We start from the raw sequence: 45,363 nt of genomic DNA, 5'->3' as shown, positions 1-45,363 counted from the left end.
GCGATCACACCCAACTGATCCCGCCCCAGATCCCCGAGGACGCCGCCACGATCATCGAGCAGATCACCGGGCAACCGGGACACTAAGCAAATGCATCAACTCAGGTCCGAGCTGGGTGATGCGCGTCGGCGGATCCGGCCGCTGGAGCAGGAGAACGAGGTCCTGCGCCGCGCGGCCGCCTACCTCTCGCAGGCGAACCTGCCGGGAAAATCCTCTTGTGGCTGACCGATATCACCGAGCACTGGACCGACGAGGGCAAGCTCTACCTCTGCGCGATCAAGGACGTGTTCTCTCGCGGGATCCTCGGCTACTCCATCAGCGACCGGATGAAGGCCCGACTGGCGGTAAAGGCCTTGGACAAGGGCGTGCCACGGGACAGACCTCCGCGATGAGCCCTGGTAGGCCCGCGCCCGGAGGCCCCGGCTCCAGCACTGGGGTCCGTGGGCGGCTGAAAGCCACTACTTCACACCCACGGGCTCCAGGTCGTGAGCCTCTGGGCAGGGCGGCAAGGAGTCTGGGATGAGGAACAATATGGGTTCTCCCGGGTTTACGTGTTCATCGTGGTCCACTGCGGCGCGCAGGAGGTTCAGTCCAGTGGTGTCGATGTGGAGCGTTTCAGTCAGGTCGACGGTGACCTGACCCGCGGGATGCATATCGCGTGCCTTGAGGATCAGGGAGAACAGCGCCTGCTGGGATTCTTCGGTGAGGCAGCCCGTGGTGACGAGCCGCATCGCTCTACTATCGATCTCGGCGCGGACGATCACGGAGATGTTGTGAGTCATGAGGGAGAAAGAGGTCCGTCCTTCGAGGGTGGGCGACTGGCCGCCGCCGGTGACGACCCGAGGCCGACAGCCCCACCGTACGGTGCTGGCTGTGCAGGCTGGCGTCGACGCGTTCATGGTCACCGACCGTGAGGTAGGTACGACATCGCGACGACAGAACGGAATGCCGGGCGGCGTGGGCCTCTGCGTGTGCGGGGTCTGGGACCGGGACCGTCTCGCTGCGGACAATTGTGTCGATGCGATGCTGAGGGCATGGACTCGACGACCCCGATCCTTGGTTTATGTGCCGATCCTGGCGTTCCGGAGCGTGTCGCTGCGTCGATCGCCGACGACTTGACCGGACAGCTTTTCCGCAAAACTGGTCTGCGGTGGCGGGTGGAGGTCAGCGAAGAAGCGCTGCCGCTGGCCCCCGATGGCACCATTCAGCTGCTCGAGCACGCGCCACGGTTGCTGGCAGAGCACGGATGGGAGTCCTTCGTCTACCTCACCGATCTGCCGCGGTACCTTGATGATCACCCGGTGCTGCTCCAAGTGAGTACCGATGCCCGCGCCGCGCTGATCTCGCTGCCCCCGCTCGGCGCGGTACGAGTTGCCCCGCGGATTCGTGAGTTGCTGATCACGCTGGTGGGGGCGGCCTCATCCGCTGCAAGCCCGGACGCGCCGGCCATCGAGGCTGCAGTCAGTCGTGTGAAGGTCGAGCAGCGTCCGTCCTCCGACGAGAACGACCTGATGATCACGATGCTGACGGGACGCTTCCGCGCGGTGCGCATGTTGGCCGGGATGCTGCGCAGCAACCGCCCGGGTCGTTTGCTGCCGGCCATGACCGGAAGTTTCACCGTGGCTGTCGCATCTGGCGCCTTCGGCGTGTTCTACGGGACCCTGGCGAGCGTGGCCGATCCCCTGTCGAGCCTCCGCCTGCTGCTGGTCAGCGTCCTCGTCATCGGCGCTCTGACAAGCTGGCTGATCGTGTCGAACAACTTGTGGAACCGTGAGCCCCAGCAGAGCGATATATGGCAGACGCGCCTGGATAATATCTCCACGATCATCACCGTGGGAGTCAGCGTGGTGCTGATGTATCTCATCCTCTTCGCCGTCATGCTCGCGCTGTCGCTGGCGCTCATCGACGCGGGCTATCTCCGCGGCGAGTTGATGCACCCGATCGGCCTGGGCGACTACATCGACCTGGCATGGCTGACGGCGTCTCTGGGCACTCTGGCAGGTGCACTGGGGTCGAACTTCGACAACGAGGACGCGGTGCGCTTGGCCACCTACAGCCAGCGGTATCACGAGCGGCGTGAGCTCTTCGACACCTACGAGAAGACCAGGACGGGGCAATGAACGTCAGGACTCACCCAGGAGCATTCTCAGCACGGACCTGATGCGCTGATTGCGGCCGTCACCGGGTCACCGCAGCGTCGCTCAGGCCTGTGTGCTGATGGAGGCCGGATCTTCCCCGTGGGCAGGTTTGAGGAAGGCCCGAACCAGCTTGGCGAGATCGTTCATCGGTGCATCGTCGTGCGGATTGCTCTGCATGGCGCGCACAGTCTCCTCACGAGCAGCGAGGTTAAGTACCAAGGCGAGCACCGCCCGACTGGCGAATGGCGGGTCGATGCCGTCCCGGAGGAGACACTTCTCGTCGAGCTGGGCAAAGCACTGCTCGAGCACGTGTTCATGCACCCGATGCAACCGAGCCACCCGAAACCGGCTGGGAAGATCCTTGCTCACGGCCTCGGCATCCAAAGTGGCCAGGAGCTGGATCGGGTGAGACGCCGGATGCCACACCTCTGCCAGTGCCCGCAGCAGCGCGTCACCGTCGGTGCAATACTCGTCGAGATGATCGAGGGCACTCTGCGCGCGCGCTTCTAACCGATCCAGCACAGCATTCAAGAGCGCTTCTTTCGACCCAAAATGATGCAGCATTCCCGGGTGAGACAGACCCACATGGCTTGCGATATCTCGCAGGCTCGAGGCGTGGTACCCGTGCTCGGCGAACATCTCCGCGGCGCCATCGAGAACCTCCTCCCCGCGGGAGGTGTGATGGGCACCTGCTGGGCGACTGCGGTCCGTCGCTCCCGGTGACCGTGGCGGCGTTGCAGGCTCAGACGCGTCGGCCGGTGGAAGCTTGCTCAGAGGCGTTTCCCGCTTGGGAGAACCACCTGGATGCTCAGCACGATCCGTAGTCGTCGGTTTAACGGTGCTCAATGCTTCAGCCTGTCTGTCGCCTGCCGGGTGACCTGCCACGAAGCTTCAGAGGGCAGGCAGTCCCGCCCCGCTGGAGGTCCGTTCTCATCTAACTGAAGAGTACCGGATCCGATTTCGGAACGCCGCTCGTTCTCGAGAGACGGCCTCGGCAGAGCGCCGCTTCCCGAAGAGCCGCGTGGCCAACGTGCTCGTCGGCAGCGGCAAACTTGCGACAGAGCTGGACCGACTGGATCTGATCGACGAGTACACGTTCCTCGTCCATCCCATGATCGCCGGCCACGGCCCCACCCTGTACCAGGACGGACTGCCCAGCACCCGACGACTCGATCTGAACTCGGCGGAGCCGCTCAGCAACGGCGCGGTCGCCATGCACTATCGACGGGCTGATTGAGGTCCGTCATCCGAAGACGGCGCACCTCGAGATGTCACCTATCCGTGCAGCAGTCCCGGTTGAAATCCGCAATCTTGGCTGCCTTCATCACGCCGGCGGACGGCTGAACAAGCCCCATCTACGGCCTCGCCCTCCCTCCAGATCCCTTCTAGAGACAGGGTCTGCACGCGCGCTAGTGCCTTATAGAATCTGGATCCTGTCCCGGCCACCTCTGCGGGATCCACTCCACGACCCGCCGCATCACCGTGGCGACCGGGTCGCATCGCCCGCCCGGATCGCCTCGGTGACCTCGAGGTGCAGCTGGAGTCCATGAGGGTCATGAACCGGCCCAGGTTTGATGCTGCTGCTGTTTGAGTCCGGAAGGATGGACAGCATGCCGAAGAAGATCGATCCCCAGCTGCGCGCGAGGTGCGTGCGGCTCGTGCGCGAGCACCAGCAGGAGTACCCCACCCTGACCGCGGCGACGGCCGCGGTCGCCCGCCAGGAAGGCGTCTCGCGGGAGTCCGTGCGGCGCTGGCTGGCCCAGGCTGACGTCGACAACGAGACGAAGCCGGGCGTGACCAGTGAGGAGTCTGCCGAGGTCAAGCGACTGAAGGCGGAGGTCAAGCGGCTCCGGGAGGACAACGAGATCCTCCGGCGGGCCTCGATTTTCTTCGCGGGGGAGCTCGACCCCCGAGGCCGCTGATCCTCGCGTTCATCGACGAGATGAGGGCCGAGGGCTACGCAGTCGAGTCGATCCTCCGCGTCCTGCGCCAGCAGGGCCTGGAGATCGCTGCGAGGACCTACCGCGCCTGGAAGCGCCCAGCCAGCAACCTCAGGTCAGATCCTCACGAAAGCCAAGCGTCCAACCACTTCAGCAACGCGACACTAGGACTGCCAGGTGTCTTGTTCATCAGTGTTTTGCGTGGCGGACTCAGAGGGCTCGGTGGCTCCGCGCCCCCAGCTCATCAGGATGCTGAGCTTCTCCGCCGCGGGCGAGCCGACGTCGGCGGTGTAGGTGGAGAGGAACTGCCCTCCTGACTCCGGGACCTCCAGGGTCTCGTAGCTGAGTGTCATCACCCCGACGGTGGGGTGGAAGATGCGCTTGGTGCCGTGCCCGTGCTTGAACATGCGGTAGTCCGCCCAGAACCGGGCGAACTCCGGCGACGCCACCGACAGCTCGCCGACCAGCTCCTCCAACTCCGCATCTGGCTCGGCGGGGTTGTGCGCCGCCCGCAGCGCGGCAACGGTGGGTCCGGCGACCTCCTCCCAGTCCGGGTACCGGGTGCGGTTGGATGCGTCGAGGAACAGCCATCGGGCAACATTCCGGTCGCGCGCCGGCATGGCGGCGAAGTCCGCCAGCAGGATCGTGGCTGACTGGTTCCAGGCCAGGATCTCCATGCGCGGTCCCTGGAGCAGCGCCGGAACAGGATCTATGGCGTCGACCAGGGCACGCATCCCGACCCGCGCCCGCGGCCTGGCCGTTCGCTGCGTGTGCGGGCGTGCAGGCTGCGGGCTGACAAGGCCGCGCAGGTGCTGCCGTTCCAGCGGGTCGAGCCGCAGCGCGTCCTCGATAGCAGTGAGGACCTGGTCCGAGACATTGCCGATGCGTCCCTGCTCCAACCTCGCGTAGTAGTCGACGCTCACCCCGGCCAATGCGGCCACCTCTTCGCGGCGCAGCCCCCGGCGCCGGCGCGGAACCGGCGACGGCGGTAAACCGACAGCCTCCGGATCAATCTGTGACCGGCGTGAAGTCAGGAACTCGCGCAATCCGTTCAGCGTTGTCATTCTCCCAGTCTGCCGTCGCGCTCAAGCCCCTGGCCGGTGTAGCAGGTAGTGCGAGTACCAGGTGCCAGACGGCGTGCTATCTGGTTCCCCTGGCCCCTGCGTGCTGATGGCATGGATGTCGTCACCGATCAGACCGGCATCTGTTCCCCGATGCCACCCACGTAGGAGGACGACCATGACTGAGAACCTCACCGGAACCGTTGCGATGATCAGCGGAGCCTCCAGCGGCATCGGCCGCGCCGCGGCCCGCCGCCTCGCCGGCGCGGGCGCTTCCGTTGCCCTCGTCGCCCGGCGCGCCGGCCGGCTCGAAGAGCTTGCCGCCGAGCTGCGCGCCGACGGTGGCACCGCCCTGGTCGTCGCCGCTGACCTGACCGACGCCGACACGGCAGCCGCCGCCGTCGAGACCACCGTCACCGCGCTCGGCCGACTGGACACGCTGGTCAACGCCGCAGGCGTCATGCTCAACGGCGCCTCTGACGAGACACCACTGTCCGAGTGGGACCGGATGGTCGACATCAACCTGCGCGGATTGATGTACGTGACCAAAGCCGCTCTGCCTCACCTGCTGGTGGCGGCGCAGCATGGCCCTCGTTCGGTTGCCGACGTCGTGAACATCTCCTCTGTTGCCGGCAGGTTCGCTGCCCCGACCGTCGCTGTGTACAACGCGACCAAGTTCGCAGTGACCGGCGCGACCGAAGCCTGGCGCCAGGAGTACACCACCCGCAACCTGCGCTTCTCGGTCATCGAGCCCGGCCGCACCGCCAGTGAGCTGTTCGAGCACAAGGCCAACTCCGACACCGACTTCACCGCCGCATTCGGTGAAGTCGAGGCATTGCACACCGACGATGTCGCCGACGCCGTCGGCTACATCGTCACCAACCCGCGGCGCGTCGCTGTCAACGAGATCGTCATCCGCCCCACCGATCAGCCCTGACCTGGGCCAAGCCGCCGGATTCGCTCATGCACCACCCGGACGGCGCACGGGGGGTTCGAGGCGCACCTGGCGCCGCGTCGCCCACGCGTCCTCCGGTGTTCAACTGCGAGCAACCGTCGGGTGCTTGACTGTGATGTCACACCGCCACGACGACACCAGCTCGGGAGACCCTATGCCGGCACCTGCCCCGCCCACCTCGCTCAGCCGCCGCCGCCTGCTGCAGGCCAGCGGCGCCTCGGCCGCCCTGCTCGCCCTCGGCATCAGCGCCCCTGAGGCCGACGCCGAGCCGCTGCCGCACCGGGAGGACCTCTTCGGCCTCGGCGTGGCCAGCGGCGCACCCCGGCCCGACGGCGCGGTGCTGTGGACCCGCCTGGCCCCGGATCCGCTGGCGGAGGACGGCCACGGCGACATGCCGCTGCGCAACGTCAGCGTGCGCTGGCAGGTGGCTCGCGACGCCGAGTTCAGTGACATCGTCCAGCGCGGCCAGGCCCTCGCCCAGCCTGAGCTCGCCCACTCCGTGCACCCGCGCGTTGAGGGGCTCGAGCCCGCGACGGAGTACTTCTACCGGTTCCTCGTCGGCAAGCAGACCAGCCCTGTCGGCCGCCTGCGCACGCTGCCCGCGGCCGGCGCCGACGTGGAGTCCTTCTCCGTCGGCGTGGTCTCTTGCCAGGCCTGGTACCACGGCCACTTCACCGCCCACAAGCATCTGGCCGCGGAGGAGGACCTTGACCTGGTGGTCTTCGTCGGCGACTACATCTACGAGTACGGCATCACCGAGTCGAACCTGTGGCGCCAGGGCGCCGAGGTCTCCGCGGCGCACGGCGTGGAGATCGAGACGCTCGAGCAGTACCGGCTGCGCTACGCCCTGTTCAAGTCCGATCCGCACCTGCAGGCCGTCCACGCCCGCGTGCCGGCCGTCGCGGTGTGGGATGACCACGAGGTCCAGAACAACTACATCGCGGACACCTCCGCCTACGCGATCCCGCCGGAGCTGTTCACCTACCGCATCGCCGTGGCCTACCGCGCCTTCTACGAGAACATGCCGCTGGACCTGGCGGCTCTGCCCGACGGGCCGGATACGGACATCACGGCCGGCTTCGACGTGGGCTCCCTGGCCCGCTTCTCCCTGCTGGATTCCCGCCAGTTCCGCGACCCCGTGCCCGAGAGCGCCGAGGAGCAGTACGCGCAGGACCGCACGATCCTCGGCGCTGACCAGGAGCAGTGGGTCACCGGGCGCCTCGAGGAGTCCGAGGCGTCGTGGAACCTGCTGGCCAACGGCGTGGTGCTCACTGCGATCAGCGAGGACCGCACCGACATGTGGGACGGCTACCCAGCCGCTCGGCAGCGGCTGCTGGATGCGATGGCCGCCAGCTCCAACCCCGTGATGCTCACCGGCGACATCCACAAGCACGTCGCCGCCGAGCTGCGGGCCGATTTCACCGATCCTGATGCCGAGACCATCGGCGTGGAGCTGGTGTGCACCTCCGTCGCCTCCGACGGGGACGGCGCCGAGACCGACGGCTACACCTCGGATTGGACCCAGCACGAGTACGTCAAGCACTACGACGGCCGACGGGGATACCTCCACGTGCGCCTGACGCCCGAGGAGCTGACCGCCAGCTTCTACATCGTCGAGTGGATCGAGGCCGACGACACTGCGCCCAAGCAGCTCTCGGCGCGCTTCACCACACCGGCCGACGACCCCCGTCTGATCCCGGCGTGACCCGGGCCCGAGAGGAGACAGCATCATGAGCCCGCGACCCGCCACCGTCACCGGTCTGCACGCCGAGCCCGCCCTGGCCACCACCACCCTGATCTGGGAGCCCCTGGCCTGGGAGCCGCTGATCGACCACTACCGCGTCTACGCCGTGCGCGGCGCCGGCGCGCCCGCCGCCCCGCGTGAGGAGGATCTGCTCGCCAAGACGGTCTACCCGCGCCTGGTCCACGACGGCCTGGATGCGGCCGGCGAGGAGTGGACCTACACCGTCCTGGCTGTCTCCGACGCGGGCGAGCGCGGCAAGCCCAGTCAGCCGCTGACCGCGACCTCGCAGCCCTCGGTCACCGCGACCGGCCGCGAGGTCGCCACCATCGGCAGCTTCGATGGCCGCACCCTCGAGTTCCGCTTCGCCCCGGATTCCTACTCGAGCATCCCGGATCAGTACCCCGATGCGGTCATCGAGTACACGCAGGGCGCCGACGAGCCCGGCAGCGCCTGGCCCTATCTGCTGCCCGGCCCGGGAGACGGCTGGGCCGGCAACCACGACTACCGCGCCCGCTGGACCGTGACCCTCGATGAGGCCCCGGCAGGCGACCACGACCTGGCGATCTGGCTGGTGGACACCACTCGCCTCGGCGGGACCCTGGCGGTCAGCGTGGGCGAGCAGCACATCCGCGACATCGACCTGCCGCTCGGCGCCACTCGCGGCTCCCGCGAGGGCGATGCGACCGTGCCCGGCTCGACGCTGGTGCGCTCCTTCCACGAGTTCGCCATCCCGGCCGACGCGCTGCAGGCCGGAGAGAACGTCATCGAGCTGCACCTGGTCGAGGGCGGCTGGGTCGCGTGGGACGCGGTGGGGCTGTTCGCGCGGGAGTGAGCCGTGCCGGTCCGCGTGGGCTCAGTGGTCCACGCGGACCTTCTCGGGCTCTGCGGCGCGGCGCCGTGCCAGCCAGCCCACCAGCGCCCACAGCAGCGCGCCGATCACCAGGATCGTGAACACCGGGCTGGAAGCGAAGATCCCGAGGGAGCCGTCGGACTGCAGCAGGCTGCGACGGACGTTAGCCTCCAGCAGCGGCCCGAGCACGAAGGCGAGAGCCAGCGGAGCCACCTCGAAGCCGAACTTCTTCATCACGTAGCCGAGGATGCCGAACGCCAGGGCCACCCAGATGTCGAAGATCGAGGTGTTCACGCTGTACACGCCGACAACGGTCACCAGCAGGGTCAGGGGGCCCAGGAACCGCATCGGGGCGCTGAGCAGCCGGGTGAACAGGTGGATCAGCGGGATGTTCAGCACCAGCAGCATGAGGTTGCCGATGAACATCGAGACGATCACGCCCCAGAACACCTCGGGGTGGGTCTGGATCAGCTGCGGCCCCGGGGTGATGCCCTGGACCATGAGGGCCCCGAAGATCACGGCCATCGTCGTGTTCGCCGGGATGCCCAGGCTGAGCAGAGGGATGAACGAGGAGTTCGCGGCGGCGTTGTTCGCCGTCTCGGGCCCGGCGACGCCCTCGATGGTGCCGGTGCCGAACTTCTCAGGGTGCTTGGAGATGCGCTTCTCCACGCCGTAGGACGCCATCGACGCGATGGTGGCGCCGCCACCGGGCAGGATGCCGAGCAGGAATCCGATCACCGAGCCGCGGGCGAAGGGGCCGGTGGAGGCTCGAACCTCTGCGCGTCGGGGCAGGACGCGCCCGTAGCCGAGGGACTCGGGTGGGTTGCGCCTGCTCTCGTCGATCGTGTGCAGCAGCTCGCCGATCCCGAACAGGCCCATCGCGACCGCGGTGAACTCGATCCCGCCGGCCAGTGCGGGCACTCCGAGGGTGAACCGGGCCGTGCCGTCGATGGGGTCGGTCCCGATGGTGGCCAGCAGCAGTCCCACCGCGGCGACCACGACCCCGCGCAGCAGTCCGCCGTTGGCGAGGTAGGCGACCAGCACGATGCCCACCAGTGCCAGCAGTGCGTACTCGGCGGGTCCGAAGCCGAGGGCGAGGCGGGCGATGGGGGCGGCCAGGAACAGCAGTCCGGTGATCGCGACGGTCCCGCCCACGAAGGACCCGATGGCGGAGATGCCCAGGGCCACCCCGCCCTGTCCCTTCCGGGCCATCTGGTATCCGTCGAACGTGGTCACGATGGTGGTGGCCTCGCCGGGGATCTTCAGCAGCACCGAGGTGATGGTCCCGCCGTAGGCGGAGCCGTAGAAGATGCCGGCGAGCATGATGATCGCGGATTCCGGGGGCATCGCGAACGTGATCGGCAGCAGCAGGGCGATGGTCCCGGCGGACCCGAGCCCCGGGAGCACCCCGATCAGGTTGCCCACCAGGACCCCGATGAACACGATCAGCAGATTCTGCAGGGTGAAGGCCGTCGATAGGCCCAGCAGGAACTCTTCCATCAGCGTGGCTCCTGAGTCTCGAGGGTCGGTGTGTCGGTGGGGTGGGCGGTCATAGCGGGGCGGAGACGCCGAGGATCACGAAGAACAGAACCCACGCCGCGGCCGTCGCGAGCACACAGGTCAGTGCGATCTGAAGCGGCTTGCGGGCGCCGGCGGCCAGTTGGCATCCCGTCAGCAGCACCAGCGAAGCCACGATGAAGTGGACGTACTGGAAGAGCAGGATGAAGGCGAGGATCGAGCCGACGGCCAGGAGTGCGTGCAGCTGTTCCCGGCCGAACGCTCCTTCCTTCCCGTCGCGGTTGAACACCACAAAGATGACGGAGCCGACGGTCAGCGCCGCGCCCAGCGTCAGCGGCCAGAGTCCGGCTCCGGGGCGCTGCAGTGTGCCCACACCGAAGCTGAGCGCCCAGGCGATCGCCCCGATCCCGACCGCCGCGAGGACCAGGGCGCCCAGTGGTTTCAGGACGCGCTGCCGCGGCGGGGCGGCGCCGGCCTCGGTTCCCGGGTCGATCGGCTCGGCTGCGGGTAGCGCGCCGTGCGAGGCTTGCTCATTCATCGATCAGGCCCAGTTCGGCGAAGGTCGTCCCGTTCTCGTCGTACTCCACCTGGAGGTTGTCGGTCAGCTCGTCGGCCGGCACGCTCGAGGGCTCGGAATACAGCGTCTTCAGGGACTCGGTCACCCCGTCGGACTCGCGGGCCTGGGTGAAGATGTCCTCCAGCTTCGCGGCGGCCTCGTCGGGAACCTCGGCGTTGGCGTAGAGCGCCTTCCACACGGACAGCTCGACGTCCACGCCCTGCTCCGCCGCGGTGGGGACGTCGGGCAGGGCCTCGATGCGCTCGGAGCTGAACACGGCGATCGCCCGCAGGTCCTCGGACTCGAGGTACTGCATCGCCTCTCCGGGGTGGACGGCCACGGCGTCGACCTGGTTCCCGAGCAGCGCGGTGATCGCCGGGGCGGAGCCGTCGAAGGGGATGCCCTCGGCATCCTTCTCCAGCAGGGAGAACGTCTGGGCGACCGAGAGCTGGGTGTAGCTGCCGGTGCCGGAGTTGGCATAGGTGAAGCGGTGCCCGTTCTCGGCGCGCAGGTCATCGATGCTCTGCCAGGCGCTGTCGGCGTTGACGACCAGCAGGATGGGCTCCTCGTTGACCGCGGCGATGCCGCGGAAATCCGAGGGTTCGAACTGGACGTCCTGGAAGTACGGCATGGAGGCGAACGGTCCGTTGGGCAGGTAGATCACCTGGCACGGGTCGGGCTGCTGCGTCGCGATCTCGGTCGCGGCGACGGTGCCGTTGGCTCCGGTGGGGTTGGTGACCTCCACCCGCACGTCGGAGTTCTTGGTGGCGGCGTCCGCGAGAGCCCGGCCTACGGTGTCGGAGCTGCCGCCCGGGGGATAGGGCACGGCCATCGTGATGGTGTCGCAGCCTCCCTCGCCGGAGGCATTGTTCTGGGCGCAGCCCGCGGTGGTGGTGGCGAGGGCCGCGGTGGCGGCCAGGACGATCAGGCCTCGGGATGATCTGCGGTACATGTCGCTACTCCTTCGTAACTGGTGGATGGGGGGCGGGACGTGCGGTGGTCAGAGGACGGTGGCTGCCCAGCCGGCGGTGTGCAGCTCACTCTCGGCCCGCCAGCGGGAGACCACCGCGGAGAGTCGATCGCGCTCGGCCCGGGCCGACGGGACGTCCCAGAGGTTGGCCATCTCGTGGGGGTCCTGCTCGAGGTCGAACAGCTGGCCGTCCTCGTGGTCGATGAACTCGACGAGCTTGTAGCGGCGGTCGCGCACCATCGTCATCAGTTCGGTCTTCTGCAGCACCATGTCCTGGGCGTGCTCGGAGAAGGCGTACTCGCGACCGGCGTACTCCTGGCCGTGCAGGGCCGGGACCAGGGAACGGGCCTCCATCCACTGCGGCGGGGCGATCCCGGCCAGCTCGAGCACCGTCGGCCCCAGATCGAACAGGGACGTCAAACCGTCGAGCCGCTGTCCTTCGCGGATTCCGGGTCCGGCGATCAGGGCGGGCACGTGCACGCTCGGCTCGTACATGGACCACTTCTGAATGTGGCCGTGGTCGTTGAGGCAGTCGCCGTGGTCCGAGGTGAAGATGATGACGGTGTCCTCGAGCACCCCGCGCCGCTCCAGGGCGGCCATGATTTCCCCGACCTGCTCGTCGATCATGGTCACGTTGGCCATGTAGTGGCGGCGCTGGCGGGCGACCTGGTCGGCGGTGGGGTTCTCCAGGTGCACGATGCCGTCGTGGTCGACCTCCAGGTTGTCGCGGATCAGGTCTTTCACCGCGTAGGGCTGGCTCTCCCGATCCTCGGGGGAGTCGTGTACCGGCGGCATCTCGACGCCGTCGTACTGCTCGAGGGCGGAGGTGGTGGGGTCATACGGCGGGTGCGGGCCGGGGAACCCGACCTGCAGGAAGAAGGGCTCATCGCCGGGATAGACATCGAGCCAATGTGCTGCCAGCCCGCCGACGAAGTTGTCCACGTGCAGGTCGTCGGGGGAGTCCCACTCGAAGGCGCCCAGCCGCTCGCTGTAGTCCTCCAGGGCGCGGTACTTGGTCGCCCGATCCGGCTTGACCAACCCGCGGGCGCGGAACGCCTTGTCCCATTCGTCGAGGAAGAACGGAAGCGTGGGATTGGAGCGGTCCTTGTTCTCGACCACGTGCCGCTCGTGGAACCCCAGGCTCGCGGTGTACGGGTAGGTGTGCATCTTGCCGACGTTCACGCAGCGGTACCCGGTCTCCGCGAGTCGCTGCACCCAGGAATGGCTCCACGGATCGTTGTTCTTCAGCACCCCGGTGGTGTGCGGGTACAGCCCCGTGAACAGGCTCGCGCGCGAGGGCGCGCAGGACGGCGCGGTCACGTACATGTTGGTGAACGACGTGCCGGAATCCGCCAGCCGATCGAGGTTCGGAGTGATCGCGTGCTCGTGGCCGAGCGCGGCGATCGTGTCGAAACGCTGCTGATCGGTGATGACGAAGACGATGTTGGGACGGTCCTGGGACATGTCGTCCTTTCTGTCGGGACGGCTGATGCCGCGTATGGGTCGGGTTCGTGGGGTCGGGGTCACGGGGATGGGTGACGCGTGGGTTCGCTTCGTGGGGAGGAATCCGCGGGGATGGTGCTGCTGGAGCCGGTGGCCTCGGTGCCGGACCGGCGGGCGGCCGACGGGTGAACAACGGCGACCGGGTTCCGGACTCTCCTCTGAGCCCGGGGACGTAATGCACATGTGAGCGTTATTGAATCTGCTCGGATGGTGGTGCGAGTGTAGGAGCGTGTCGAACGACGCGCAACCGCGCATTCATCGCCGTGCTCAAATGTGCGACAGTTGGGGCGTGGTGGATACACGGCGCAGGACCGACTCGATCAGTAGGGCTCTCGTGCTCGACGTGGCCCGGGCCTACTACCTCCATGACCGCTCGAAGGTCGATATCGCGCGCCAGACCGGCCTCAGCCGCTGGCAGGTCGCGCGCGTACTGGCCGACGCCCGCGACTCCGGCCTCGTGACCATCCATGTCGCCGATGACGATCCCGGCGCCCGCGACCTGGCCGGTCAGGTCCGGGACGCCCTGGGCATCAGCGAAGTGATCGTGGTCGACCGCGGCGCCAGCACCGCTCTGACCCCGAGCATCGACGCGGTGGCCTCCGGCCTGGCCGAGTACCTCTCCGAGACGGTGCGTGCGGGGGAGACCCTCGGCATCGTCTGGTCCCGCATCGTCGAAGCGCTACCGGGGAAGCTGCGCAGCATGGCGCCATGCGATGTGGTCCAGCTGGCCGGCGCGCTCACCTTTCCCGGCAACCGCGTGGGTTCGGTCGAGGTGATCCGTCAGGTCGCCCGCGTCGCCGAGGGGACCGCGCACCCGATCTATGCACCGTTGGTGGCGCCGACGGGAGAGACCGCGGCCGCCTTGCGGCGCGCACCGGAGATCGCGAAAGTGCTGGATCGGGCCGTGCATGCCGACCGTGCGGTGGTGGGGATCGGCACCTGGACCCGCGAGGGCTCCTCGATCCTGCCCCTGCTGCCGGAGGAGCTGGTGAGCGCGACTGCTGCGGCTGGTGCTGCCGCGGTCATCTCCGGCCGGGTGATCGATGCCGACGGGCAGGCGATCGACGTGGGCGTGGACGAGCACATCCTCGGAGTGAGTCTGGACCAGCTGCGCGGGATCCCGTCGGTGATCGGCGCCTGCGCCGGCGCCCATCGCGCCGACGCTGTGCGCGCTGCGGTGCGCGGAGGCCTCGTGGACGTGCTGATCGCCGACGAGCCCCTGGCCCGGGCGCTGCTGGGATCCTGAGGCGGGATATCTGAGGCGCGCGGGAGCGGCCAGTCCCCAGGGCCTGGCTTAGTGCTCACGCATGTCGGCCCTCCGTGTTGTCCGTACGAACGGCCGCCTCCTGCGAGGTCCGCTCGACGATCCGGCGCATCACCGCCGCCGCCTCCTCCGCCTCGCCCGCGGTGATCGCGCCGGCCACCTCGACGTGCAGCTGCAGGTCGTGAGGATCGGGCAGCAGGTGGGCCCGCTCCCGCACGGCCCGCTCCTGCAGGGCCTCGTCGATCACCGCCCGCAACCGGGCGAACATGCTGTTGGCGGAGAGGTCGAGCACCGCGGCGTGCAGGGCGAGGTCCGCCTGCAGGAACGCGGTCGCCTCGGGCTTGCCCGCGGCGCAGCGCATCGCGGCGACGGCGCGTTCGAGTTCGTCCGTGCTGGCCGATCCGCTGCGGACTGCCCGGGCGGCGGCGGCCGCGGCGGCCGGCTCGACCGCCAGTCGCAGAGCCCGCAGCTCCTCGATCTGCTGGGCTCGCTCGCTGCCCTCGAGCCGCCACCGGATCACGCGGGGATCCAGCACGTCCCAGTGCTCGCGGCCCAGCACGCGCAGCCCGACGCGCCGCCCGGCGCTGAGCATGCCCAGCGCGCCGAGCACCCGCGTCACCTCCCGCACCACGCTGCGGGAGGCGCCGGTGCGCCGGACCAGGGCGTCGATGGTGTCACCGTGCCCGGCGGGCAGTTCGCCGGCGACGATCTCACGGCCCAGCTGATCCAGGGCGCGCTCGAAGGCGGTGGACTCCGCGGCCATCGCCGCGCTCAGGCCTGGGAGACGGGGGAGACGACCAGTTCGTCGATGCGCACGTGCGCGGGGGACCCGAGCACGAAGCTGACGGTGCGGGCGATGTCCTCCGGGGTGAGCATGACGGCGCGGGCGGCGGCGTCGGGCACCTGCGGGCGCTGCTCGAGGAAGTCGGTGGCCACATCGCCCGGGCACAGGTGGCAGGCGCGCACGCCGTGGGCGGCCTCCTGCTGGTTCAGGGTGCGGATCAGGGAGGAGACGGCCGTCTTGGAGGCGGAGTAGGCCACGCCCGCGCCCGGCTGGAAGCTCCAGCCCGCGTAGGAAGAGATCGCCACGACGATGCCGCTGCTCTGACGCAGGTGGGGGAGGGCGGCATCGATGACGGTGGCGACCGCGGTGAGGTTGGTGCCGACGATCTGCTCGAACTCGCCCATGTCCTGATCGTCCCAGCGGCGCTGCGGCGCGTTCTGACCGGCGGCGAGCACCAGGGCATCCAGGCTCCCGAAGCGATCCGCGACGGCCTGGGCGGCTTCGGTCACGGCGCTCGTGTCGCGCACATCCAGGGGCAGCGCCAGGGCCTCGCCCCCGTCGGCGGCGATCTCGGCGACCACCTCGTCCAGCACCTCGCGGCGGCGCCCGCTGACAGCGACGGCCCAGCCCAGGGCTGCCGCGGCGCGGGCCACGGCGCGGCCCATGCCGCTGCCTCCGCCGGTGATCCACAGGGCGGGTGCGTTTGTGCCAGTCATGAGGTCTCCTCGTCGTGCCGTCGTCATCAGGGCTGTGCCGTTGTCATGTGGCTGCTCAGGGGCTGTGCGGATCGGGCATGGCCGCCGCGGAGGCGACTCCGGTGGCCCGCCCGATCTCAATAGTATGCTTTTTGGGACGGTCTGCCGACGGGGCATGCCGAGAGCGAGCCAGCGGCGACGGGCCGCGGAGAGGACGACGCGATGGAGCTGGATCTGAGGAACAAGGTGGTCGTGATCACCGGCGCGGCGCGCGGCATCGGAGCCGTCATCGCGCAGCGCTTCGCCGCCGAGGGCGCGAAGGTGATCGCCTTCGACCTCGCCTTCCCCGACCCCGCGGACGGAGTTGGCGTCGAGGAGGGTCAGGGCGAGGAGCTGCCCGTCGAGCAGGTCGTGTGCAACGTCGCCGATCCCGAGTCGGTCCAGGCGGCGGTGGACGAGGTGGCCGGCCGCCACGGCACCATCGACGTGCTGGTCAACAATGCCGGCATCAACGTCGAGGGCGCGGTGGCGGACATCGAGTGGGCGCGCTGGAAGGCCTGCATGGACGTGAACGTGGGCGGGGCGTTCCTCATGAGCCAGGCCGTCGCGCCGCTGATGCAGGCCGCCGGCGGCGGACGAATCATCAACGCCGCCTCGTTCGCCGCGATCGTCCCCAGCGTGGCCAGCGCCGCGTACTCCGCCTCGAAATCCGCCGTGGTGCAGCTGACCCGGGTGCTCGCTTCCGAGCTGGGGCCGTGGGACATCACTGTCAACGCCTACGCCCCCGGCATGGTGCCCACCGCCATGAACGGCTTCGCCGAGATGCCCACCGAGGCGCAGGACCGGCTGCTGGACACCCTCTCCCTGCGTCGCTGGGAGACCCCGGACGACGTCGCGAACCTGCTGATCTTCCTGGCCAGCGACCAGGCCTCCTACATCACCGGCACCCTGCTGGACGTCTCCGGCGGCAAGCTGGCCACGCAGATCCCGTCGCGGGCGTATGGGCGGTGACGTCGTCTCCGAGTGATCGTTGATCATCTCCGTCCCTCCGGTAACGTGCGTTCACACCATCCCTTGTGCACGATCCCGGAAGGATCGACATGTCGGTTCCCCCAGGGCAGAACCCCGATGCCCAGCCCGATTCCCTGCTTCCGAACGACCGGCTCGAACTGTACGGAGGCCGCTGGGCCGGGCTGATCCCGGCCGCCGTCCTCATCGCGGTGATGTCGTGGCTGTCCATCACCGAACGCGCCTCGATCTCGGCGTTCTGGGTCGGGGGGTTCCTCGCCCTGGTCATCGGCATGGCCTTGGCCCGCAACCGCACCCGGTACGCGGAGACGATCGTGCGCGGACTGACGGACCGGACCGGCGCGATGGTGATCCTCGCGTTCGTCTTCGCCGGCGTGTTCGGGGCCATCATGAAAGCGGCCGGGCTGGTGGACGGCCTGCTCTGGCTCGGCCTCCAGACGGGCCTGACCGGCTCCTGGTTCACGGTGCTGGCCTTCCTACTGGCCTGCGTCTTCGGTGCCGGCACGGGAACCAGCGTGGGCACCGTTCAGGCGATGGTGCCCGTGCTGTACCCCGCGGGCGTACTGCTCGGCGCCGACCCCACGATGCTCGCGGTCGCGATCCTGGCCGGTGGCGCGTTCGGCGACAATATCGCGCCGATCTCGGACACCACGGTGACCTCGTCCTTCACGCAGGACGCCGAGCTGGGCTCCGTCGTACGGTCCCGGCTTCCTCTCGCACTGTCGGCAGCGGCGGTCGCGCTGGTGGTGTTCGCGATCTTCGGCGGCGGTGGCGACGTGACCGAGGCCGACCAGAACGCCACCGGGGCGATCGGACTGATCCAGATCATTCCCTTCGCACTCGTGCTCACCCTCGCGCTGCTGCGCCGCCACCTGTTCGTCTCGCTGACATGGGGCATCGTCAGCGCCGTCGTGATCGGGCTGGTCACCGGCCAGCTGCAGATCGGCGCCATCTTCTCGATCCCGGGTGAACGCGGTGACTCCACGGGTCTGCTGGAGGACGGCATGGGTGGCGTGACCGGACTGATCCTGCTCGTTCTACTGATCATGGCCTTCTCTCGTGTCCTCGCCGAGAGCGGGATGATGGAATCGCTGCTCGCGAAGCTGCAGAATGCCGCCGCTCGCGGCGTGCGCAGCGCCGAGCTCACCATTATCGTGGTCACCTTGATCTTCACGGTGCCGCTGGGCGCCAACGCCCCGGCGATCCTGCTGGTGGGGCCGACGATCGCGAAGCCGCTCGGCCAGAAGTACGGCTTGAGCCCGGCACGCCGCGCGAACCTCCTGGACTGCAGTGCCTGCACTCTGTTCTACATGCTGCCCTGGCACAACGCGGTGATCGCCTGGTTCGCCACCGTCACCACGGTCGGGGCGACCTCTGACCTGACCGCCCCCGGAATCGGTGCGGCATTCCTGAACCCGTACGCCTGGGCGCTGCTGGCCGTCATCATCCTCTCGGCCGTGACGGGCTGGAACCGCACCTACAGCGCCACGAAGGAGACCGTCCCGGCATGACCACATCCACGATCGGTGTGCTCGGCGGGATGGGGCCGGCCGCCAGCGTCCACTTCCAGCAGCGGCTGGTCCAGCTCACCCCGGCCCAGCGCGATGCGGACCATCCCACCACCATCTCGTGGTCCGATCCGCAGATCCCGGACCGGGTCGCCGCCCTGCGCGGCACCGGGGAGTCTCCGGTGCCGGCTCTGCGCCGCGGAGCCGAGGTGCTCCGCGGCGCGGGAGCCGCGGTGATCGCCGTCCCGTGCAACACCGTCCATCCCTTCCTGCCGCAGGTGCTGGGGGAGAGCGGCTACGTCGACATGATCGACAAGGCGGGGCGGGCCGTCGCCGCCCGGGGCATAACCCGTGCGAGCGTGCTGGCGACCGCGGCGACGCTCGAGCACGGCATGTACGAGCGGGCCCTGGCCGCGCACGGGGTGGAGGCCGCCGCGCCGGCCGAGCAGCAGGCGGAGGTCCTCGAGATCATCGCCGCGGTGAAGACGGGTGCGGACCGTGCGCCGCTGCGGGAACGACTGCACGCCGTGATCGATGACCAGCTGCGGGGCGGCTGCGACGGCGTGCTCGTCGCCTGCACGGAACTCTCCGTCCTGATCGCGGAATCGCCGCGGTCGATGGTCGTGGACGCCCTCGACGAGCTCGCCCGAGAGACCCTCCGCCGGGCGGGGATCAGTCCGGCACGGTGAAGCGCTCGTCCAGGTGCTCACGCAGCACCTGGTCGTCGATCGAGCCGCCACGGACCATCACCCCGTAGGAGGCGCCCGCGCTCTGCGGGGCATCGTCGGCCGATGCCTTCTCCACGGCCCAGGCGACGTCGCCCAGGAACTGTTCGGCGACCTCCCCGTGCCGGGGGAAGGTGACCACGTGCAGGGACGGCGGGTCCTCCTGGGTGTCGATCCACCAGCCGCGCTCGCCGAGGGCGCCGGCGATCGCCGGAATCGAGGGCCCGGTGGAGGTGGCGGCGAACACGCCCATCGGCGGCGTCCCGATCACCTCGAGACCGTTCGCGGCGAGCCCTGCCTGCAGGGTGCGGGCCGTGGTCATGACCTGCGCGACGAGCTCGCGATACCCGGAGCGGCCCAGGGCCGAGAGCGCCGTCCAGGCGGCCGCCGCGGGGCCGACGGGCCGCGTGCCGATCACGCCGGAGGCGGCGTAGGCACCGCCGGGCCAGCCGGTGGAGACGTAGTAGCTGGCGTGCCGCAGCTCCGGGGTCGCGAACAGCAGGACCGAGGCGCCCTTCATCCCGTACCCGTACTTGTGCATGTCCGCGGACACCGAGGTCACTCCGGGCACATCGAGGCCGAACTGCGGAGGCTCCACCCCGGCGGCATCGAGGAAGGGCAGGAACAGCCCGCCCATGGCGGCGTCGACGTGGACCCCCACGCCGGTTCCGGCCAGTTGGCCTGCGATCTCCTCGATGGGGTCGACCACGCCGAAGGGGAAGCACGGGGCCGACAGGCACACGGCGGCAGTGCGGTCATCGACGGCGGCAAGGACGTCGGCGGGCGCGGGCAGGCCGTCCGGGCCGACGGGCACGAGCTCCACGGTGAGGCCGAGATAGTCCGCGGCCTTCCAGAAGCCCGGGTGCGCGGTCACCGGCATCACCAGGCGGCGGCGGGTCTCGTTGCCGGGGAGGTCGCGGTACCCCTTCAGCGCCACCATGATCGATTCGGTCCCGCCGGAGGTGAACACGCCGAACGCCTCGGACTCCGGTGCGATCACAGAGGCGACCATCGCGATCGTCTCGGATTCGAACTGCTGCACGCTCGGGAACGCCGAGGCAGACAGTGCGTTCTCGTGCGCGAACAGGGCGGAGGCGTCATCCACCAGCTGCTGGTGCCAGTCCGGGGAGTCGTAGACCAGGGACCAGCCGCGGCCCCCGCGCCAGTCGACGTCGTCTCGGGTGGCGTCCGACCAGCTTCCGCGGATCGCCGACGGGTCCAGGCCATGGTCTGGGAGTTGCACGCGACAACCCTAGCGGCCGCGCCGAGGCTCGCAGTCCCGCCTCGTCACGGGCATCACGCCTCGTAGACGACGTCTCCGTCCTTGATGGTCGCCAGCACCTCGAGGTCGCGGAGGTCCTGCGGAGCGATGGTCAGCGGATCACCGGAGAGGATCACGAGATCGGCGCGCATGCCGGCGCGGAGCGATCCCTTGTCGTTCTCCTCGCCGTACTGGTAGGCCGCTTCGGTGGTCACGGCGCGCAGCGCCTCCCAGGTGGAGATGCGCTCCTCGAGGCCGACGGGCCGGCCGGTGCGGCTGATGCGGTTCACGGCCGCCCAGATCGACAGCAGCATGTCCGGCGGCGTGACGGGGGAGTCCTGGTGCAGCGTCACCCGAACTCCGCGGTCCAGCGCCGAACACGCCGGGGAGACCCGTCGGCCTCGCACGGGCCCGAAGTTGCGCAGGTGCACATCGCCCCAGAACCAGGTGTGCACGGAGAAGATCGAGGCGATCATGCCCAGCGGCGCCATCCGCTCCAGCTGATCGTCTCGCACCGTCTGAGCGTGGATCATCACCGGGCGGGTCTCGAGCCAGTCCGGATATTCGGCGCCAACGCGCTCGGCGGTGCTCACCCACAGCTCCGCGGCGGCGTCACCGTTGCAGTGCACGATGAGCTGCCGTCCCTGCTCGGCGACGGTGCGCGTGAACTGCTCGACCTCATCGGGGGTATGGATCGGGTAGGCGCAGCCGGGGTTCTCATCGCCTGGGACCGGCTCGTAGGGCTCGCTCATCCAGGCCGACCGGGCCTGCGGCGAACCGTCGAGGATCATCTTGTACCCGCCGAGGCGCAGCCGGCCCACGTAGTCCCCGGCGAACCCCGGATACCGGTCGTAGGCGACGGTGCCGGACTGGACGACGGGGTAGACGACCACGTCCAGCCCGAGACCTCCTGAGCGGGCAACCTCGGCGAGTCCGTCGACGGTGGCGGGATCGGCGGCGCCCTCCTGCGCGGTGGTGATGCCATGGCGCAGATAGTCCTGGGCGGCGAGCCGCACGGAGCGGGCCGGGTCGGACGCGCCGCCAGGGAGCAGACCGCCGCTGCCGCCGGGGGAGAGGATCGCTGCGAAGGCCGCCATCGCGGGATGTTCCTCGACGTACCCGTCCGGGGCGCCATCGGCGCCGCGCCCGAAGCGGCCGCCCTCGGGATCCGGGGTCTCAGCCGTCAGGCCGGCACTCTCCACGAGGAACGAGTTCCCGACGGCGACGTGCATGCTGCGGTGCAGAGCGAACACGGGCTGGTCGGCAGCGACCTGGTCGAGGTCGTATCGGGTGGGGTGGCGGCCTTCGGCTAGGAGGTTCGGGTCGTACTTCGCGCCGATCAACGGGGACCTGTCGGAGGGATCGCGCTCGGCGAGACGCGTGCGGAACGCGGCGACGATGTCGGCGATGCTGCCGGCGTGCTCGAGGTCGACCAATGCGGAGAGCGCCCCGTGCTGGAGCAGATGACCGTGGGAATCGATGAACGAGGGCATCAGCGTGCGTCCGGCCAGGTCCACCTCGGTGACGTCGGCGCCGGCCTGCGCGCGGGCCTCGGCGAGCGGGCCGACGAACGCGATCCGGCCATCGCGGACCAGCACGGAGTCTGGTGCGTCGTCCTGGTCGACCATCGTCAGGATGCGTCCGGAACGGTAAAGCGTCTCCACGGGGTGGGTCCTTCTCTCGAGCGGTTCGGTGCTGGCGATCGTGCCACGGCGGGGCGTGCCGCGCGGAGGAGGGAGATCAGGCGCCGGTGACCGAGGCCGCGTCCTGATCGGTGTCGGGAGCGGCTCCCTGGGCATTGCCGCGCAGGCTCCAGGTGCGGGAGCCGAAGGAGCGCGTCAGGAGCATGATCAGGAAGTAGCCGACCGTCAGAGCTGCCATGATGCCCAGCGCCGCGGGGAGGCCGAGCTCGCCGGCGAAGGCCGCGGAGATCGTGAGCATCGCGGGGATGTACAGCATCTCGGGAAGGTTCATCAGGCCCATCTCGGCCATGGTGGTGGTGCGCATGCGCGGGTCGAGGATCCGCACGAGGGCGAGGCCGGTGGGGGTGGTCCCGGTCAGGGTGCCGTACATGCCCATGGTGCGTTCGAAGTCGTGGTCGCTGCCGTAGCGCTGGCCGATGAGGAACACCATCACCACCGTGGCTGCGATGACCAGCGCCACGGTGACCAGGATCGGCACGATCCACGCGGTGACGACGGCTGCCTGGACGGCCATGAAGGAGGCGACCACGACGAAGTCGGTGGAGAAGCCGGTGATCTTGGCCTGGAGTCTGCGGTCCATCAGGTGCTCGACGTTCAGCCGGCGCAGCACCCAGCGCAGGAAGTAGGCGGCCAGCAGCCCGTTCATGAACATCATCCCGCTGATGGTGTCGCCGAAGAAGCCGGGGATGAACGCGAAGAGCCATGACAGGCCGTGGGCGAGGATGTAGGCGACGCCCATCATGGCGAAGTGGAAGGTGAGGGTGTCGATGCTGCCCGAGAACGTCGTCTCGGAGCCCATCGTCTCGGTCTCCTCCTCGTCCCGGAAGTACCCCTTGCCGACGGAGTCCGAGATGCCCATCGAATGAGTGGCCAGGCCCCGGTTCATGCCCCACTTGGCCAGCGGCACACCCACCAGGAAGGCGGCGGCGAACCCGACAGAGGCGAACGCGAGCCCGACGTCCACGGCGTTGTCCCAGCCCTGCTGCTCGAAGATTCCCGCGAACGTGACGGCCTGACCGGGCCCCTGGGCGAAGGCGAAGGGCACCATGAAGCCGTACATGGCGTCCATCCCGCCGAAGCGCCCGGTGGTCGCCACGATCGCGATCCCGAGCAGGGCCTGCACGGCGAACACCAGGGTCCACGTCAGGCCCATCGCCCACGCACCGCGCAGCAGCACCTTCTGCGTCTGCCCGCCCCCTCCCGAGCCCGGGGGCGGGGGCGTGAGACCGATGGAGATGAAGGAGAGGGTGAACAGCTCGGCGGTGAGCGTGGCAAACATGGCGCTGTCCACGCCGTCGAACATCCCGGAGAGACCGAGGTTCATGGCGATCGCACCGAGGAACCCGGCGATCACGAATGCCGGCACGAGATTGCTGCGGAAGGCGGGTACCCACCGCCGTACCGCCATCCCGATCAGACAGAAGGCACCGATGAGGGACAGGCCGAACAGCGCTGACACGGGGAGAGCTCCTTGTCGTCGCCCCGCTGCGGACGCTGTGGGTCGGGGTGCGGGACGCGAATGATCGTCGTGGGGTCGGAGGCTATCGTGTCCATGGGCTTGGCCGTCGGCGCTGCCGCGCCTCGCGAATGAACGTTCACGTAACAATCAGGAACCATATTCCGTGCCGTGTGTCGCGCAGGCGCCCAGCTGGGGCATAGTCCGGCACGGGGCCGTTTCCGCCTGCGGCGATGCGGTACTGTCCCAGCAGCGCACCGGCGATATGCGGCAGACGGGATGGAGCGGTAACGACCCATGAGTGACGGAGACAGTGCGGCAGGAACCGTCCCGGCGTCCGCTGCACCCGAAACCGACGCGGACAGTGCCAGCTCCCAGCAGGTCGTCAAGGCCGCGCGCCGCGGCAGGTCCCGGCGCCTCCGGCGCAACCGCCTGCTGCAGGCCGGAGTCCTGGTCGCCGTGCTGGCGATCTGGTGGCTGATCACGGCACTGAAGCTCGTCGATCCCCTGTACCTGCCCAGCCCGCAATCGGTCCTCGGCTCCTTCATCAACGCCAATCGGTGCCTCGTGGTCGACGAGGCCTCCGGCCGGACGGTGTGCGGGGTGCAGAACTACTACCTGTGGGAGCACCTGCTCGCCTCCCTCCAGCGCATCGGTGTGGGCGTCGCCCTCGCTGCGGTCGCCGGAATTGCCCTCGGCTTCCTCATGAGCATGTGGGAGCCGGCGAACACGGCACTCGCTCCCTATCTGAACTTCCTGCGAGCGCTGCCCCCTCTGGGCTACATCGGCCTGATCATCGTCTGGGTCGGCATCGGCGATCTCTCGAAGTTCCTGCTGCTGTTCCTGGCCGCCTTCCCGCCGATCGTCATCGCCACCATCGACGGGGTCCGCGGCGTGCGGGAGGACTACATCTCCGCGGCCCGCAGCATGGGCGCCGGGCCACCGGAGATAGCGCGCTTCGTCGTGCTGCCGGCCGCTACCGCCTCGATCTTCTCCGGTGTGCGGCTCGCGGTCGGGTTCGCCTGGACCACCGTGGTGGCCGCGGAGCTCAACAACGGGATCCCCGGGATCGGCGGCCTCGCCTACATCTCCGGCACGCAGCTGAACACGTCGCTCACGATCGCCTGCATCATCGTCATCGGTCTCGTCGCGGTCGCACTGGACGGCTGCATCCGCTGGATCGGCGACCGCCTGGTGCCCTGGCAGGGAAAGGTCTGACCGATGATCACCACGACTCCCGCCCCCGGTCGCCCATCGCCGGGCCATCGCCGCCCGGGCACCCCGCTGCGGATCGCCGCGGCCTCGCTCAGTCTCGTGCTGGCCCTGAGCGGCTGCGTGCAGTCGGGCCGCACCAGCCATCCCGACAACTTCGAGGGCGAGACCGCCTGTCCTGTCGAGCCGGATCCGAGCATCACCACCTCCGCCCGTATCGCGTGGCAGGCCATCCCCAACGGGGACCTCGTGGTCAAGGATCTCGAGCTGCTGGAGGCCTGCATGCCGGAGGCAGACGTCTCCTGGGTCAAGATGAACTCCGGCGGTGACGTCATCCAGGCGTTCGGCTCCGATTCCCTGGACATCGCCCAGGTGGGCTCCAGCCCCGCCGTGAAAGCTGCCTCCCCGCCGCTGTCCAAGGACATCAAGGCGATCTGGATCAGCGACGTCATCGGCCAGGCCGAATCCCTGGTCGCCAAGGACCCGGTCGTGGAGGAGCTCGCCGACCTCGAGGGCAAGACGATCGCGGTGCCGTTCGGGTCCACGGCCCACTACTCGCTGCTCACGGCCCTGGACGAGGCCGGCCTCGGCGACGCGGTGAGGGTCATCAACCTGGCCCCCGACGCCATCCTGGCCGCCTGGCAGCGCGACGAGATCGACGCCGCCTGGATCTGGCAGCCCACCCAGGCGGAGCTGCTCGAAGAGGGCCACGCGATCCTTTCCAGTGAGGACAGCGCCGAGATGGGCGCCCCTACGTACGACATGGTCGCGGGCACCGGCTCTTTCGTCACCGAGAACCCGGAGTTCATGCGGATGTGGTCGATCGTGCAGGGCGAGGGGGCCCGGCTGCTGACCGAGGAGCCGGAGACGGCCGCGACCTCGATCGCGGTGCAGCTGGATATTCCGCCCGTGGACGCCGAGCAGCTCCTGGAGGGGTACATCTTCCCCACCCTGGAGGAGCAGGCCGGCCCCGACTACTTCGGCGGCGGGCTCGCAGACGACTTCCGCAGCACCGCCGAGTTCCTGGAGGGACAGCAGGAGATCGACGCGCTCGCCGAGGACGGTGACTACCAGGAGATGCCCTACTCCGAGGCGATCGAGGAGGCCTCAACATGACCGCGACCCAGAACGCGACCGACAGAGCCGCGCAGAGCGCCGTCGTCTCGCTCGATGGCGTCTCGCAGCGCTACGTCACCGACTCCGGAGACGTCGTCCACGCCCTCGCCGAGACCGATCTAACGATCCCCGAGGGCGAGTTCATCTGCGTGGTGGGCCCCTCCGGCTGCGGGAAGACCACGCTTCTGAAGATCCTCGCCGGATTCCTCGAGCCGACCGGTGGGGCCGCGCACTACCGCGGGAAGCAGATCACCGGTCCGGCCGCAGCGCGGGGTGTCGTCTTCCAGCAGCCGAACCTGTACCCGTGGTTCACGGTGCGTGAGAACGTCGCCCTGGGGATGCGTATGCGAAAGGTGGGCAAGAAGCAGCGCACCGAGAAGGCCCAGGAGTACCTCGAACTGGTGGGCCTCGGCGATTCCGGCGACGCGAAACCCTACGAGCTCTCCGGCGGCATGCAGCAGCGGACCCAGATCGCCCGTGTGCTGGCCAACGAGACCGACGTGATCCTCATGGACGAGCCGTTCGGAGCGTTGGACGCCATCACCCGGGGCCGCCTGCAGGCCGATCTGCTCAGCCTCCAGCGGGCCCAGCACCGCACGGTCTTCTTCATCACCCACGACGTCGACGAGGCCGTGTTCCTCGGCGACCGGGTGCTGGTGATGAGCGCCCGGCCCGGCCACGTGGTCCTCGACCAGCACGTCACCCTCTCGGCCGACGCCGGGCACATGCTCGGTGAGGAGATGCGCCGCCTGCCGGAGTTCATCGAGTTGCGGGAAAAGGTCGCGGGAGCGATCGAGCGGTGATCCATGCACCCGATGCCGTCCACGGTTCTTTTCGATCGTCTCGTGGCCGTCCGGAGGACGAAAGAGGACTAAACCCATGAACATCAATTTCGGCGTAGCTGCGCTCTCTGAGCGCGGACGTCAATTGCTTCCGGCCCTCTGGGACGAGGCCCTGCGTATCGGCGGAGAGGCGTATGACCTGAACACTGCTGCCGTCAAGAGAACGCCGGGGCGAGCTTCGATCAATGCTCGCGCGTTAGACGAGACTTGGGAAGCTCCGACTTGGCTCCAGGATGAGCATGGCGCACTCTCACTTTCGCAGCCGCCGATCTCATTCCAGACCGAGATCGCGCAGTCCTCCTGGCATCGCTGGGCCCTGGACACGCTCCGGGAAGATCCGGGGCGCCGAACCGTGCATCCCGGGTACTTCGGGATCTCCCATTGGGAGAACGGTGGCATGGAGATGTGGAACGATATCTTCGGGTTTGCTCGCGCGTACGTGGTTACCAACGAGCACTTTGCCGCTGTGGGCAATCACATCGGAATGGTCTCAATGTTCTCCGCGACCCCGTTAAAGGCAGACGAGTTTGGCGCGGACGTATTTGCCCAGCTCGGGTTCTGGCCAGAGGAGAATTCGCCGCTCACGGCCGTTCGGCGTCTCGGAGCTGCCGAAGTCGTCGCGGTCGGGACGCACGACGAGGTGAGTATCCGCCAATACGGCCATCTCTCGGACCACTTCGAATACAGAGAGCGACATCCCGATATCGAGGAAGCCGCCCATTCACTCGCGATATCTACCGCCAACATCGGCGCGATCATGTCGAGACGTCCGCGCGTCGATCTCTCAGGGGGGCGGGATTCGCGCCTCACTGCAGCGGCGTGGATCGCTGGCGGACGCCCCGGCCTGATCCATACCCTCGGAAATCTTCAGGGAGAAGCTGACATTGCCGTCCAGCTCGTGGAGGCTCTCGGGGCCGAGAAGTTTCTCGAAGGGAGAGGACTCAAGCATCAGGTTGTCCGCTCGGATCCGCGCCGGGCCGCGGGTTTCTCCATCGAAGAGCGGATCGAAGCAGCTATGAGGCAGTGGGATGGCGATTTTGCCCACCTGAATCTGAAGTCGCCCATTGTGCGGCCGCCCCGCCGAAGCGCCTTCAGTGTAGGAGGTGGGAATGGTGAAGTAATGCATCCCCTCTATTACTCGACTCCCCACATTCTAAAAAGCGTACGAGCTATGGAGCATCCGCTCCGACGGGTGCCGCAAGCGCTACCTCCGAAGTGGAACACGGTACGTGCTGCCGAGAGCACGAATCGCTACATCGACGGGCAGGTCGACGTCATGTGCTCGATCGGTCAGTTGGATGCTACCGCTCTCAATGTGTTCCAGATGATGGCGAAATTCCGACGTTGGCCGAATTCACAGCTCGTCGGGAGCGCTTTCGTGCTGCTCCTCAATCCGGTATTCGTGCGTGCGGCAATCGACATGACGCCCGAACAGAGGGTTAACCGCGAATTGCAGGACGCGTTGACTGTAGCCCTGGTGCCACAATGGTCGGATATTCCGTACTTCAAAGGCGGCGTCTCGGACTTCAAGAACTCAGAGATCGTCCAGGCGAACAGAATTTGGAACACCTCCCCGGGCTCCATGGAGTATCTTCTTCACGAAAGGGACGCGTGGAAGGACGCTTTTGATGAAGGTAAAATGCTCGAGCTGGAGCGGGAAGTGCACGCTGAAACTGCCGCGACGATGCATGAGTCGACCCTCAACAAGGCCTTCGTTGTCGACGCCATTCCGGAACACGCCGCAAAACTTGAGCGTCGCCGTGAGCGCCACTGGAGCGCTCGCCCGTGACGACTCGCTAGTATGGGGCGAGGAAGCGTCGGCGGCGGTGGGGTTCCACACTTCGCTCACGATCATTTCTGGCGGCACAGCTTCGCGTCGGGACTATGGACAGCAGGTGTCGCCAATTGTGTAAAGCGGCCGCGAGTGCTGCGGAATGAAGTTGTGAAACAGTGAAGACACTGTCCATGCCCCGTGCGCGGGGCCGTATGTGGCAACGGTGTGGCGATGTCGCCCGAAACGTTGTGATCGTGGGTCAGTCGATGGTGGAACACGCCTTCGCCGATCCCGCGTTGCTTGCCGTCCAGATCAGTCGGCGATTGCCGCTCGGGGCGCGCATGCTGATGGGTGGAGTGCTGGAGAGAGCATCAGCCGCGTTGCCGAGTGTTGCAGCCCTCGGCGCGGTCATGGCCGGAGACATGTTGCATGCACGTCGGCTCGTCGGTGAAGTCCTCGAGGCAGGCCGGCCATCGCGTCTTGCGGGCGAGATCGCCATCCTGCTGAATCGCACCGACTTGGTGGGTGACACCGCGCCCGCGCGTACCCGGGCGCGCGCGGCTTGGTCGCGGGGAGACCTCGAAGGCGCCCTCCAGATCTTGCGGGATGCCTGCCTGAATGGCGACGGTTATGCCCTCCTATTGCGTAGCGAGCTGGACTTGCTCCGAACGGGCCGTCGGTTGCCGCTGGCGGCGGGATTGAGTCTGCCCGAACGGTCCCCGACGAATGCCAAGCCGGCTCCGTTCGAGGGACTGCGCGTTCTGCACGTGGTCACCAACTCGCTGCCCCACACCCAGTCCGGGTACACGTTGCGTACTCATCGCATACTTCGCGCGCTCACCGATGCCGGAGTGCGATCGATGGCGCTCACCCGGACGGGGTATCCGGTAATGGTTGGTAAAGTTGGTGCCGCACGCGAGGACTCCGTTGACGGAATTAATTACCGACGGACGCTGCCTTTATTCCTTGCGCGAACTCCCGAGCAGCGGTTGCTGCAGCAAGTGCATGAGGCGTTGGCTGTGGTCCGCGAGTTCCGTCCGGACATCATCCACACGACAACGGACTATCGCAATGCACTGGTAGGGCAGGCCGTCGCTCGGGCCACAGGCCTGCCGTGGATCCTAGAAGCCCGCGGACTCATGGAGAAGACTTGGGTCGCATCCCAATTCTCTGAGTCCGCACGCGCGGAGGCGAAGCGGTCGCAACGGGCACGCCTGGTCGCGGCACGGGAAGGCGAGCTCGCCCGTTCCGCAGATGCCGTCGTCACGCTGAGTCGGACGATGGCCGGTGAGTTCGTGGCGCGGGGAGTGGACCCGGGGACGATCACGATCATCCCCAACGGTGTGGATGCAGAACTGCTGGAGCGGCATCTGAGCCCTGCTGAGGCACGTCGTTCCGTGGCGCTTGATAGATCCGATGCATTTGTTGTGGGCGCCGTGAGCGCTCTAGTTGACTACGAGGGCTTCGACACGCTTCTCCGGGCTGCCGCTGAGATCGTGCACGGGCGCTGCGGTCGACCCGAATTGTGGGAGAAGCTTGTGGTGGTTCTCGCGGGAGACGGCACGGCAGCCCCAGGCCTGAGCTCATTGGCGCGCTCCCTCGGCATCAGCGACCGCGTGGTGTTGCCTGGACGCGTCCCGCGACGCAGCGCGCGTGACTGGGTGCAAGCCCTTGACGCCGTGGTCGTCCCTCGTCGTGACGTCGAGGTGGCGCGGTTCGTCACACCTCAGAAGCCGGTGGAGGCATTGGCGCTGGGACGTCCTGTGATTATCTCGGATCTTCCTGCGCTCCGGGAGACCATCACGGCCGAAGACGGCACGTCATGCGGCATAGTGGTGCCGCCGGACGATCACGTGGCACTCGCCGGGGCCATCGCCCGGCTTCACGACGATCCCGGCATGACGGTCGGCCTCGTAGAGGCCGGAAGATGTCTGGCAGCCGAGCGCACGTGGCCGAGCCTCGTCCGCCGGTACTCGGACGCGTACGCGCGGGCGATGACGAGACGAGACGAGAGGAGGACAGGATGACGCAGAGTGCTGAGTCCGTGCACCAGGTCCGCCAGGCTCTCGAGAGTCGTGGGCTGCAGCCCGATGACCTGAAGCCGGTCGGCGTCCGTCCGTCCCTCTCCGACTACGCAGGACAGCTGTGGGAGCGGCGCCATTTCATCTGGATGGATGCCCGGCACCGGGTGGCGACGCAGAACAGTCGCAACCGCCTGGGCAGCCTCTGGTTGGTGCTCCGCCCGCTCCTCGATGCCGCGATGTACTACGTCATCTTCGCGCTGATCCTGCAGGTGGACCGGGGCATGGAAAACTACGCCGCGTTCATCATCATTGGGGTGCTGATGTTCCGCTCGACGATGCGAGCGATCAGTCAAGGCCCGAGTGTCCTGCACTCCGGAAAGGCGATGATCAGGGCATTCGCGTTCCCGCGAGCGGCGCTTCCGATATCGGCGGAGATCCGCGACGCCTTACAGATGGTCTACACGGTGGCCATGGTCGTCATCATGATCATGGTCGTGCCCGAACACGAGCTTCCGGAGCTCGCCTGGTTGCTGGTCCCGGTCATATTCCTCCTGCAGTTCTTCCTGAACCTCGGCATCTCGTGCGTGATGGCGCGCGTCGGCTTCCACTTCCCCGACCTGACCCAGATGATGTCATTCGCCGGACGTCTGTTGATGTACGGCTCGGGCGTCATCTTCCCGATCGAGCGGTTCCTCGAGCATCCGGTGGCCATGATGCTTATCCAGGCGAACCCGATCTACCACATGCTCGTCCTCTATCGAGAAGTGCTCATGGACGGCGTCGTGCCGTCCGCCGAGCACTGGCTGATCCTCGGGGCGTGGGCGCTCGGCCTGTCGGTCTTCGGGTTCGTCTTCTTTTGGCGAGGGGAGGAGACCTATGGCGGAGAGCAGAACTGAGAGCGAGCGCTGGGTCGCCCCGGTCGAGTCGCCGCTGACCGTCGTCGCCCACAATCTCCGGGTGCGGTACAAGGTGCTGCGCACGGACCGCGGGCCGCGGAAGGACCTTTTCGGGAAGCTCCGCAGGAAGCAGATGGTCTCCGTGTCGGCCCTGAGAGGCGTCTCGTTCACGGCGAGGTCCGGCGAGTTCATCGGGATCATCGGCCGCAACGGGTCCGGGAAGTCGACCCTGCTGCGGATCCTGGCGGGGCTCGAGCCGCCGAGCTCCGGGCTCGTCATGACGTCCGCGAAGCCGATGCTCCTCGGTGTGGGCGCCGCGCTCCTCCCGGACCTCACCGGGGCTGAGAATGTCAAACTGGGTGCCCTGGCCATGGGGCTCACGCCGGAGCGCGCCGAGGAGATCTTCGACGACGTGGTCGAGCTCTCCGCTCTCGGCGACGCCATCGATCTGCCGATGCGCACGTATTCCTCCGGCATGGGGGCGCGGCTCAAGTTCGCGATCTCCCTCGCGGCGGACCCGTCCATCCTCATGATCGACGAGGCGCTCTCGACCGGTGATGCCACGTTCGCAGAGCGTTCGCGTCGAGCAATGGACGAGATGCTTGAGAAGGCCGGCACGGTCTTCTTGGTTAACCACGCTGCCCAGACCATCGAGAACATGTGCTCGCGCGCCATCTGGATGGAGCGCGGGCAGGTGGTCCTCGACGGGGACGCGGTGGAAGTCGCACGCAAGTATCGCTGGTTCGCCCACAACCTCGCCCAAGGCCAGGACGAGAAAGCCGCGGGACTCCTCCGCGACGCCGTGCAGGAGGGGGAGGAGCAGCGCCAGGCCGCGCAGCTCACCCTTCCGTCCGAGCGGACCGACGAAAAGGCTCGCGGCGGAAGGCGAGAGGCCCCTGAGCTGGAGCCCGATCCCTTCACCAGGGTCTACGATCGAAATTCGCAATCCCCGAAGAAACCCTTCCCTGGGATCTCATCCGTCGATGAGCGGGACTGATATGACCACCAGCACATCGAGGAGCACGCTTTGACTCTGCGCATCATGACGATTTACGGCACCCGGCCCGAGGCCATCAAAGTCGCACCGATCATTAAGGCGATCGAGGCGGACCCTGAACTCGACAGCATCGTGGCCGTAACCGGTCAGCATCGGGAGATGCTTGACCAGGTCAACACCATGTTCGCGATCGTTCCGGATCACGATCTGGACATCATGAGCGCGGGTCAGACGTTGAACGGGATCATCGCCAAGGTCATCACCGGCGTGGATGGACTCTTGGAGAGCGAGCAGCCGGACGCGGTGATCGTCCAGGGCGATACCTCGACCGTGATGGGAGCGGCCGTGGCCTCCTTCAACCGGCAGGTGCCGGTCATCCACCTCGAGGCGGGCTTGCGATCCGGTGATATCAACTCGCCGTTTCCCGAGGAGGCGAACCGCAAGCTCACCAGCCAGATCGCGACTCTGCATCTCGCTCCGACCGTGACCAGCAAGGCGAACCTGACCCGTGAGGACGTTAGCGAGAACGACATCGTCGTCACCGGCAACAGCGTGATCGACACGCTCCTGTTCGCGACGAATCATCTCGAGGTGACCTTCGAGGACCCCCGGCTCGAGGAGCTCCAGCGAGCGATGGACGCCGGTGAGGCCGGCCGGGTGCTGCTCGTGACGGCGCATCGCCGCGAGAACCTGGGCACTGCGATGGAGGGCATCGGCGCCGCCGTCGCCGATCTCGCCCGGAAGTACCCGGATCTCACGGTGGTGTTCCCCATCCACAAGAACCCCAAGGTCCGCGCGTCGATCGAGCCGGCCGTGGAGGGGCTCGGCAACGTCATCCTCATCGAGCCGCTCGCCTATGCCGAGTTCACGCGTGCCCTCAGCCTGGCGGACATCGTCCTGACAGACTCCGGCGGCGTGCAGGAGGAGGCACCGAGCCTCGGCAAGCCGGTGCTGGTGATGCGCGAGAACACGGAGCGTCCCGAGGCCGTCGTCGCCGGCACCGTGAAGCTCATCGGCACCCACCGCCAGCGTCTGGTGGACGAGGTCTCGCTGCTCCTGGACTCGCAGGAGGCGTACGCCGGGATGGCGAACGCCGTGAACCCGTACGGAGACGGGCGCGCCGCGGAGCGGACGATCGGTGCCATCAAGTGGAAGTTCACCGAAGGCGACCGACCGGACGACTTCGCCGACTGATCATCCGACACACCGTGCCGGGTGAGGACCACGGCCACGGGAGGAACAGGAAGGGATGCACCGATGCGCGCGACGATGCGGACAGCAGTGATTCTTGGCGGGGGAGCGATGGTCGTCGTCCTCCTGCTGCTCGTCGTGACGGCGGTGACCCGCTCGTGGATCGCTGCCGGGGTCACCGCCATCGTCGGCGTCGCTCTCGTGGCGGTCCTCGCGGTCGCCGTGTTCCGCGTCGCCGACCGGTTCGCCCGGATGAATGCCACGGCGGCGACCCGCGTGAGCACTCTCGAGCGGCGCGTGTCAGAACGCGCTCGCGAGGCGGCGGAACGCGCAGAAGCCGACCGCATACAGACGGCGGAGATCGCGGAAGCCGACCGCACGCAAGCGGCGGAGATCGCGGCACTGCAGGCGGATCTCGCCGGGATGCGCAAGAGCATCACCGTGCTGAATCGGCGGGTGCGCGAGGGGCAACTGACGGCGATCGAGGACGAGCTGAAGACGCTGCAGCGGACGACTAGCATCCTCCGTCGCCGGGTGCCGGAGGGCTTCCTCGAGCCAGTGGAGGCCGACCTCGCCCGCATCGATCGGGTAGCGCAGGACGCCTGGCATCTCAGCACGGAATCCGCGATCCAGCTCGGACGGCACCCCCGCTCGTTCCTCACCATCCAGCAGGCCGCGGACCTCTTGGACCACTACCTCGAACACGACCAGCTCCTTGAGATCGCGCCCCTGATTATGCGCTACGACCTGCTCAAGCGCCTGGACCTGGGCACGCTGCGGAAGCTCTATCGCTTCTACCGGGCCTCGGGATACTGGGACCAGGCCGTCCTGGTGCTGCGAAAGATCGCGGAGAAGTCACGCCTGGCCAGCGATCGCAGCGCTGTCGTGAAGCTCGAGCACGAGATCGCCGTCTTCAGGAATCCGACGTCCGTGAGGGTGGACCTGCCGCGGTCCCCGGCCCACGACCCGGCCGGTCCCGTTCTGCATCTGGTCGGCAAGGTTCTCCCCGAGACCCAGTCGGGGTACACGCTGCGCACGCACTACACCGCGCGGGCGCAGGCGGACCGAGGACTGCCGGTGGCCATCGTGGGCCAGTCCGGGATCACCGAGGGCGAGGTCAAGAACACCACCCGCTACACGCATCAGGGTATCGACTACTACCTGTTGCCCGGTCCCGCGCGGGGTGACGGCCTCGTCGACGAGTGGCTCCGGACCAACATCGCCGAGTTCGCCGCTCTCGTCCGGGAGCTCCGGCCGAGCATCCTGCACGCCCACTCCGACTTCTACAACGCGCGCATCGTGCACGCCGTGGGCGCCGCCTACGGAATCCCGACCGTGTACGAGACACGGGGGTTTTGGGAGGAGTCCTACCTCAGCCGGGTGATCACCGCTCAGCACTGGCAGCGCGATGCGCAGAGCATCTTCGCCACCTACGGTCACCCCGCCGCCTACACCCTGCGCCGGCACGCCGAAGAGATCGCCCGCACGCTCACGGACCACAACTTCACGCTCGCGGGGGTGATGCGCGAGCACATCCTGGAATCCGGCGGCGCCGCGAGCGATCAGCTCTCGATCGTCCCCAACGCCGTCAGCGTCGAGGACTTCCCCATGCAGGACCGGGACCCCGATCTCGCGGCACACCTCGGCCTGCCCGAGGATGCCGTGACGATTGGGTACATCTCTTCGATGGTCGAATACGAGGGCATCGACACCCTCATCGATGCCTTCCACATGGCATCGGGACGAGTCACCGAGCCCCTCCACCTGCTCCTGGTGGGCGACGGGAGCCATCTGCCGCTGCTGAAGCAGAGAGTCGAGAAGGCCGGCATCGCGAACGTCATCTTCACCGGTGCGGTCCCGCACGAGGACATCGTCCGCTACTACGGACTGATCGACATCTTCGTCGTCCCTCGGAAGAAGTCCGCGGTCACGGATCTCGTCACCCCCCTCAAGCCCTTCGAGGCCTTCGCCACCGGTCGTGCGGTCGTCCTCTCGGATGTCGATGCCCTGCAGGAGATCGCGGACGAGTCCGGCGTCGCCGAGACGTTCCGCGCCGGGTACCACCGCGACCTCGGACGCAAGCTCGTGGAGCTCGTGAAGGACCCGCTGAAGCGGCGTGACCTCGGAGTGCGCGCCGCCCGCTGGGTCCGTGCCCAGCGCACCTGGGATGCGAACGTCACCGAGTACTACCGCGTCTATCGACAGCTCGGATACCGAGGACCCGCAGACCGTGTGGTCGGCGCGGAGCTCGAACGGCGCGCCCGTGAGACGGGAGCCCAGGCGGGCCCGTCCCAGCGCGCCCGCGCCGCATCCCGGGAGGCATCCCGCACGGACTCCTCGCCATCGGAGGGCGGACAACGCGCCGTACTCCCTCCTCCGGATACGGCGACCGGTGCTGACAAGCCATTCCGCGTCGTCGTGGTCGCCATGAAGCCCCAGATCGCCGGCCGCATCCGCCGCAACATCCTGACACTCCTCGAGCTGGGTGCGCAGGTCACCGTGGTGAACACGACGCCCCGTGACGACTTCTTCCAGGGCATCGACCACCCGAACCTGTCCGCGGACTTCGTCGAGGTCCGCTCGCTCGCGGTCCGGTACCAGGCTCGGATGACGAGACAGAAGAACAAGCGTCAGGCGAAGTGGGACCAGGTGAAGCAGGACCGCGCCGAGAAGGCACGGCAGCCGGTGAAGGACGCGCCCGAGTGGATGACGGGTAATCTTCCCGGCGTGGCCATGATCCACCGCGGGTGGACCGCCCCTTCGACCCGGGAGGCGCGCCAGCGGATCCAAAAGACCTGGGAGAGAGCCGACAAGAGACTCACCAAGTTCGCACGTACCACGCGGAACCGGCGCGACCTGCAAATCAGGGATCAGTTGAAGCGGGTCCACCTCGTCAACCGCTTCGTGGAGTTCTGGCGGCTCTCCCCGGAGCGGATCGCAGCGCACGAGCCGGATCTGGTGGTCAGCTCCGATCTGCCCGGGCTGGTCGGAGCGAGCATCGCGGCGAAGAGGCTCGGTGTCCCGCACCTGCACGACTGCCATGAGCTCTATCTCGAGAGCACGACGCTTCGCCCCTACGAGCGCCGGCTCCTGTGGTCGGTCGAGAAGACGTACATGCGGCGTGCGGACTCCGTGGTGGTCGTCAACGAGACCATCCGGGACGAGTACGAGAAGCGCTACGGCGTGCGCGGCACGGTGCTGCGGAACTGTGCGCCAGCCGTCCCGGCGGACGTACGAGCCAACCCCTTGAACATCCGCTCCTTGGCCGGAATCCCCCAGAGCTCGCAGGTGGTGCTGTACCAGGGCGGACTGATGGCGGGGCGAGGCCTCGACGTCTGCGTGCGGGCCGCCCAGCACTTCCCTGAGGGGGCCCACCTGGTGTTCATCGGCAAGGGCCGGATCCTCGAGGAGCTGCAGCAGCTCGCCGGAGACCTCGGCGTCACGGATAGGGTGCATTGGCTCCCCGCCGTCGAACCGGGACAGCTTCCCGCGTACACGGCCGCCGCAGACGTCGGCCTCATCCCGTACCAGCCGGTCTCCCGCAACAACCGGTACGCCCTGCCCAACAAGGTGTTCGAGTACACGGGAGCCGGGGTCCCCTTCGTCGCCTCCGATTTGCCGGAGCTCCGCCGGATCGTCGAGACGGCGCGCTGCGGAGAGGTCTACGACCCCTTCGACCCGGAGCAGCTCGCCGCTGCGGTGAGGACAGTGCTCGATCGGACGCGTCACTGGACGTATCGGTGCAATGCGGAGAGATTCGGTCGTGAGAACACGTGGACGAGCGAGCGGGAGATCCTGGTATCGGAGATCCGTCGCCTGGCGGGCTCGCAGCTGCCGAAGTGAGGCCCCATTGCCGGGTGCGATCAGCTCGACGGCTGCCTTGGGGTGGGCGGGCCTCGCGGGACGCGGACCGGTACCCGGCGCGACGCAGGAGGTCGCTACTATGACGGGGGCTGACCCGAGTCCGGACTGCTCGCGACCGAACAACGTACGAGGAGTGGAGCACCATGCGCATTGCTGCCGTCGTCCATAACGGGGTCAAGCACGACGCGAGAGTGCTCAAGGGCGCGGCGTCACTGAAGGCGCAGGGGCATGACGTGCGCCTGTTCGGACTCACCGCGGACGAGACGGAGGACTTCGTCCTGCCGAACGGGGTACCCGTGCACCTGCAGCACCGGGATCTCTCGGACCAGAAGCCACGCATGGAACGAGAAGAGCTCCCCCCCGGCCGCGAAAGCGCGATCTGGACCTCTTTTCGCATTCAAGGGGAGACGATCTTCGAGAGCGTGAGAGACGATTTCGAGCCGGATATCGTTCATATGCACGACCATCTCGCACTAGCGGCCGCAGCGAAATACAAGCAAGCTTTCGGTTGCCCATTGATCTGGGATGCCCACGAAATCTACGAAGACCTGGCAAGCATTGAGGACGTCCGCGCTGCGGTCAATGCCCGGATCATCCGTGAGAATGTCCGATACGTGAACGGATTCATAACTTTGAATCAGAGCATCTCCGATTTCTATCGGGAGAAGTACCCGTCCTTGCCAGACGCGGTCTTGGTGCCCAATGCGGTCGAGCGTGTTGCGCAGACAACCTATGACGGTCGTCTCCACAAGAAGGCTGGTTTGAACCGGGATCAAAAAATTTTGCTGTTCCAAGGCGGATACTCCCCTCATCGAGGAATATCCGCGCTGCTCGAGGCCTCTCGTCATCTCCGCGAGGACTGGTCATTGGTGTTCATGGGGTGGGGGAAGCTCGAGGACGACATCCGTGCGTACCTCGATACCGGAGCGGACCGTCCCGCAGGTCGCGCCGCAGTGACCATGGTCCCGAGCGCTCCCCACGACGAGCTCTTGATGTGGACCGCCGGCGCTACGCTCGGCACCATCCCGTACGAGAACACCGGCCTCAACCATCTCTACTGTTCGCCGAACAAGCTGTGGGAGTATCCTGCGGCTGGCGTGCCGATCCTGGCCAGCAACATGCCGGAGATGAAGAAGAAGATTGAGCAATACCAAATCGGCTTGACGGTTAACCGTCGCCTCGACCCAGAGGAGATTGCCGAAGCCGTCAACGCTCTTTCTGACGCAGATCTGCAACAGATGAGACTCAACTGTGGAACCTATGCCGCTGCGGAGAACTGGCAGAACTACGAGGCACGCCTCACCGGTCTGCATCTGAAGCTTGCCGAGGAATTCGGCATCGTCAAACCCGAACCAGCCTCGTTCAGGAACAACCTCGTCCGATTCTTCCGAAGGCGGTGACCGACATTGTCCAGCAGCCAATTTATTCTCGCTTATGCCTGTGATCGCCATGATGCGATGTCGCTGGATGAGCTCCGGGTAAGGCGTGACTCCGCGACCCGATTCATTCAAGACGTAGCCGCTGGGCCGCTCGACCGAGTCGATATCGGAGACGGCCGCACGGGGTTCCTGGTCTGGCAGCATCGTGCGCCCAGGATTGACTGGGCAATGGTCGCGTCACGCAGTGACGAAGCTGCCGCCTGGCTGCATGTACCTGTCGCTGCGGGCGGCGCCGATAGCGCCGTGGATCCGATAATGCTCGCACGCAACTTCGCGGACGGGACCGCGGATCCGGTCGAGATGGGCGCCCCCTGCGCCGCGTTCCACTGGACGCGCTCCGCCGGCTTGAAGATCGTCAACGACCGACTCGGAATGGTGCGCCTCTACTCCTTCGACGTGCCAGGATTTGGTCACGTCTGGAGCAGCAGGCCAGGGCTCGCCCATGTCTTCGGCGGGCTGGCACCGAGGTTCGAGCAATCGACGTGGAACGACATGGCGACGCTCGGTTGGTCGAGTGAGGGGCGCGCTCATCTCGGCAACGGCCGTCAGCTGACCGCCAGTACGAGGATCCACGTCGCGCCTGATGGCACCACGTCGACGACGAGCGACCGTGATCGCTGGATCCATTCGACGGGCAGCGGTGACATCCCGACCCTGGCAGAAGGAGCGCATGGCATGTTGCGCTCACTTGCCTCTGCATCATGGTGGGCCGGAAAGCCGATCGCGGATCTCTCCGGGGGCAAGGACTCGCGAGTAACCGCTGCAGCTGCCCTTCGCGCGGGTGTCATTGATGCCGTCAGGACGGTCAATACCGACTCGGGCGAGGTGGAAACGGCTCGTGAACTGTTGCGGCTGACTGACTTCCCGGTGGAGCATCGCGTCGACCAGGTCCTGGAGCCGAAGAAACCAAAGGGCCGGGTTCTCGATCGATATATATCCTTCCAAAGGGCCTGGGAAGGCGCATACAACGCGCGTTCCGCGTATCGTACCAATCAGTTCGAGGGATTCAGGCCGAGTTCCGCTCCACGGATCAACGGGCTCGGAGGCGAGGCCGTCCAGGGCATGACCCTTCTCAGTCCAGGTTGGCGAGAAAAACTGGAGGGCAAGGGCCCTGAGCTTGGTCGGGAGCGACTCGCCGCCATGATCAAATCGGGCGGACCTGGCGTGACAAGCGATGGTATAGACGACTCGATCCAGTCGTCCTTGCGATTTGCCGACGAGGCCGAGGGTCTCGGGATGACTACGTCGTTCATGGTCGTCGACTTCTTCTACAACTTCAGTAAGATGCCGTATTGGTCGATGCCGCAGGCGACCGAGAGCACGCTGCTTCCCTTCTACGCTCCGCAGATGATCCCTCGCGTGATATCGGCGATGTTCAAACCTTCGATCGAATACGGGCGGCTCCATCGGGACATCTTGCGAGAGATTTTGCCGGAGTGGTCGCAGGTCCCGTTCTACAAGGGGTCGGCGAAAACGCGTGCAACGCCGTGGATGTGGGAGAACGAGGATTGGAGCGAACTCTCTGAGACGATCCTGGACGGGGTCTCGGGCCTGGATACCTTTTCTGAGCCATCCGTCAGAAAGTTCGTGGAGGATGCCGAGGCGGGCAAGGGTAATGTTCGCTTCGAGCTCGTATTCTCGCGCGCGATGTGGGAGCTGAGCTTCAGAGAATATGCTCAAGAAGTTGCACGGCTCGCTTCTGATACTCTACGCAGAGTCAAGGAGGTCCGAGCGAACGTCAGTGCAGCGCGTCCCGAGAAGTAGCTCGGTGACGTCGGCCCCCGATGGTCGACGGAAAGGGCGGGAGGCGCCGCGAGGTTTCGCGAGAGCGAGGGGGAAGTGTGACCGCTGAGGTCGAGTACATCACAAACGAGGCCGAGGTCGGCCTGCCTCCGTTGCAGGCATCGCGCCGAACGGTGTGGAACTATTATCGAATTGAGTTCCTGCGAAACGGCTACCCGGGGCGTCGGACCGGGGACGTTCTATACGCCCACCCAATTTACGGCCCCTACGTTATCGCGGACTACATCGCGCAGTACCGCCGCACGAAGGACGATGTCTTCCTTGATGCCGCGAAGCGGGTGGCCGATGCAGCAGTCGAGCAGATGACGCCCCTAGGTGACGGACTGGCTTTCTTGTATAACCCGAAGAGCACTGCCGTCTCGACGAGAGGTGGAACGTTCTATAGTGGGCTGACGCAGTCGCGGTACATCGAAGGATTCCGCAACCTTGTGACGTTGCCAGGCACGGAGCGCTTCAAGGCGCCGCTACTCGCGATTGTGCGCAGTCTGCTGATCCCTGCCGAGGAGGGCGGCGTTGCCAGGACTACCGATGACGACGGGCTGATCATCGAGGAGTACCCGTCGCAGGCTCCGGACTGCACCTTGAATGGGTGGACGACGGCCACTTGCATTCTTCGCGATTATGCACGGAGCACGCAGAGCGACGAAGGTTGGGATATCTTCCATCGGTCGGTCCGCGGCCTCGAGCGGCTGATCCCGATCTATGATGTGCCTGAACTGGCGAACTCGCGATACCGCCTTACAGGGGTTGCCTCAATACAGGCGAAGGCCGTCGGCGCGGATCTTGAGATCACGGATTGCCGGGTGCACATGCCCGGTAGCGGCGTTTACAAAGCGAATGTGGCGGGCGATCCCGCTGGCGAGGCGCTCAAGGCGGGACCGCGGAAGATTTCGGACGGGGCGGCAGAGACTCTTGTTCTCTCCTTGAGCCGCCTGACGTGGCCCGCACCGAACAAGGTGCTTCTCTCCGTTCGCGCTTCCGGGAGCGGCGCGGTCAGCCTCGGGATAGGGGATGGTCCGTACTCCCCCATGACCAAGAACCTGCCAGTGGAGTACTTCCGCGAGCTCGGTACGTTCCCTGTGGACGAGGGGGAGAATGAGATCGAATTGGCCGTTCCCTGGACCGACGCGGAACTTGTCGCGTATCCGACAGGCTTCGGAAAGGCTATCGCGGATAGGCAGTTCAATCAGTATCACTGGATCCATGTGGACACGCTGGGGAAGATCGTTGAGGAAACCGGAAGTGACCTTCTCGCTTATTACCGCGACAAGTGGCGTCAATACCCGTCCCGATGGACCGATCTGTCCGAGTATGCAGACTCGCGAATCACGCTGGAGCGCTTCGATCCGAAGCGGCATAAGTAGAGCCACCGGTGTTCATCGCAAGAATCTCCGCCGCGGAGAGCACGGTTGCGCCAAAAATCGCTTCCGGAGGATGTCGGAAAGCCAGGGAGTTGACTCGACGCTTAATGGTGGAGTCCCACGGAGCGAGTGAGCCCCATGCGCCGGAGTATGTATCCGCCTGACCAAACTTCGGTGCGTCGTTGTTGTCGCCAGGAAGCCATTTGATCGACGAGATCCCATGCTTCGTGCCCAGGTAGAACCGCCTGAATGCCAGGGCGGCAGTGCTCAGTGTCCTATCTGGGATTAGCCGAGAGTCCATCGCCTTCCATTCGGTGAGCGCCCGCACGCGCATCGTGGCATGCGAGGCGTCTTCGCCGCGTTGCACGGGAGAAATGCATCTTTCAGCCATCGGCTCGTCGCGGGTCACACCGAAGAAGATGTCGCTGTCCACAGGGTAGTAGTACCAAGGGTGCCGCAGCTCTCCGGCCTCATAGGCGTCGATCTCGCCGAGGAATCGTCGGGTTAATGAGGCCCCGAGGCCGAGGAGCCCTTTGTCCTTGTCTCGCCTTCCGAGAATGAGGAACGACGTGGCGGCATCGACAACATGATTGTGCGGGACCTCTAGCCCCAGTCGGCGTGACGGGAAGTCTTCGAGCGTGATATACCACGCCTGTCCGGAGCGCGTGCGGATCTCGTCATCATGAAGGAATAGCGCGTTCCGCGCAGCCTCGTAAAGGTCATCGGCCGCGATGCCGGTGCTGACGGTCTCTGGGCCTGCCGCCTCGATCGCTTCGGCGGCAGCGAGCAGAGATCGGGCGATAAGGCCGGTATGGACGAGATGGGCACCGTACTGGTGGCGAACCTCGAACTCGCCGGCCGATAGAAAGGTGAGATCGATTGGTGCCGGAAGGCCGCGCATAAGGACCGAATGGATCGAGCTCCGTCGGGCCAGCAGGTCGGGCAGATAGTCCGCATCGTGTGGGAGGAGGGAACCTTCAGGCGACGACCAAGTCCTGCCGTCATCTCTGATCGAATGGATGATCGCCGTGGTATCGGTCGGTCGCTCGATGACGACGCGCTCGGAAGCTGCTTGCAGGCTGATGGTGGCACCGCCGATAGTGCCGATAGCTGCCGTTCCCGCGGTGTAGCGGGGGCCTGCAGACCATGCCGGGACGGTGCTTTTTCGCCAGTTCTTGCGTCCCAATGCCTGGTCGGTCCGCTCGACCATGTGCTGAGCCCACGTGGCGGCCTGACGAAGGTGCGCGGGGTCCCCGGTCACCCGCCAGGTGAGGCACGCAGCACGGATGAGCAAGGAGACGTCCCAGGCGAAGTGTCCCTGCTCGTTGGAGTCATAGGCCGGCTCGCTCGCGATCTTCTCGCTCATCACGTCGAGACCTCGGCGGGCGAACTTCTCGTAAGCTGCACGGACGTCGGCGATCCTGTGACTGGTCGGGCCATCTACGTCGAACGGTACGGAGTCGTGGTCCATTGCTCTCTTTCGCCGCTCTCTGCGGGAGGACGCCCATCCCTGCAATCGGTCCTGGGAAGACTATCGTGCCGGTATCGGATGATCTGGCCGCTCATCGGGCACGGGTCGTGATGACGGAATCCGTGCCGTCGGCGTGGACGACGGCCGGCGTCCCCGCAAGGTTCTCGACCTGGACGACGAGCACCACGGCCTCCGCGTCGCCCGGGACCTTCTCTGCCATTCCCTGCTGTCGCAGGGTCCAGGGCACGTGATGGGTGTTGTAGTCGACGGCGAGGGTCTCGTCCCAGTAGGTCGACGTGGAGATGATGCTCCCCTCGGCGTCGAGCCAGCGGGCGATGACGCGGACGCGCACGGTGGACGATTCCCTGCCGGTCATCGAAGCCCGGCATTTGTTCTCGCCGGTATCCCGCGATCCACCGACGACAGTGCATGAGGTCAGACGCACCGTCGTGCTCATCGTGTCCAGCCTGGCGGGATCATCGATCTGCACGCTCAAGACGTTCGTGACCGTGCGGGGCTTGAGCAGCGTCGCGTCATCCAGCCGGTGCAGAGCGGGGACATGAGTCCCGTCAGTCGGTTCGATCCGCAGATCGGCCTGGAGCGGAAGTGCCTTCACGCCGTCGTCAGTGGCTTCGAGGAAAGGCGCCGAGGCGAGAAGCGAACACTCGAGCTCCTCGCCGGTGCCCGGTGCGAGCGCCTGGCCCGAGACATCGCCGCCACGGGCGAGGAAGAGGTTCGTGCCGAGCTTGCCGTCCGTCTGCATCTCGGCGGGCTCCCCTCCGCTCGTGCAGCTGACTCGGAATGACACGAACGCCGCGAGCGCGCTCGATGAGGGAACCGCGCCCACACCGACATCGAAGTACAGCAGCGACGAACTGCCGGCCTCCGCGGCGGGAACTGTGACCGTATCGACGACGACGTCCTGCGCACCGAACGTCAGAGGCACCTCGCTCGGCCTCCGGTCCGCAGCACCGGATGAGTCGTACGGGCCGATCCCGGCGGCCCGGTCACCGGTGCCCTGGCCCACGAGCCTGTCGACCGCGAGTGTCCCGACGACAGCGACGAGGATCGCCGCGATGGTGTACGCGGCCAGTCCGACAACGCGTCGCCCCGGAGCCGGTGATGTGTCCGGCTCGTGCCGAGGCCCTGGCGATGGGAAGAGGTCGTTCACGCGTCCTCACCCTAGCGGGGCGTGATGGCTGCACCGCTGGGCGGCGGCTCGATCCCTCACGCAGGAACGGGTCGGTTGTCGGCGCGCGGCGGCCCGAGGGCCCACGTCGCTCAGGAACGGCAGCTGCATCATCGTGTCGCTCCACTGCTGCCAATGGGCGCCTGTGCGCAGTGGAACGGGGCGAACACAGTATGGTCGGGCTGGCATTGCTTGTGCGTACCGACTGCACGGATCGAGAGGTTCATCGTGAAGACTGCTGTTGTGGCTCTGGGGAAGATCGGGCTGCCGTTGGCGGTGCAGTTCGCCGATGCAGGGCACGAGGTCATCGGCGTGGACACCAATCCCCGCCAGGTCGAGCTGATCAACCAGGCGAGAGAACCGTTCCCGGGCGAGGCGCAGCTGCAGGAGAAGCTGAGCGAACTGGGCCCGGCGGGCCGGCTGCGGGCGACGACCGACTACGCCGAGGCGATCCCGCAGGCCGACGCCGTGGTGATCGTGGTACCGCTGTTCGTGAACGACGCCACGTGGGAGCCGGACTTCGG

General features: G+C 67.0%; 37 protein-coding genes and 2 pseudogenes. 25 read left to right on the top strand and 14 right to left on the bottom strand.

Features of this window, described 5'->3' with window-relative positions; all coding sequences use genetic code 11:
• Positions 1 to 90 precede the first annotated feature (90 nt).
• Together ACFQRJ_RS13315 and ACFQRJ_RS13310 are read left to right on the top strand one after the other, a co-directional pair.
• A complete protein-coding gene (locus ACFQRJ_RS13315; RefSeq protein WP_377019651.1) occupies positions 91 to 225 on the top strand; it encodes a hypothetical protein in 135 nt (44 codons plus the stop codon).
• A pseudogene (locus ACFQRJ_RS13310) lies at positions 216 to 389 on the top strand (DDE-type integrase/transposase/recombinase); the annotation flags it as partial. The gene ACFQRJ_RS13315 and the pseudogene ACFQRJ_RS13310, both read left to right, overlap by 10 nt.
• Positions 390 to 458: 69 nt before the next feature.
• Here the strand turns inward: ACFQRJ_RS13310 and ACFQRJ_RS13305 are convergent.
• Complete coding sequence (locus ACFQRJ_RS13305) at positions 459 to 782, bottom strand: hypothetical protein (RefSeq protein ID WP_377019650.1); 324 nt, start codon at positions 780 to 782, stop codon at positions 459 to 461.
• A 252-nt stretch (positions 783 to 1,034) separates the two neighbouring features.
• Here ACFQRJ_RS13305 and ACFQRJ_RS13300 point away from each other — a divergent pair, with 252 nt between their 5' ends.
• Positions 1,035 to 2,120: a hypothetical protein gene (locus ACFQRJ_RS13300; RefSeq protein WP_377019649.1), complete on the top strand. Its 1,086-nt coding sequence runs from the start codon at positions 1,035 to 1,037 to the stop codon at positions 2,118 to 2,120.
• 81 nt (positions 2,121 to 2,201) lie between these two features.
• On the opposite strand, the gene ACFQRJ_RS13295 is transcribed toward ACFQRJ_RS13300, so the two are convergent.
• Positions 2,202 to 3,023, bottom strand: a complete 822-nt coding sequence (locus tag ACFQRJ_RS13295; RefSeq protein ID WP_377019648.1) for a TetR/AcrR family transcriptional regulator — start codon at positions 3,021 to 3,023, stop codon at positions 2,202 to 2,204.
• Between the two features lie 136 nt (positions 3,024 to 3,159).
• On the opposite strand from ACFQRJ_RS13295, the gene ACFQRJ_RS13290 reads away from it, so the two are divergent.
• Entirely contained in the window at positions 3,160 to 3,375 is a 216-nt protein-coding gene (locus ACFQRJ_RS13290) for a dihydrofolate reductase family protein (protein ID WP_377019647.1), read from the top strand.
• Positions 3,376 to 3,748: 373 nt separating this feature from the next.
• Positions 3,749 to 4,176, top strand: a pseudogene (locus tag ACFQRJ_RS13285) (IS3 family transposase); the annotation flags it as partial.
• Between the two features lie 66 nt (positions 4,177 to 4,242).
• Here the strand turns inward: ACFQRJ_RS13285 and ACFQRJ_RS13280 are convergent.
• A complete protein-coding gene (locus ACFQRJ_RS13280; protein ID WP_377019646.1) occupies positions 4,243 to 5,142 on the bottom strand; it encodes a helix-turn-helix transcriptional regulator in 900 nt (299 codons plus the stop codon).
• A gap of 175 nt (positions 5,143 to 5,317) precedes the next feature.
• Here ACFQRJ_RS13280 and ACFQRJ_RS13275 point away from each other — a divergent pair, with 175 nt between their 5' ends.
• From ACFQRJ_RS13275 to ACFQRJ_RS13265, 3 genes are all read left to right on the top strand, one after another.
• Complete coding sequence (locus ACFQRJ_RS13275; protein WP_377019645.1) at positions 5,318 to 6,076, top strand: SDR family NAD(P)-dependent oxidoreductase; 759 nt, start codon at positions 5,318 to 5,320, stop codon at positions 6,074 to 6,076.
• A 172-nt stretch (positions 6,077 to 6,248) separates the two neighbouring features.
• Positions 6,249 to 7,799 (top strand): alkaline phosphatase D family protein, encoded by a 1,551-nt coding sequence (locus ACFQRJ_RS13270; RefSeq protein ID WP_377019644.1) that lies wholly within the window; start codon positions 6,249 to 6,251, stop codon positions 7,797 to 7,799.
• Between the two features lie 25 nt (positions 7,800 to 7,824).
• Entirely contained in the window at positions 7,825 to 8,670 is an 846-nt protein-coding gene (locus tag ACFQRJ_RS13265) for a polysaccharide lyase family protein (RefSeq protein WP_377019642.1), read from the top strand.
• A gap of 21 nt (positions 8,671 to 8,691) precedes the next feature.
• Here ACFQRJ_RS13265 and ACFQRJ_RS13260 read toward each other — a convergent pair whose 3' ends face one another.
• The 4 genes from ACFQRJ_RS13260 to ACFQRJ_RS13245 are packed head-to-tail and all read right to left on the bottom strand — an operon-like array spanning position 8,692 to position 13,196.
• Positions 8,692 to 10,188, bottom strand: a complete 1,497-nt coding sequence (locus tag ACFQRJ_RS13260) for a tripartite tricarboxylate transporter permease (protein WP_377019641.1) — start codon at positions 10,186 to 10,188, stop codon at positions 8,692 to 8,694.
• Between the two features lie 49 nt (positions 10,189 to 10,237).
• Positions 10,238 to 10,744, bottom strand: coding sequence for a tripartite tricarboxylate transporter TctB family protein (locus tag ACFQRJ_RS13255; RefSeq protein ID WP_377019640.1), 507 nt, complete (start codon positions 10,742 to 10,744; stop codon positions 10,238 to 10,240).
• Positions 10,737 to 11,714: a tripartite tricarboxylate transporter substrate binding protein gene (locus ACFQRJ_RS13250; RefSeq protein ID WP_377019638.1), complete on the bottom strand. Its 978-nt coding sequence runs from the start codon at positions 11,712 to 11,714 to the stop codon at positions 10,737 to 10,739. Before ACFQRJ_RS13250 ends, ACFQRJ_RS13255 begins: the two co-directional genes overlap by 8 nt.
• Before the next feature lie 48 nt (positions 11,715 to 11,762).
• Positions 11,763 to 13,196: a sulfatase gene (locus tag ACFQRJ_RS13245; RefSeq protein WP_377019637.1), complete on the bottom strand. Its 1,434-nt coding sequence runs from the start codon at positions 13,194 to 13,196 to the stop codon at positions 11,763 to 11,765.
• A gap of 373 nt (positions 13,197 to 13,569) precedes the next feature.
• Between ACFQRJ_RS13245 and ACFQRJ_RS13240 the strand changes: the two genes are divergently transcribed.
• Complete coding sequence (locus tag ACFQRJ_RS13240; RefSeq protein ID WP_377019636.1) at positions 13,570 to 14,481, top strand: sugar-binding transcriptional regulator; 912 nt, start codon at positions 13,570 to 13,572, stop codon at positions 14,479 to 14,481.
• A 55-nt stretch (positions 14,482 to 14,536) separates the two neighbouring features.
• Here the strand turns inward: ACFQRJ_RS13240 and ACFQRJ_RS13235 are convergent, their stop codons facing one another.
• Together ACFQRJ_RS13235 and ACFQRJ_RS13230 are read right to left on the bottom strand one after the other, a co-directional pair.
• On the bottom strand, positions 14,537 to 15,262 hold the full coding sequence (locus ACFQRJ_RS13235) for a FadR/GntR family transcriptional regulator (protein WP_377019635.1): 726 nt from the start codon (positions 15,260 to 15,262) through the stop codon (positions 14,537 to 14,539).
• 8 nt (positions 15,263 to 15,270) lie between these two features.
• Positions 15,271 to 15,999 (bottom strand): SDR family oxidoreductase, encoded by a 729-nt coding sequence (locus tag ACFQRJ_RS13230; RefSeq protein ID WP_377019634.1) that lies wholly within the window; start codon positions 15,997 to 15,999, stop codon positions 15,271 to 15,273.
• A 201-nt stretch (positions 16,000 to 16,200) separates the two neighbouring features.
• Between ACFQRJ_RS13230 and ACFQRJ_RS13225 the strand changes: the two genes are divergently transcribed.
• The 3 genes from ACFQRJ_RS13225 (at position 16,201) to ACFQRJ_RS13215 (ending at position 19,204) form a co-directional block, all read left to right on the top strand.
• Positions 16,201 to 16,989 (top strand): SDR family NAD(P)-dependent oxidoreductase, encoded by a 789-nt coding sequence (locus ACFQRJ_RS13225; RefSeq protein WP_377019633.1) that lies wholly within the window; start codon positions 16,201 to 16,203, stop codon positions 16,987 to 16,989.
• 89 nt (positions 16,990 to 17,078) lie between these two features.
• Positions 17,079 to 18,518 (top strand): Na+/H+ antiporter NhaC family protein, encoded by a 1,440-nt coding sequence (locus ACFQRJ_RS13220; RefSeq protein WP_377019632.1) that lies wholly within the window; start codon positions 17,079 to 17,081, stop codon positions 18,516 to 18,518.
• A complete protein-coding gene (locus ACFQRJ_RS13215; RefSeq protein ID WP_377019631.1) occupies positions 18,515 to 19,204 on the top strand; it encodes an aspartate/glutamate racemase family protein in 690 nt (229 codons plus the stop codon). Before ACFQRJ_RS13220 ends, ACFQRJ_RS13215 begins: the two co-directional genes overlap by 4 nt.
• On the opposite strand, the gene ACFQRJ_RS13210 is transcribed toward ACFQRJ_RS13215, so the two are convergent.
• The 3 genes from ACFQRJ_RS13210 to ACFQRJ_RS13200 form a co-directional block, all read right to left on the bottom strand.
• The gene (locus ACFQRJ_RS13210; protein ID WP_377019630.1) at positions 19,188 to 20,483 is read right to left on the bottom strand and encodes a pyridoxal phosphate-dependent decarboxylase family protein; all 1,296 of its coding nucleotides are present in this window, start codon (positions 20,481 to 20,483) and stop codon (positions 19,188 to 19,190) included. The two genes, ACFQRJ_RS13215 and ACFQRJ_RS13210, sit on opposite strands and share 17 nt — an antisense overlap.
• A 53-nt stretch (positions 20,484 to 20,536) precedes the next feature.
• Entirely contained in the window at positions 20,537 to 22,165 is a 1,629-nt protein-coding gene (locus ACFQRJ_RS13205; protein ID WP_377019629.1) for an amidohydrolase, read from the bottom strand.
• A 76-nt stretch (positions 22,166 to 22,241) separates the two neighbouring features.
• Positions 22,242 to 23,663, bottom strand: coding sequence for a sodium/glutamate symporter (locus tag ACFQRJ_RS13200; RefSeq protein WP_377019627.1), 1,422 nt, complete (start codon positions 23,661 to 23,663; stop codon positions 22,242 to 22,244).
• Positions 23,664 to 23,957: 294 nt separating this feature from the next.
• Between ACFQRJ_RS13200 and ACFQRJ_RS13195 the strand changes: the two genes are divergently transcribed.
• The 12 genes from ACFQRJ_RS13195 to ACFQRJ_RS13140 all read left to right on the top strand — a co-directional run bounded on the left by ACFQRJ_RS13195 (position 23,958) and on the right by ACFQRJ_RS13140 (position 42,182).
• A complete protein-coding gene (locus tag ACFQRJ_RS13195) occupies positions 23,958 to 24,878 on the top strand; it encodes an ABC transporter permease (RefSeq protein ID WP_377019626.1) in 921 nt (306 codons plus the stop codon).
• Between the two features lie 3 nt (positions 24,879 to 24,881).
• Positions 24,882 to 25,988 (top strand): ABC transporter substrate-binding protein, encoded by a 1,107-nt coding sequence (locus tag ACFQRJ_RS13190; RefSeq protein WP_377019625.1) that lies wholly within the window; start codon positions 24,882 to 24,884, stop codon positions 25,986 to 25,988.
• Positions 25,985 to 26,791, top strand: coding sequence for an ABC transporter ATP-binding protein (locus tag ACFQRJ_RS13185; RefSeq protein ID WP_377019624.1), 807 nt, complete (start codon positions 25,985 to 25,987; stop codon positions 26,789 to 26,791). Before ACFQRJ_RS13190 ends, ACFQRJ_RS13185 begins: the two co-directional genes overlap by 4 nt.
• Positions 26,792 to 26,867: 76 nt before the next feature.
• Complete coding sequence (locus ACFQRJ_RS13180) at positions 26,868 to 28,619, top strand: hypothetical protein (RefSeq protein WP_377019623.1); 1,752 nt, start codon at positions 26,868 to 26,870, stop codon at positions 28,617 to 28,619.
• Positions 28,620 to 28,858: 239 nt separating this feature from the next.
• Positions 28,859 to 30,631 (top strand): glycosyltransferase family 4 protein, encoded by a 1,773-nt coding sequence (locus ACFQRJ_RS13175; protein WP_377019622.1) that lies wholly within the window; start codon positions 28,859 to 28,861, stop codon positions 30,629 to 30,631.
• A gap of 17 nt (positions 30,632 to 30,648) precedes the next feature.
• Positions 30,649 to 31,524 (top strand): ABC transporter permease, encoded by an 876-nt coding sequence (locus tag ACFQRJ_RS13170; RefSeq protein ID WP_377019621.1) that lies wholly within the window; start codon positions 30,649 to 30,651, stop codon positions 31,522 to 31,524.
• Positions 31,505 to 32,521: an ABC transporter ATP-binding protein gene (locus ACFQRJ_RS13165; RefSeq protein ID WP_377019620.1), complete on the top strand. Its 1,017-nt coding sequence runs from the start codon at positions 31,505 to 31,507 to the stop codon at positions 32,519 to 32,521. Before ACFQRJ_RS13170 ends, ACFQRJ_RS13165 begins: the two co-directional genes overlap by 20 nt.
• Before the next feature lie 30 nt (positions 32,522 to 32,551).
• Positions 32,552 to 33,715 (top strand): non-hydrolyzing UDP-N-acetylglucosamine 2-epimerase, encoded by a 1,164-nt coding sequence (gene wecB / locus ACFQRJ_RS13160; RefSeq protein WP_377019619.1) that lies wholly within the window; start codon positions 32,552 to 32,554, stop codon positions 33,713 to 33,715.
• 108 nt (positions 33,716 to 33,823) lie between these two features.
• Positions 33,824 to 37,555: a glycosyltransferase gene (locus ACFQRJ_RS13155; protein WP_377019618.1), complete on the top strand. Its 3,732-nt coding sequence runs from the start codon at positions 33,824 to 33,826 to the stop codon at positions 37,553 to 37,555.
• Positions 37,556 to 37,719: 164 nt separating this feature from the next.
• On the top strand, positions 37,720 to 38,976 hold the full coding sequence (locus tag ACFQRJ_RS13150; RefSeq protein WP_377019617.1) for a glycosyltransferase: 1,257 nt from the start codon (positions 37,720 to 37,722) through the stop codon (positions 38,974 to 38,976).
• Positions 38,977 to 39,183: 207 nt separating this feature from the next.
• Positions 39,184 to 40,779, top strand: coding sequence for a hypothetical protein (locus ACFQRJ_RS13145; RefSeq protein ID WP_377019616.1), 1,596 nt, complete (start codon positions 39,184 to 39,186; stop codon positions 40,777 to 40,779).
• Positions 40,780 to 40,856: 77 nt separating this feature from the next.
• Positions 40,857 to 42,182 carry a D-glucuronyl C5-epimerase family protein gene (locus ACFQRJ_RS13140; protein WP_377019615.1) on the top strand — a complete coding sequence of 442 codons (1,326 nt, stop codon included), beginning with the start codon at positions 40,857 to 40,859 and terminating at the stop codon, positions 42,180 to 42,182.
• Here the strand turns inward: ACFQRJ_RS13140 and ACFQRJ_RS13135 are convergent.
• Together ACFQRJ_RS13135 and ACFQRJ_RS13130 are read right to left on the bottom strand one after the other, a co-directional pair.
• Positions 42,145 to 43,650 carry a hypothetical protein gene (locus tag ACFQRJ_RS13135; protein WP_377019614.1) on the bottom strand — a complete coding sequence of 502 codons (1,506 nt, stop codon included), beginning with the start codon at positions 43,648 to 43,650 and terminating at the stop codon, positions 42,145 to 42,147. The genes ACFQRJ_RS13140 and ACFQRJ_RS13135 overlap by 38 nt on opposite strands.
• Positions 43,651 to 43,741: 91 nt before the next feature.
• Complete coding sequence (locus ACFQRJ_RS13130) at positions 43,742 to 44,596, bottom strand: hypothetical protein (protein WP_377019613.1); 855 nt, start codon at positions 44,594 to 44,596, stop codon at positions 43,742 to 43,744.
• 471 nt (positions 44,597 to 45,067) lie between these two features.
• Between ACFQRJ_RS13130 and ACFQRJ_RS13125 the strand changes: the two genes are divergently transcribed.
• Positions 45,068 to 45,363, top strand: a 296-nt coding sequence (locus ACFQRJ_RS13125) for an NAD(P)-binding domain-containing protein (protein WP_377019611.1), incomplete at its 3' end; no start/stop codon positions are given.

Source organism: Brachybacterium sp. GCM10030252 (assembly GCF_042666535.1).
GTDB lineage: Bacteria > Actinomycetota > Actinomycetes > Actinomycetales > Dermabacteraceae > Brachybacterium.
This window is presented reverse-complemented; position numbering and strand designations above follow the sequence as displayed.

Excerpts from the sequence above, each read along its gene's own strand:
- ACFQRJ_RS13315 (WP_377019651.1), top strand. The coding sequence starts at position 91 with ATGCATCAACTCAGGTCCGAGCTGGGTGATGCGCGTCGGCGGATCCGG.
- ACFQRJ_RS13305 (WP_377019650.1), bottom strand. The coding sequence starts at position 782 with ATGACTCACAACATCTCCGTGATCGTCCGCGCCGAGATCGATAGTAGA.
- ACFQRJ_RS13300 (WP_377019649.1), top strand. The coding sequence starts at position 1,035 with ATGGACTCGACGACCCCGATCCTTGGTTTATGTGCCGATCCTGGCGTT.
- ACFQRJ_RS13280 (WP_377019646.1), bottom strand. The coding sequence starts at position 5,142 with ATGACAACGCTGAACGGATTGCGCGAGTTCCTGACTTCACGCCGGTCA.
- ACFQRJ_RS13275 (WP_377019645.1), top strand. The coding sequence starts at position 5,318 with ATGACTGAGAACCTCACCGGAACCGTTGCGATGATCAGCGGAGCCTCC.
- ACFQRJ_RS13270 (WP_377019644.1), top strand. The coding sequence starts at position 6,249 with ATGCCGGCACCTGCCCCGCCCACCTCGCTCAGCCGCCGCCGCCTGCTG.
- ACFQRJ_RS13265 (WP_377019642.1), top strand. The coding sequence starts at position 7,825 with ATGAGCCCGCGACCCGCCACCGTCACCGGTCTGCACGCCGAGCCCGCC.
- ACFQRJ_RS13260 (WP_377019641.1), bottom strand. The coding sequence starts at position 10,188 with ATGGAAGAGTTCCTGCTGGGCCTATCGACGGCCTTCACCCTGCAGAAT.
- ACFQRJ_RS13255 (WP_377019640.1), bottom strand. The coding sequence starts at position 10,744 with ATGAATGAGCAAGCCTCGCACGGCGCGCTACCCGCAGCCGAGCCGATC.
- ACFQRJ_RS13250 (WP_377019638.1), bottom strand. The coding sequence starts at position 11,714 with ATGTACCGCAGATCATCCCGAGGCCTGATCGTCCTGGCCGCCACCGCG.
- ACFQRJ_RS13245 (WP_377019637.1), bottom strand. The coding sequence starts at position 13,196 with ATGTCCCAGGACCGTCCCAACATCGTCTTCGTCATCACCGATCAGCAG.
- ACFQRJ_RS13235 (WP_377019635.1), bottom strand. The coding sequence starts at position 15,262 with ATGGCCGCGGAGTCCACCGCCTTCGAGCGCGCCCTGGATCAGCTGGGC.
- ACFQRJ_RS13230 (WP_377019634.1), bottom strand. The coding sequence starts at position 15,999 with ATGACTGGCACAAACGCACCCGCCCTGTGGATCACCGGCGGAGGCAGC.
- ACFQRJ_RS13225 (WP_377019633.1), top strand. The coding sequence starts at position 16,201 with ATGGAGCTGGATCTGAGGAACAAGGTGGTCGTGATCACCGGCGCGGCG.
- ACFQRJ_RS13220 (WP_377019632.1), top strand. The coding sequence starts at position 17,079 with ATGTCGGTTCCCCCAGGGCAGAACCCCGATGCCCAGCCCGATTCCCTG.
- ACFQRJ_RS13215 (WP_377019631.1), top strand. The coding sequence starts at position 18,515 with ATGACCACATCCACGATCGGTGTGCTCGGCGGGATGGGGCCGGCCGCC.
- ACFQRJ_RS13195 (WP_377019626.1), top strand. The coding sequence starts at position 23,958 with ATGAGTGACGGAGACAGTGCGGCAGGAACCGTCCCGGCGTCCGCTGCA.
- ACFQRJ_RS13190 (WP_377019625.1), top strand. The coding sequence starts at position 24,882 with ATGATCACCACGACTCCCGCCCCCGGTCGCCCATCGCCGGGCCATCGC.
- ACFQRJ_RS13185 (WP_377019624.1), top strand. The coding sequence starts at position 25,985 with ATGACCGCGACCCAGAACGCGACCGACAGAGCCGCGCAGAGCGCCGTC.
- ACFQRJ_RS13180 (WP_377019623.1), top strand. The coding sequence starts at position 26,868 with ATGAACATCAATTTCGGCGTAGCTGCGCTCTCTGAGCGCGGACGTCAA.
- ACFQRJ_RS13165 (WP_377019620.1), top strand. The coding sequence starts at position 31,505 with ATGGCGGAGAGCAGAACTGAGAGCGAGCGCTGGGTCGCCCCGGTCGAG.
- ACFQRJ_RS13155 (WP_377019618.1), top strand. The coding sequence starts at position 33,824 with ATGGTCGTCGTCCTCCTGCTGCTCGTCGTGACGGCGGTGACCCGCTCG.
- ACFQRJ_RS13150 (WP_377019617.1), top strand. The coding sequence starts at position 37,720 with ATGCGCATTGCTGCCGTCGTCCATAACGGGGTCAAGCACGACGCGAGA.
- ACFQRJ_RS13145 (WP_377019616.1), top strand. The coding sequence starts at position 39,184 with ATGGTCGCGTCACGCAGTGACGAAGCTGCCGCCTGGCTGCATGTACCT.
- ACFQRJ_RS13135 (WP_377019614.1), bottom strand. The coding sequence starts at position 43,650 with ATGGACCACGACTCCGTACCGTTCGACGTAGATGGCCCGACCAGTCAC.